Source organism: Priestia sp. D51, assembly GCF_053345675.1.
In genome coordinates this window covers 54,774-110,903 of sequence record NZ_JBLTIR010000005.1, presented here as the reverse complement: position 1 = coordinate 110,903, position 56,130 = coordinate 54,774, and the positions used below count along the sequence as shown (strand labels likewise).

The window sequence follows — 56,130 nt, the reverse complement described above, 5'->3', positions numbered from 1 at the left end:
TATTTTTGGTGGCTTACCTTACTTATAACAGGAGCTAATCAAATGTATGATCTACATTTGATTAGCTCCTTTTTAATTTATGATGTATGTAAAATTGAAAAAGCGGTACAAAAGTAAAAGGATGCCTCTTACATAAAGAGGCATCCTTTTACTTTTGTTTAAGCTGAACAAAAAGCAGCATAAGAAAGGAAAGAAAGACGATCGAGATAACCCATAGCCAAGCGAGATTCATGTTTCCAGAGTCAATCGCGACGTAGATAGCGGTAGGAACAGTTTGAGTTTCACCTGGAATATTGCCAGCAAACATCAAAGTGGCTCCAAATTCTCCGAGTGCTCTTGCCAGACTTAACACACCTCCTGTTACGATAGCTTTAGAAGCTAAAGGAATGGAAATAAAGAAAAAGACTTTCCATTCGCTTGCACCATCTACTCGAGCTGCGTCTTCAATTTCATGATCAACGCCTTGGAAGCCCGTTTTGGCAGATTGATACATAAGGGGAAACGCAACGACAACGGATGCAATAACAGCTGCCCACCACGTAAAAATAACGGGTTGTTGAAAGACCCATTCAATTGCTCGGCCGAGTAGGCTGTGTTTTCCGAATATGACAATCAATAAAAATCCAACAACGGACGGAGGCAGGACCAATGGTAGCATCAACACCGTTTCAACCATTACTTTTCCCTTAAAGTGTTTCCTTGATAACAGTTTTCCTATAACAGTGCCTAGAATAATCACGACAAATCCCGCTACTAATGCAATTTTAAGCGATAGCTGAAGAGGAGATAAAAACTCTTGAATCATAGTAATCTCAATTCGCAGTGAAACCGTATTTTTTAAACGTGTTAAGAGCCGTCTTACTTTGTAAAAATTGATAAAAATCCTTTGCTTCTTGTGGATGTTTCGAATCCTTAATAACGCCTACAGGATATACAATTGGTTTGTGAGTGCTATGATCTGCAGTGGCGACAATCTTCACTTTTTTTGAAATCAACGCATCGGTTTTATAAACAACTCCAGCTTCAACGTTTTCTGTCTCCACATAGGAAAGCACCTGGCGTACGTCTTTTGCATAGACGGTTTTAGGCTCAATGTTTTTCCACAGATTCATGTGTTCAAAAGTCTCTTTTGCATACTGTCCGGCAGGAACGGATTCCGGTATGCCAAGTGCAATTTTTTGAACAGCAGGCTTTGATAGATCTTCAAAATTTTTGATGGCAGCCGAATTATTCTTTGGGACGATAAGCACAAGATCGTTGCCAACCAAGTCAGTTCCATTTTCTTTAGAAATAACTCCTGACTTTACCAGTGCATCAAACTTATCTTCCGCTGCTGAAAAAAACAAATCAGCCGGTGCGCCGTTTTCGATTTGCTGTTGCAGCGAGCCTGAAGCCCCAAAATTAAATTTTAAGTCGACATTCGGATGCTTTGTTTCATATTGCTTTTGAATATCGGTAAGCGCATCTTTTAAGCTGGCTGCAGCGGATATCGTTAAGCTGACGTTTTGGTGCTGAGCCGCTGATTGACTCGTATTTGTTCCGTTCGAACAAGCAGCAGTAAACATAATTAAAAATAATAGTGCGAATAAGGGTTTAAAGTATTGTTGCATCGTGTCACCTCAGTTAGTTGTAGTAAAGCAATTTAGTATAACTATATCACGTTCATTTAAAATTTGACTTCCTAAAAAGAAAACAGCGACTTGAAAGGGGGAAAACTTTCAAGTCGCTGCTTCATTTATTCTTCCAACGCTTTGCCCATTCCTTTTAAAAAGTGAAGCCCAAATCCAATTGCACGATTGACATCTGGATCGTTTAGCACTTTTATAAGAGCTAATGCACTTACTTTTTTTCCTGTTTTTACATACTCATTCGCTTCGTTCATACCAGCTGTTGCACTGTTCACAAGTTTAGCGGTTACCTCTGGGTCTGCCTTCATCAAACCGCTGCTTGCACCCATAAGGGTATTAATTAAATTGGTTACGGGTTCTCTAGAAATTTGATGAAGCGCAATTTTTGAGATTTTTTCTTTTGCTTGAATCATTGAATCAGCAGCTTCAAGAACACCCATGTCGTTAAGTTCTCCGACAATACCGAGAATACGATTCAGCGCTTCTTCATTATCTGCCAGCAGAGAAGTCAAGTCTTCTAATTTTTGCTGTTTTTTTTCTTCCTCGCTTAGAAGAGGCTTTTTAATTTCTGTAATAGGTTGTGCCATCTTTTCTCCTCCTATTTACTTGTTAAATGGACGTAGCCAGGACGATTCCATTTACGCTGAACCTCGACCCCATTTTGAGGATGACGTTTTTTGTTACGCGGATTTGTAGACGGTAAAGGCGTTTTTCCGCCTTTGCTTAATACTTCCATCCGTACTTTTGTTTGTTTGTAAGCCGGCGTATTTGTTCGTTGGTCTACTGCAGGCCCCGTCAAGAAGTTAATAGCCGAATCTTTATGAACGGAGTGCATCGGAAGATACAGCTCATTTGCTTTTACTCGCTCTGTAATTAATGCCTGTACTTTTACTGCTCCAAACGGTGAGATTAATCTGACAAGCGAACCGTCTTCAATTTCACGCTCCTTGGCAAGCTGAGGTGAAATTTCTACAAATACTTCCGGTACCTTTGATTGAATACCGCTCGATTTATTGGTCATATTCCCTTCATGAAAATGTTCTAACATTCGTCCGTTATTAATGTGCAAATCATATTCCTCTGGAAATTCAGCAGGAAGAACCCAATCTGATAAAGCAAAGCGCGCTTTTTTATCTGGGAAATTAAACCCATCGACGTAAAGTAAAGGCGTGCTTTTCCCCTCTAAGCTCCCCCATAAGAAGCTTTCCCAGCCTTCAAGGTTTTCGTAGCTGGCTTGGCTGAACAGAGGTGATAGACTAGCCATTTCTGAAAAGATGTCACCAGGGTGTGTATACGTCCAATTTGCACCTAAGCGGTTTGCAATCTCTTGAACAATCCACCAATCCGGCTTCGAATCACCAAGCGTTGGCAATGCTTGATACAATCTTTGTACGCGTCGCTCCGTATTGGTAAACGTTCCGTCTTTTTCAAGAGAAGGAACAGCAGGGAGTACAACATCAGCATATTGAGCCGTTCTTGAAAGGAAAATGTCTTGGACAACAAAAAAATCTAGATTTGATAATATTTCGTGTACGTGATTAGCGTTCGAATCGACAAGAGCCATATCTTCTCCTACAAGGTACATAGCTTTCATTTTTCCTTCATCAATTGAATGAAGCATTTGGATATTATCAAGACCGGGCTTGTCTTTAATTTTCACGCCGTATGCTTTTTCAAATTTTTCTCGAGCGACTGAGTCCGTGACGTGCTGATAACCTGGAAGCCAAGCGGGAAGAGTTCCCATATCGCATGCGCCTTGCACGTTATTGTGGCCTCGGAGTGGATAAGCGCCTGCACCAGGGCGTCGATAGTTTCCAGTAGCAAGCAACAGGTTTGAGATAGCCGCTGATGTATCAGAGCCTCCTGTATTTTGCGTCACGCCCATACCCCACAGCACACAGGTTCCATCGGCGTCTCGAATCATTTCAGCTATTTGAATGAGTGTTGCTGCTGAAATACCCGTAATTTGTTCAGCATATTCAAGCGTGTACTTTTCAAGCAAAGAGTTAAAGTCTTCAAAATAGTTGACGTTTTCTTGGATAAATTTTTCGTTGTGCCATCCTTGATCAATCATGTATTTTGTTACAGCCATTAGCCATACTTGGTCCGTACCTTGTTTTGGACTGATAAAAATGTCAGAGCGTTCAGCCATTTCGTTTTTGCGCAAATCTGCGACGATTAGTTTTTGGTCATGAAGCTTATGCGCGCGTTTGATACGAGTTGCTAATACAGGGTGACCTTCGGCAGGGTTAGCTCCAACGATGATAACCAGTCCAGCTTTTGCGATGTCTTTTATCGTGCCGGCATCGCCTCCCATTCCGACTGTTCGAAATAATCCATCGGTTGCAGGAGACTGACAGTAGCGAGAACAGTTGTCTACGTCATTTGTTTCAAACATTTGGCGAGCCAGCTTTTGAATAACATAGTTTTCTTCGTTTGTAATCTTAGAAGAAGAGATAAAACCAACGGATCCATGTCCGTACTGCTGATTGATGGAGTTTAACCTGCTTGCTACTAAATCGAGCGCTTCTTCCCATGACGACTCTACAAATGCGCCATTTTTTCGGATTAAAGGCTTAGTAATACGTTTTTCAGAGTTTACAAAATCCCAGCCGAATTTTCCTTTCACACAGGTTGAAATAGCGTTTGCGGGAGCATCTGAGCTAGGTTGAACTTTAAGGATTTCGCGGCCTTTTGTCCACACTTCAAATGAACATCCAACTCCGCAAAATGTACAGACGGTTTTTGTTTTTTTCGTCCGAGTTTCACGCATAGCTGCTTCCACCTCTGAAACAGCAAAAATTCCGCTGTACCCTGGTTCCACTTCTTTAACTAAATCAATCATTGGATTCAAAACGCTTTTTGGAAGTCCGGTCATGAATCCAGCTTCTCCGAGCATAGATTTTTCCATTAAGGCATTACAAGGGCATACTGTTACACATTGACCGCAGCTCACACAAGAAGATTCATTGATTGCTACACCATCATCCCAGAGAACGCGGGGACGTTTCGCTTCCCAGTCGATAGAGAGCGTTTCATTAACTTGAAGATTTTGACAAACCTCTACACATTGTCCACAAGCAATGCATTGATTAGGGTCATAACGGTAAAACGGATGAGACATATCGACTTCATTCTCTGAGGCCTTTGGCGTATAGGGGTATTTTTGATGTTCAATCTCCATCATTTCGGCTGTATTATGTAATTTACAGTTTCCGTTGTTATTATCGCAAACGGTGCAGTATAGCAAATGATTTTCTAATAAGCGATCCATTGCTTCCGTCTGTGCCGCTTTTGCGGGTGCTGATTGTAATTCAATCTTCATGCCGTTTTCAGCTTTTGTAGAACAAGAACGAACTAACTCGCCATTCATTTCAACAATACATGTGTCACAAGTTTGAATAGGGTCTACTTCAGGCACATAACAAATCTGAGGATGCTCGATGTTTTGCTGGTTAATAATTTCGAGTATGGTAGAACCTGAAGCTGCCTTGTATTCGTTGCCATTTATATGAACAGTGATGATTTCACGACTCATTTGTTTTCCTCCTTTATATAAAACAAAAAACCACCATGAATACACATGCCTAATTAAATAAGGGAAGTGCAATCATGGTGGAATAGTTTACTAGCAGGTCTTACTAATATGCCAATCCGGCCCATTTATATCGTTAAGAAAAAGTGATAGAGTAATAACAATTCATTATTATTATTATTCCATCTCGGTTATTTATAATTATATCGCTACGTTTTTAAATGCACAACTTTTTTAAATACCCAACTCTCTTCAAAAGTTTTGCTGCAAAGATTTTAGGCTTTTATTTTTTGAAGTGTTGATTTATGATAAAAAAACTGTAGGAATAAAATGCACAATTTAATTTTAATCGGTGGGAGAGCGTTGATTATGTCAAAAACAATTCATGAATTTAATGATATTATTCGGAAGCTTCGAAAAGATTTATTTGGAAAAGGACCGGAAAGAATACATACGGTTTTTGTTGAAAATATGGCTGTCTCAACACTGTATGGAAATTTAACTCCGACAGAAACATTTATTGCAAGCACTTCTGAAGGGTGTGACATGGTTCATTTAGCTCGAACAAAAATGATTCAAGATGTATATGCATCGAATCCGCCGGAAGGGCTAGAAGAATTGGTAGGAGCAAAGCTGGTTAATTTATTTTCAGATATGAAAATAAAAGAAAATATAGCGGTTTCCGTATTTGTTTTTGATAAAAACATTATTTAAAAAAGGAGACATCACATGAATTCGACCGTTAAGAAGCGTACAGTTCTTAGATTTAAAAATGGTGAAATGGAAAGCGTGGAAGATAAAATTGTAACGGAGTTTCCTGTGACTGTGAAAATTAATGAAGAAGAGTTTGTCACGATGGTATGTAGCCCTCAATACATTGAAGATATGGTAATTGGCTATTTAGCATCTGAAGGGGTTATTCGAGAATACAAAGACATTAAAAACATATGGGTTCAAGAAAAAGAAGGGTATGTTCATGTTACAATAGATAAATTAAACCCGTATTTTCAAAACCTTCAAAATAAACGATATATCACGTCTTGCTGCGGGGCGAGCAGGCAAGGGTTTGTCTTTATAAATGATGCGCTGACTGCTAAAAAAATGAATGATATATCGGTAGAACTTTCAATTAAGGATTGTTTTCAACTCATGAATAAGCTGCAGCAATCTGCTGCTACGTTTCAAGAAACGGGTGGCGTTCATAACGCTGCCATTTGTGATAAAAATGGTTTCATGCTTAGCAGAATGGACATTGGCAGGCATAATGCTCTAGATAAACTATATGGGTATTGCTTAAAACACCATATTTCAATTAGGGATAAAGTAGTCGTTTTCAGCGGCCGTATTTCTTCAGAAATTTTGTTGAAAGTAGCGAAGATCGGGTGTGAAGTGGTTCTTTCAAAATCCGCTCCGACTGAACTTGCTTTAAATCTAGCAGAAGAATTGAGAATTACAACGGTAGGGTTTATCCGAAGTGATTCGTTGAATATTTATACATGCCCGGAAAGAATTTTAAGAGAAAGTTAATCTGCTGTGGAGAAGCTGACAGCTAGAGAGGAGAGATGAGGCAGATGTCATACACTATAGTTGATACGTTAAAGCGCCCTTTACGAGACTTGCGTTTGTCCGTAACAGATCGCTGTAACTTTCGCTGTCGATATTGTATGCCTGAAGAAATTTTTGGGGCAGACTATCCATTTTTACCTGCCGAAAATATTCTTTCGTTTGATGAATTAGAGAGACTCACGAGATTATTCGCATCGCTAGGAGTAAAAAAAGTGCGTATAACGGGAGGAGAGCCACTGCTAAGAAAAGGCTTGCCAGATCTAATCAATCGTCTGAAGCAAATTGAGGGTATAGATGATATTGCCATAACAACAAACGGCTCACTGTTAAAGAAGCATGCAGAAGCCTTATCAAAAGCGGGATTATCAAGAGTAACCGTCAGCTTAGACTCGCTTGATGAAGTGAGATTTCAAGAGCTGAACGGAAATCGAGGAAGCGTCAAACGAGTGTTAGAAGGAATAGAGGCAGCAGCTCTTGCGGGGATTTCAGTCAAAATAAACATGGTTGTCCAAAAAGGCAAGAACGAGCAGGATATCCTTCCGATGGCCCAATATTTTAAAGGCAAAAAACATACGCTGCGCTTTATTGAATACATGGATGTTGGAAATTCAAACGGATGGAAAATGGATGAGGTTATAACAAAGAAACAAATTCTTGATATAGTTGGACAAGAAATGCCTCTTGAAGAAATTCCGCCTCATTACACGGGAGAAGTAGCTACCAGGTATCGGTATGTTGGGACAGAAGAGGAAATTGGTATCATTTCATCCGTGACAGATTCATTCTGTTCGACTTGTTCACGCGCAAGAGTATCGGCTGAAGGAAAGCTCTATACCTGCTTGTTTGCGTCAAAAGGGTACGACCTCCGGAAACTGATACGATCACAAGCATCTGATCATACTGTTTGTGACACCATTTCTGATATCTGGAATCATCGGAAAGATCGTTACTCAGATGAGCGGGCTAACGGAAGACAGGTCCAAGGCGCTGAGAAAGTGGAAATGTCTCATATTGGTGGATAATTCAAAAAAAGCCTTATAAATGCCAATCACTGCGATGATTCACATTTATAAAAGTAGGATCTTCTGCTGAAAAAGGCACGCGAAGGACGTTTGCCTGATTCAACAATCCTGTGAGCCTTCTTTCACCTTGTGTAACGAGTTGGTCAATAAGAGGAAGCGTTCTACGGTGATAGAGGGCTAGAAGCGGGTGCATGTGATTTGGCTGAACAGGAAGAACAATATCAGCTGAGTTCGCCTGAGTTAGGGTAATCATATTATGAACAAACTCAGCATTAACAAAAGGAATGTCACACGAAAGAATAAAGAACCATTCAGCACGGCAATCAATTGCAGTTAAAGCATGATGAATTGCATACAAAGGTCCTTGATACGGGCATTTTTCAACTGCAAATGAAACATCTTTTCTTTGAAAATAAGGAAGTAAATCTTGGTTGGTAGACACAAGTATAGGTGTGACGTGATTTTCTTTTAATGCATCTATACTATATTCGTAAAATGATTTCTTGTTATAGGTTTCAAACATTTTTGGTTGACCGTAGCGAGAAGATTTTCCTCCTGCTAATACAATGCCGGCAATGGACATTTATTAAATACCTCCATCAAAATATAGTTGTATATTTATGCACATAAGCGTCCGTAAAGCAGCTTAGCTTTATGTGTATAATAGCATGTTTTTAAAGAAATATCTTTGACGAAGGAATAGATAGTGAAGTCATAGATTGAACGAGAAAGGGAGAGAAAAGAGTGACAGAACGTTATTCACGTCAGCAGCTTTTCCAGCCCATTGGAAACAAAGGGCAGCAGCAAATTAGAAGTAAGCATGTTTTAGTTGTAGGCGCAGGGGCTCTAGGCAGCGCTAGTGCAGAAGCTCTCGTGCGTGCTGGAATTGGAAAATTGACTCTTGTAGATCGTGATTATGTAGAATGGAGTAATCTGCAGCGTCAGCAGCTTTATACAGAACAAGATGCGCAAAACAAACTGCCTAAAGCTGTAGCAGCCAAAAATCGTTTGCGTCAAATAAACACAGAAGTGAAAATCGAAGCGCTGGTGATGGATGCTCAGCCTGCTAATTTAGAAAGTATCGTCCAAACAGCTGATTTGATTATCGATGCGACAGACAATTTCGACATTCGCTTTATTTTAAATGATTTGTCACATAAGTATGAAGTTCCTTGGATCTACGGCTCATGTGTAGGGAGTTATGGCACCACTTATACCGTTATCCCAAACGTAACCCCTTGTCTGCACTGCATATTGAAAAAAGTGCCTGTGGGAGGAGCGACGTGTGAGACAGCAGGAATTATCAGTCCAGCCGTTCAAATTGTGGCAGCCTATCAAATAACCGAAGCATTAAAAATTTTAGTGGGAGACGTTGAAGCTTTGCGACACACATTTCTAACTTTTGACGTCTGGAATAATCAGCACGCTGAATTTAAGACGGGTAAAATGAAAAGTTATGAATGTTCTTCTTGCGGATCGGCACGCACATATCCGTACTTAGCGTATGAAAATCAGCTTAAAACAGAAGTTCTTTGCGGCAGAGAGACGGTTCAGATCAGACCCTCGCAGCAGCATTTACACAACTTTGATGAATTGGAAAAGCGTTTAAAAAACCAAGGGAAAGTAGACCGCAACCCATATCTTCTGTCATGTCAGCTTCCAGAGCAGCGCTTTGTTATTTTTCAAGATGGCCGTGTATTTATTCATGGAACGAATGATATTCAATTTGCGAGAAGTTTATATTATCGTTTATTAGGATGAGTAAAGGAGTGAAAAAATGAGAGAAAAGCGAACTCCTATCCCTGTCGGAGAATGCGTTGGGCGAGTGATGCAGTATGTCAAAAGCGGAAAGCAAGAAATCATTGCGCTTGAAGAAGCTCACGGCAGATTTTTAGCAGAAGATTTAATGGCAGATCATGATGTTCCTGCTTTTAATCGTTCTCCATATGATGGTTTTGCTATTCGGTCACAAGATACGAAAAAAGCATCATCACTTCATCCAGTAGAACTGGATGTTCGAGGAGAGATAGGAGCGGGTTCTGTTTTTGAACATGCAGTCAACGCGATGCAGGCTGTGCGTATTATGACAGGAGCTCCTATTCCAAAAGGCTGCGATGCGGTGGCAATGCTTGAAGTAACAAAAGAATATACAAAAGACAACCAGCCCGTCGTTCAAATCAAGCGGTCGTTTAACAGCGGAGATAACATTTCGTTTCAAGGAGAAGAAACAAAAAAAGGCACCATGTTAGTTTCAAAAGGAACGTATATCACTCCGGGAGTAGCTGCTCTTCTAGCCACATTTGGTTATAGTAACGTAGCTGTCTTCAAAAAGCCTGTAGTTGGATTACTTGCAACGGGAAGTGAACTAGTGGAAGTACGTGATCCTGTTCAGCGAGGGAAAATTCGTAATAGCAATGCTCATATGCTTCGTGCCCAAATTGAAAAAGCTGGAGGAGAAGTAAACTATTTTGGTATTATGCCCGATGATTTAAGTCAGTGCTACAGCGCGGTAAAATCTGCGCTATCAGAAGTGGACATACTGATTACAACGGGGGGCGTTTCAGTAGGAGATTATGATTATCTACCAGAGGTGTATAAGCAATTACAGGCCGAAGTTCTTTTTAATAAAATAGCGATGAGACCAGGCAGTGTCACAACAGTTGCACGTATGGAAGACAAGCTTTTATTTGGTCTATCGGGAAACCCTACGGCCTGCTACGTTGGTTTTGAACTGCTAGCTCGTCCGGTCATCAGTACATATGCGGGGAAAAGAACCCCTCATCTCCGGAAAGAAAAAGCTTTGTTAGGAAAAGACTTCTTAAAGCCAAATCCTTTTATGCGATTTGTATCTGGCAGGCTTTCATACAGGGAAGGACAGCTGATTGCTTCTCCATTAAGCTTTACAAAATCTAGTGCTGTTTCTTCTTTAGCTCATGCGGATACGTTAATTATATTTCCCGGAGGGACGAGAGGGTACAAAGAAGGAATGCTGGTTGACGTCTTATTGCTAGATGACGTGCAGGGAAGTGAATGGCCTTGGTAGCAAGTTGCACCGTTTTACAAGTAGTTGGATTTCAAAACAGCGGAAAAACGACTTTAGTGGAAAGGCTAATTAAAAAAGCGAAACAATTCGATCTACGTGTAGGTTCTATTAAGCACCATGGACACGGCGGACCTCCAGATAGCAGCAGTGAGCTAAAAGACAGTCATCGCCACCAGCAAGCAGGTGCCGATGTGGCAGGTGTAGAAGGAGGTGGGATCCTTCAGCTTACGGCAAACAGTAAAGACTGGAGCCTAAAAAAGCTGATTGATTTTTATCAATTTTTCTCGCCAGATGTCATTTTTGTTGAAGGATATAAAAAAGAATCCTATCCAAAAGCAGTCTTGATTCGAAGCGAAGAAGATCTTGTTCTGCTTTCCTCTCTAACCAATATCATATGCGTGATTAGTCACATTCCGCTTAAAAACGAAGTGCAGCGAGCATATCCAATGTTTCACTTACAAGAAGACGAGCTTTATCTTAATTTTTTATTGAAAGAAGTGGGGGAAAGAAGATGAACCAGCACTTATTTGAAGTAGTAAATCAGCCAATTGCGGTAGATGAAATAATTAAAAAAGTTTCTAGAAGAGACGCGGGAGCTATTACGACATTTATTGGAACGGTAAGAGAATTTACAAAAGGCAAAAAGACGCTCTCTCTTGAATATCAAGCCTATGTGCCAATGGCAGTGAAAATGCTCAGCCAAATTGGTGACGAAATTCAGGAAAAGTGGCCGGATGCTTTGACAGCTATTACTCATCGAATCGGAAAGCTTGATATAACAGAAGTCGCAGTAGTTATTGCGGTTTCTTCTCCGCATCGCAAAACAGCTTATGAAGCAAATGAGTATGCTATTGAACGTATTAAGCAAATTGTGCCAATTTGGAAAAAGGAATTTTGGGAAGATGGAACAAAATGGATTGGGGATCAGTTAGAAACAAAAGAATATCCTGAAGGAAAGCCATTGAAGGAGATGTAAAAATGATTAACGTCTTATTTTTCGCTGCTATACGTGAAGAGGCTGGAGTGGAACAAGTAACAGTTGATAAGCAAGATATAACAGTGAAGGAATTAAAGGAATATGTACAAAAAACATATAAGCTGTCCTCTCTGAATCAAACGATGACAGCAGTCAACGAAGAGTTTGTAACAGATGAAGAAATCATTGGAACGGGAGATACCGTTGCATTTATTCCACCCGTTAGTGGAGGATAAAAAAAGGTGCTGAATACACAGCACCTTTTTTATTATCTAAATTGAGCTACTTTTTCAATTGGTAAACGTACAGAAGGGTAACCGCTATTTGCTGCTTTGCCGATTGAAAGTAACATAACCGGTGCATAGCGTTCTTTGTCTAAACCGAATGCTTCGGCAATTTGATCTTTTTCATAACCGCCAATAGCATTCGTATCATAACCGTGAGCACGTGCAGCAAGCATTAACTGCATAGATACTAAACCGCCGTCAATTAATACCGTTTCTTTATTTAATTCTTCAGAAGCAGCTGCGTAGTGCGCTTTGATTTTTGGAATTTGCATATCTCTAATTTCTTGTGGCATATAGCCTAGTTCAACAGCTTTATCGTAAATTTCATCTAAATTTTCTTCGCTTTTTAAATCGCCGAATATCGCAATAACAGCTGCCGATGTTTCTACTTGTGATTGATTAAATTTAGCAAGCGGAGCTAGTGTTGCTTTTCCTTCAGGGCTATCAATTACTAGAAAGCGCCAAGGCTGTGCATTAACAGAAGATGGAGCTAGCGTCGCTTCTGTTAAAATTTCTTTCATTTCTTCACGGCTGATTTTGACAGATGGATCGTAATAACGAATAGATCTGCGCCCTGTAATAATATCTTGGAAATCATTGTTTAGTGTTTTTGTTTGTGTCATGATGAACTCTCCTTTATGTTAAAAATGTTATGACCGTTCAATGGCCGAAATGTTTACTTTTAAACGCTCAAGCATTTTGGAAAGCAGCAGCTGTTCTTCTTCGCTGAAATCTTTAAACGCTTCATCAATAAAGCGAGCTTTTTCGTTTCGAAATGCACCGATTTTTTCATGTCCGCTTTTCGTAAGCTTTACAAATGTTACGCGGTTGTCATCAGGATTTTTACGGCGTGATACAACATCTCTTTCTTCTAGCTGCTTTAAATGCCTTGTAATTGCAGCATTATCAATGTTTACTTGCTGTTGAAGCGCCTTTTGACTCATTTCACCTGTTTCATAAAGCTGATGTAAAATATCAAGACGTGATTGGCTAACACCGGTACAATGCTCAAACTTTTGATTAATTTGTTTATTAACTTCTTGCAGAGCATACAGAACATTTGCTTTTTCAGAACATGAATGTGACAAGAAAGTCGCTCCCTTTTTTCTATGATATTTATTGATGGATTAATATTTGATACATCAATGTTTGATACATCAACTAATATAAAATAAATAAAAGTGAAAGTCAAGAAAGTGAACAATCTTTTTTTTATAAATAATAAAAAGAGATTGAGATATAACGAAATCAATGCAATCTAAAGACGAACAAATCGGATAAATGAGCTCGTATGGACCGCTTGTGACACGGTAGTTGATTTCCGTGCAAGACTTCGCTTTGTCCTCCAATCAACTGCCAGAAGGAACGAAACAGATAAAATCTACGTTCATCGTAACCAAAAAAAACGAACCACTGATCAAACGGTTTGATTAGTGGTTCGTTTTTCACTTCAACTATACTATTTTTGTTTCAGCGTCTTTAAGCTGAATGATTTTTTTTACTAATTTGTTCATGCGTGTAAGGAGACAGAAACGGAATACGCTTGATAATCACATCGTGAATCCAGAATAATCGCTGGATAAGAGGAGCTGTTTTATCTGAAAGATAGATAACAAAGCAGCTGATAGCTCCCGCAATTACCATGCCTCCAAGTACATCTGCTGGATAGTGGACACCTACGTAAATGCGTGAAAGGCCCGAGATGGCAGCCCATATAAAAATGACGCTTCTCCATTTGTTTTTTCGTAACCACATGATCCAAGCAGCAGAAAAGACTAAAATCGAATGATCACTGACAAAAGATGAATTAGCCGGGTGCGGAATCAGCTTATGAACATGATGAGTCACAAACGGACGCGGGTGGTAATACACCAGGTGAATGCCTTCATTGATACAAAGAGAAAGGACAATTGTAAACAACATGTATAAAGCCGTATAACGGTGATAAATTGTTCTTTCTGTTTTTCCGCTAAACCAAAGCAAAAGCAAACAAGCCATTATAAAATAAGGAACGCTATTCGTAATGATAACCATGACAGAATCCATTGCGCTGGATTTACCAGCAAACGAGTTAATCCATTGAAATACTTCGTAATTGAGGTTCATTTGTTTTCTCCTTATGCAGTACTTTTCACTCTTAGTTTAGATTGACACTCTAAAAAAACGATGAATTTCACATTAAAAATCAATTAAAATCCGAAATTCAAGGGCATTTAATGATATAAAAAGGAGAGGAAGAAACTGCTTTTAGAATAGGAGATGAAACAGTTGAAAAAGGTTTTATTTTTACCTCTTCTAAAAATGCCTTCTGGCCATCATCAAGTGGCAGAGGCGTTAATGGATATATTGGAAAGAAGAACAACAAATATTTGTTATAAAAAAATAGATTTATTAAGTTATACAAACGAACTATTAGAAAAAGTGGTTACAGGCACGTATTTGAAATGGATTCGTTATGCTCCAGAAACATATAATATGGCATACAAACATCTCTTTTATGAACCGCCTGTTCATTCATTCAAATGGTATCATCACGTATTTGCAAAAAAAATGGAGCACTTAGTTAAAGAAGAAAATCCGGATTTAATTATATGCACACATGGATTTCCTTCTTATTTGCTCAGCCAATTAAAAGCAAAAGGCAAGTGCAATGTTCCTATTATAAATGTCTACACGGATTTCTTTATTAATAATTTATGGGGAAAAGAAGAGATTGACTTTCACTTTCTTCCTAGTGAAGAAGTAAAAAGAGGGCTTCGTGCTCAAAGTGAAATTCCACTTCAAAATATGATGGTCACAGGGATACCGGTACATGAAGAAATAACAAAAACAAGAACTGTTAAGCATCATGGTAACCGAAATATTTTAATTGCCGGAGGCAGCAGCGGTCTAGGCAATATTATGGATTTTTACAATGATTTAAAAGACGCGCGCCATTTTCATTACTTTGTCTTATGCGGCAAAAATCAAAAGTTATATGAAGAAATCAAAGGGTGGGAACTACAACACGTTACACCGATTCCGTACATTTCATCACGCACAGAAATGAATGAACTGTATGAGCGAGTGGATGCTATTGTAACAAAACCAGGTGGTATCACGGTCAGTGAAGCTCTTCGCAAAAATTTACCGATTTTTGTTCATTCTGCTTTACCGGGTCAAGAAGAGGTGAATTTACGCTATTTAACAGAGCGAAACTTAGTTCAAGAACTAAAGACAGATCAATCGTTAGAAAATCAGCTACAGGAAGTGCTGCAGGATGCTGATAAAATGAACACATTATATAACGCCATTGCTGCTTATCATAAAGAAATCGAAGCACAAACGCCTGAAGAACTTTTAGCAGTAGTCAATTGGATTTTAGGTGAAAAGCAAACAATTGGTCTTCATGCGTAAAACATTCATGTTTATAAACAATAAGGATAAGCTAAAGAACAAGTATGTTGAAAAAGTAGGGTTTAGATAAAAAAACAAACATCTTTTGAAAAAGGTGTTGTTTTTTTATCTAAAGAAGCTATTCTTTCACTTAAGACATGTGGTGAGAGGTGTATAACATGAAAGAGAAAATTTTAATTGTGGAAGATGAAGCGCAAATTGCGAAAGTGTTAAAGATTGAATTAGAATTTGAAGATTATGAAGTAGATATTGAGTACGACGGGAAAGCGGGGTTAGAGACGGCAATATCCGCTCAATATGACCTCATTTTGCTAGACGTGATGCTTCCAAGTCTGAGCGGTATAGAGGTGTTAAGAAGACTTCGGAAAGCGGAAGTATTTACGCCCGTTATTTTATTAACTGCCCGAAATACGACGCTGGATAAGGTAATGGGCTTAGATCAAGGGGCTAATGATTATGTGACAAAACCGTTTGAAATTGAAGAACTGTTAGCAAGGGTTCGCTCTTGTATTCGCTATCGTTCGCTCGTAGAAGCATCAGGAACGAAAGAAGCTGAAGCAGAGCTCTTAACGATCAGTGATTTGACCATTAATCTTGAAACAAGGGAAGTCCTAAGAAACAATGAATCCATTACGTTGACACCGAAAGAGTATGATTTGGTCGTGTATTTGCTTACGAATAAAAATAAAATTGTCACGAGAGAAGGGATTCTCACAAACGTTTGGGGCTATGAATATGAAGGAGAAACAAACGTAATTGATGTGTATATTCGCCACTTAAGAAAAAAAGTAGATGAAGGTTTTTCTACTTCTCTCATTCATACGGTGCGGGGCGTAGGATATATGATGAAAGAGGAGAAACATGAAGATCACGACGAAGATTAATTTGCTGACAACAGCATGGCTAGTGGTTATTTTATTAATCATGAACATCGTTGTTTTTTTCTCCTTCACTAAATCTACGGTGAATATGGAACAGGACATTTTATTCGAAAAAGCACGCGAGATTATTCAAAAAGGTCAGCAAGATCATTCCGTGGAGCTTTCGCCAGAGTTACTAAAATTTTATTTGACCAACCATTCATTTATCCGAACAGTCTCAGAAAATTCTACGGTCATTAATCAAGTATCAAATGATCCTCATCTGGTGAAAATTAAGCCCGAATTTTCAAAGAAAAAAAAGGTGAAGCTTCGCAAAATTAGAGAAAAACAAGTATTGGTTATTCGCATGCCTGTCAAAGTCAATAATCAAGTCGTTGAAACGCTTGAGATTGGTGAGCTCCTGACTGGTTTTGAAACCCGCAAAGATATTTTGCTATCAATTTTGATTTTTTGTTCGCTTGTGTCCATTTTACTGTCGCTTTTAGGAGGAAGATGGTTATCACGCGTCATTATGCATCCTATTAAAAATATGGTCTCAACGATGAAAGAGATTGAAGAGAGCGGTGTTCCTAAAAAAGTTCTCATTCAAACGGAGACGAGAGATGAACTGCAGGGTATGACCGTTACGTTTAATCATATGATTGACCGCTTGCGAGAAAATATTGAAAAGCAAAATCAGTTTGTTTCTGATGCTTCTCACGAATTAAAAACCCCTCTAACCGTTATTCGCAGTTATTCTAATTTATTAAGAAGAAGAGGGATTAAAAATGAAGAAATTACGCTGGATGCGATCGACACCATCTATGCGGAAGCAACCAAAATGCAAAAAATGATTGAAACGCTGCTTGATCTGGCAAGTGTGGAAAAAGAACAAACGCTTGATATGAAGCAAACAGATCTTGTTCTTATTTTTGAACAAATCGTTAAGCAGCTGCAGCAGGTATACAAAAGAGAATTAGTTCTTCATTATGATCAAACGCCCATTATGATTCAAGTGGATGAACTGAAAATGAAGCAAGTGCTGATTATTTTGCTTGATAATGCAATTAAATACAGTACGAATAAAATTGAAGTGACCGTGGAAAAAAAGCAGGAAGATGTCATTATCAAAGTGAAAGACTATGGAATTGGTATTCCAAAAGAAGATCTTGCACATATTTTTGAACGTTTCTACCGAGTGGATAAAGCTAGAAGCAGAGCTACGGGAGGAACGGGGCTTGGACTATCGATTGCACAAACTATTGTCCGTCAGCATAAAGGCGAGATTTTTATTAAAAGTGAAGAAGAACAAGGGACGGAAGTTGTGATTCATCTTCCCGTTTCATCTATAAACTAAAAAAGCCGCCATTAGGCGGCTTTTTTATGATTATGATGCTGATTTTTGTTTTCTTACTCTTAATTTTTTTAACTCCGTTTGGAAGAATAGATACAGTGATGCAACTGTAAATACACTAAATCCAATTATCTCAAGGGGTTCTCCACCAGCTTCAAATAGCTTAACCAAACCTTCACCGCATAACTCTCCCCCAATAAAAATAAGGAAAATACCAAGCGCTTTAAAAATAATCCAAAGGTTCAGCTTAATAGCTGTTTTGAACAAAATGTATGTAATAACGACGGCCAGCAAAATGCCACTTATACTGCCGAATACAATAGAAGAGGCGTGTTGATTCACTTGTGTCAGATTAAAAATGATTAGTTCTGTTCCTTCACGAAAGACAGATAAAAAGGCTAAAACGATTAATCCCCACTTGGAAGAGCTTTTGGAAATTTTTGATGTAACTGAAGATGTCACTTCTTTGCTTCGGTGCAACCACAGAATAAAATAAGCAATAAGGCCTGCAGCTAAAAGCATCATGACTCCTTCAAAAATTTCTTCTGACTCTTCTTCTAACTCTTTCGCCTCATTAAAACCAATAAAGCCAAATACTAAGCTGAAAATAAGGCCAGCAGCAGCGCCAATAAAGACGGAATATTTTAAGTCTTTTCGGCCGATTTTTGTAATATGAGCTAAAATAATTCCAATGATAAGCGATGCTTCTAAACCTTCACGAAGCGACAAAGCCAAACTTGACCACATAAAAAGCTCCCCTTACTTTAAATGATAAATAATAATTTCTCTCTAATTTTAATGATAATGATTATCGTTGTCAATGTGATTTTTGGCTCTTTAAAAATTCTTACTTATATAAGATTTCTCCGACTAAAGTATGAAAGTATTTCATTATAAAGTCGTGCGAAACGCAAGGACAAAGCGAATAAAATAAGAGTATCAACAATCAGTGGAGGTTTTAGTATGAGTTATACTCTTTTTATAAAAGCAAATGACAGATCGGCAAGTGAAGCGGTCAGCGTAAAATTATATGATGCGTTTTTAGAAAGCTATCAACAATCGCACCAAGGTGAAGAAATAATGGAGCTAAATTTGTTCAAAGAAGAACTTCCTTATTTAGGTGCTGACATGATAAACGGTCAGTTTAAATTAGCAAGAGGACTAGAAGTGACGGCAGCGGAAAACAAAGCAGCAGAAATTGCTAATCGTTACCTAGAACAATTTGTGAAAGCTGATAAAATTGTCATTGCCTTTCCTCTTTGGAATTTTACTGTGCCGGCCGTGCTTCATACGTACTTTGATTATTTAAATCAAGCAGGCAAAACGTTTAAGTATACGCCAGTAGGTCCTGTGGGATTACTGGGCGATAAAAAGGTGATGTTATTAAACGCGCGTGGCGGAGTATATTCAGAAGGTCCAGCAGCTGAGGTCGAAATGGCCGTTAAATATGTTAGCAGCGTACTTCAATTCTTTGGAATCACGGACGTGAACTCCGTTATTATTGAAGGACATAATCAGTTTCCGGATCGTGCTCAAGAAATTATTGAAAGTGGCTTAGAACAAGCAGCACAAGCAGCCAAAATATTTTAAATAACCGTAGTAAAAAAGGACAGGCCAAAAGTATTTTAGGTGAAGGTATATCCGAACGATAAATCGTTCGGATTTTTTGATGTTATGGTAAGCGTAGGTTTCGTGCATGTAGTAGCTTTTAGGTGTTGATTGGAGGGCAAGGCGAAGACTCCTGCGGGAAAAGCGGAACAGGTGAGACCCCGCAGGAGCGCAAGTGACGAGGAGGCTCAGCGCCCGCCCGCGGAAAGCGAAGCCTTGCACGGAAATCAACAGCCGTGTCACAAGCGGTCCATACTAGCGCCTTTATCCCATTTGTCCTTATTTAGAGTAAATTGATTTATTATGTGTCCATCTTTTCTTTATATTTTTTATCTGTATATCTTAAAAAATAATAGGTAAAATGAATGAATAAGATAAGAGATATTCGCTTTATCTATAGGAGGAGCAGAGATGGATATTCGTCAGCTTAACTATTTTTTAGAAGTCGCTAAATTAAGGAGCTTTACTAAAGCATCTCAAAGTCTTCATATTTCACAGCCGACCTTGAGCAAAATGGTGAAAAACTTAGAAGAAGAATTGGAAGTAGAATTAATTGACCGGTCCGCAAGACAGATTGATTTAACGGATGCCGGGGAAGTTGTGTATGCGCAAGGGCAGAAAGTTATGGCATCCATTGATGAGCTATCGACTTATCTATATGATGTGATGAATCTGAAAAAAGGCATGATTAAAATTGGAATTCCTCCATTGATTGGAGTCCTGTTCTTTCCAAAGATTATTAAAGGGTTTCAGCAGCTCTATCCAGATATCACAATTAAACTTATTGAATACGGAGCCAATCGTGTTCAAAAAGCAGTAGAAAAAGGAGAGTTAGACTTAGGTGTAGCGGTGCTTCCAGTAAATGAACATCTTTTTGATATTAATCCTTTTATCTCTGAAAAAATGCTTTTATATGTTCACCATTCTCATCCTTTGGCCTCTAAAACTCATGTGGAAATTAATGAACTAGCCCAAGAGAAATTTATTTTATTTAATGAAGATTTTACGCTTCACGACCGGCTTATTCAGGCGTGTCAACAAGCAGGATTTGAACCTAACGTAGCTTACGAGAGCTCTCAATGGGATTTTATTGGTGAAATGATTGCGGAAAACTTAGGTGTATCTATCTTTCCACAGTCCATTGCAGCAAAAGTGGATTCTGCTGTTGTAAAAGCAATTCCTATTACCAATCCTTCAATTTCATGGGATTTAGGATTGATTTTAAAAAAAGATAAATATATTTCATATGCCTCTAAACAATTCCTTCACTATATGAATGAACAGCATTCTGTTTTATATAGATAAAATGCATATGTTGTATTGAATATATGTATTTTACGAAAGAAAGAATGTGCGTTAAAGTAGATAGTGTAGAAAACATACACGAAAATAAACATTGATTCCGCGCGGTGTCAGTAAAAAATACGGAGGCTGATTTTACATGGCACAAAATAGTTATCAAAAAGGTTTAGATAAATTAATGGAATATACGTTAACGAGTAACGATGATATTTCGACTCATTTAAAAATTACGGAAGACTTAAAAGACCTAGCTCCTGACGTTGGGAAATATATTATTGAATTTGCCTATGGAGACATTTATTCACGACCAGGTTTAACGAATAAGCAGCGAGCTTTAGTTACCATTTCGTCATTGGTTACTCAGGGTACAGAGCCTCAGCTTGAGCTGCATTTAAACACAGGTTTAACAGCTGGACTAGAGCCGAATGAAATTGTGGAGAGCATCATTCAATTAATTCCATATACGGGTTTCCCTCGCGTGTTAAATGCTTTAAGCGTAGCCAAGAAAGTATTCGCTCAGCGTGACGTGGAAGTAGAGACAGGCGAAAAAGAGCTAGTAGAAAATAAATAATAAGCAAAAAAAAGACGCTCTAAAAGAGCGTCTTTTTTTTATGCGAGCTGCTTTTGTTTGGTTTCTTTTCCTAGAAAAACAACCGAACCAACACCGATTAAAATAGCTGCACAAAAGATGGAGAACGTAATCGTTAAAGACGCACCTTGGGTTGACATATACCCAACTAACAGCGGTCCTAAAATTCCTCCAATTCGTCCAAAAGAAGCTGCCATTCCAGCCCCTGTGCCTCGAATAGATGTCGGATATTGCTCAGGTGTATACGCGTATAAAGCTCCCCAAGCGCCTAAGTTGAAGAAAGACAACAGCATACCTGCTGTTAGCAGCAGCCAAAGTGACTCTGCATTTCCGAAGATATATGCGCTGGCAGCCGTACCTAACAGATATGTGACCAATACGAATTTTCGGCCCATGCGTTCAATAAACCAAGCAGCCGTATAATAGCCAGGCAGTTGAGCTAATGTCATAATCAATACATATTCAAAGCTTTTGATTAAGCTAAATCCTTTAATGACCATGACGCTAGGTAGCCATAAAAACATGCCGTAATATGAAAATACAACGCAAAACCACAGAACCCACAGCATAACGGTAGATTGACGATAAGGCTTAGACCACACGCTTCTTACATTGTCCGCAATAGACGGTTTCTTTTCCTTTGTCGCCTCTAAAAATTGAGGAGAATCTGGCAGTTTGATGCGCAAATAAATGGCATAAAATGCTGGTATAGCCGTTAGGATAAGAGCTAGCTGCCACCCGTAAGCTGGGATTACAAAGTAAGAAATAAGCGCTGCCAGTAGCCAGCCGAACGCCCAAAAACTTTCTAACAAGACGACCACTTTACCGCGTTTTTCCGGCGCCACGGTCTCAGACACAAGGGTAGAAGCAACAGGCAGCTCTCCTCCTAAACCCATTCCAATTAAAAATCGAAATACTAAAAAAGCAACAAGGGTAGTAGTAAGAGCCGAAAGTCCGCTTGCCACTGAAAAAAGAACAAGAGTCACAATAAAAACGGTTTTTCGCCCAATTCGATCAGCCAGCAGCCCGAACACGAGAGCTCCAACGGCCATCCCGATCGAGTTAACGCTGCCTATCCAACTCATTTCAGTAGGGGAAAGTCCCCATTCAGCGTGAAGAGCTGCAATGATAAAAGACAAAATGCCAACATCCATTGCATCGAAGAGCCATCCTAGCCCTGCGATGCCAAGAAGCTGACGTTCTGATAATTGTTTTGTTTTCATGTCTTCCTCCTAGAAGCAAAGAATTTTGCTTTAAGTTTACACCTGTCTTGACATAATGTCACGTCTATTTTAAAGAAAAAATGCAAACGGAAAAGCTCTATACCTTAAGGTATAGAGCTAATTGTATTCTCACATTTTATCGTAAAGCATTTTTCCAGGCCATGTATACGCCATATGACCGCCATCTACCGTAATGCAGTCACCCGTTACATATGAGCTGTCATCGGATGCTAAAAATAATACGGGACCGGCTACTTCTTCTGGTTTGCCTAAACGGCCCATGGGATCGACCCATTCATATGCTTTTCTGAATTTTTTTCCTTCTTCAGCGCCTGATAAATCATCAAGAAGAGGCGTTTCAATTGTTCCAGGAGCAATTGAGTTAACGCGAATACCTTCACGAGCGTAGTCAATTGCCATGGTTCTTGTTAAGTTGGTAATAGCACCTTTCGCCGCGTTATAGCCAGAACGGTCTAAGTCTGCTGCCAGTCCGGATACGGATGAATTATTAATAATCGACCCGCCATTTTCTAACATCAGCGGAATAACATATTTGCTTACAAGAAATGTTCCGCGTAAATCTACCGACATTAAGCGATCCCAAAGTTCTACAGGATATTCGTGAAGCTTGCCGCCTTCTGTGTCTGTCCCCGCATTATTAAAAAGAATATCCACTTTTCCAAATTTCTTTTCAATTTCCGCTGTGAACTCTTTTACTTTTTCTTCTTCAGCTACATCGATATAGTAGGCGTATGCTTGACCGCCAGCGTCTTTAATTTCTTTTGCTACTTTTTTTACCCCGTCCAAATTAATATCGGCACAAATAACAACCGCTCCTTCTTTCGCAAAGCGCTCAGCAGTTGCTTTTCCTATACCAGAGCTTGACCCTGTAATAACAGCAATTTTTGATTCTAAACGTCCCAATTGTATCCCTCCGAAAAAATAAATATATAAGTATGTATGTTCATGTACCCATCTATTATTTTGATAAAACGTCGCTAGTTTATACGTATGTGAATAGAAATAAAAAGACGCAGCAAAACAAATCCATTGTATAATGAACAGCAGTATGTCAGGAAAAATGAGGTGTTTGCATGAAAGCAATCATAAAAAGTTTTATTAATGGACTCTTAACGATTGTCCCTATTATCCTTGTTATTTATATTTTGGTAAGAGTATTTAATTTTTTAGACAGCATTTTAGGAAACGTATTGAAGCCCTATATGAAGCAGGATTATATACCTGGTATTGGAATCTTAGCAACGCTTGTCTTAATTACGTTCTTAGGGTGGTTATCTACCCGTTTTTTCGCTGGGAAAATTATTAACTTAATTGATCGATTGTTAGAAAAAATACCGCTTGTTAAAACGCTATATAGTGTCATTAAAGATACATTTCAATCTTTTCTTGGAGAGAAAAAGTCTTTTTCAAAAGTAGCTTTAGTGCCAATGCCCGGCACGTCAATGAAAGTCATAGGGTTTGTGACCTCTGAAGAAGTAGAAGAGGTGATTCACTCGTTAAAAGACCATGTCGCTGTCTATGTTCCACAAACTTTTCAAGTAGCCGGTTTTACTTTTTTGATTCCAAAAGAAGAAATTGAATGGTTAGATATTAAGCCGGAAGAAGCAATGAAGTTCGTGTTATCTGGGGGAGTATCTAGTTCAAAAGCAGAAAAATAACAGAAGGCTTCAAGCCTTCTGTTATTTTTGTTGGAGTAAAGCTGTTAAAAGATTAAGCGGTTCTTCCAACGGTTTAAGTTCCGTTAAATTTCCAACCATGCCTTTTACAATAGCAGCGGTAGGCTTATCTTTTTTTAGCTCCGTTTGTAAAATGTGAAAGCTGTCTGCGTGTTCATCAGAAATATGATCGCTGGTGTCTAGCAGATGTTCAATTTCCTCAAGAGCTTGTTTTACCTGCTCATTTTTACTTAGAAAAGTCGTTCGTTCCTTTCCATATATATCTTCACCAAAAGAAGCGGGAATAAGGGGACGAGGTTTTCTAGCTAATAAATCTTCTACTAATACATCAACTCGTTCCATTATGTACTGCGCGACTTCTTTAAAGGTAAGCTCGTATTGATTGAAGATAATAATTTCTAAAAAGGAATGATGAATACCTTCAATCATTTTCGTTAAATCGGAGATATAAGGAGTTACGTCTTCTCCGTATACGCTAACGAGGCTTTTGCGATGAAAGTAAAACGTTTCTCGCTGCATTTTATGAACAAAGGTCTCCACTTCTTTGTTAAATGGAATCGATTTTTCACGGATTTGCATGATAATAAAATCTCTGTGCTCTGTAATAAATTCATAGAAATAGATGAGCTGATTCATATAGCGGCTGCGGGCATCGTTTACTTCCTCGTCGAGAGCATAAACAGAGCTAAAGAGCTTTTCATAGTAAAAGTTTAGAATTGATAATAAAAGTGCATCCTTAGATTTGAAGTGCAGGTAAAACGCACCTTTTGAAATGTTGCATTCATCTACAATTTCTTGCACAGAGGTAGCATTAAATCCTTTTTTTGCAAAAAGCTTAATCGAAGCTTCAATTATTCTTTTTTCTTTTTCTTTCAAGTATTCTACCTCCTTTATTGAACAATTTGACCATTCATTTCGTTAGATAATAGTATCATACACTAAAAAAGATAAAGGTATATATCAAAGTTAAGAACGGGAGTCAGTTCCTCTAAAAAAGATTTATCGTAAATATGTCTTTATTATGAACATATTAGGAGAGAGACTGCTTAGGGTTGACACTGACCGGTTAGTCATTTATATTTTAAGTTGTTGTGACCAATCAGTCAATTTTATTAGTATACATATATTTGAAGGAGGATATGCATTGGGGAAGTTTATTAAATTTTCATTGAAAAATAAATTTGCAGTATGGCTGTTAACACTCTTTGTCATTATTGCAGGGCTGTATTCAGGATTTAATATGAAGCTAGAGACTATTCCTGATATATCATCGCCTGTTGTAACAGTCAGTGCAACTTATCCGGGCGCCACTCCGGAACAAGTGGCAGACAAGGTGAGTAAGCCAATTGAACAAAAGCTTCAGGGACTGAGCGGCGTTGACACAGTTAGCTCGTCTTCTTATGAAAATATGGCTACCATTCAAGTTGAATATGGCTTTAGTAAAAATATGGAGAAGGCAGAAGACGAAGTCAGACGAGCTCTTTCAAACGTGGATCTGCCAGATGATGTAGAGGAACCAAATGTTTCAAGACAAAGCATCAGTGATTTTCCGATTATTTCATTAAGTGTTTCAGATGATAAAAAATCATTAGAAGACTTAACGAAGTATGTAAAAAATAACGTTGTTCCACAAGTTGAAAAAGTGCAAGGCATTTCTTCGGTCAGCGTGTCAGGAGAACAAGTTGAAGAAGCAGAACTTGTATTCAAACAAGACAAGCTCAAGCAGCTGGGACTCGATGAAGATACGGTGAAAAAGCTGATCCAAGCATCCGATGCAAAAGTGCCGGCTGGTACGTATACGATGGATGGATCTCAAAAATCTGTTGTGGTAGACGGAAAGATGACAACAGAAAAAGATTTGGAAAACTTAGAGATTCCAGCTGTGCCTAGTCAAGGAGCTGCTCAAGGTCAGCAACAAGGAATGAGCCAGCAGCAAACACAAGGAGCCGTGCAGCAGGCGCCGTCCGCAGCTTCGATTCCAACTGTGAAATTAAAAGAAATTGCGGATGTTAAAGTGACCGGGAAAGCAGAATCCATTTCTCGCACGAACGGAAAACCTTCAATTGCTGTACAAGTTGTCAAAGCGAAGGATGCGAACACAGTAAATGTTGTAAATGATATTAAAGAAAAAATGAATAGCCTAGAAAAGAAAAATAAAGACCTTCACGTTGACAATATTTTTGATCAAGGTAAACCGATTGAAGATTCTGTTCATACGATGCTAAATAAAGCTATTATCGGTGCGGTCTTTGCGGTTATTATTATTCTTTTATTTTTACGTGATATTCGTTCAACGATTATTGCCGTTATTTCAATTCCGCTTTCGCTATTAATCGCCATTTTGGCGCTCAAATCAATGGATATCTCTTTAAATATTATGACGCTTGGAGCGATGACTGTAGCCATCGGAAGGGTTGTAGATGATTCCATTGTCGTTATTGAAAATATTTACCGCCGCATGGCTTATCAGGAAGAAAAGCTTACAGGAAAAGATTTAATTGTCGCGGCGACGAAAGAAATGTTTGTTCCAATTTTTTCTTCTACAGTCGTAACCGTGGCCGTATTCTTACCGTTAGGTCTCGTAGAAGGACCGGTAGGAGAGCTATTCTTACCGTTTGCGTTAACGGTTGTTTTTGCACTGTTAGCATCACTGCTAGTAGCGGTAACACTCGTGCCAATGCTTGCTCATTCGTTATTTAAAACAAATGTAAAAGTCAAAGAAGAAAAGCCAAGCAAACTAGCGCACGGATATAAGCGAATTTTGAACTGGACGCTAAACCATAAGCTTATTTCCTTTGGATTAGCCGTACTACTATTAGTAGGAAGTTTATTTTTAGTTCCTTCTATTGGGGTTAGCTTTTTATCATCCGATCAAGAAAAAACGCTGACGCTTACGTATACACCGAAAGCCGGACAGTCTCAAAGCGACGTAGAAAAAGCAGCGAATCGCGCAGAAGCGTACTTGATGAAGCGAGATGGTGTCAAAACGGTTCAGTATTCGTTCGGTGAAGGTAACTCTTTTAATCCGGGAAGCAAAAATAACGTTTTAACATTTGTGCAATATGACGAGGATACACAAAACTTTGATAAAGAACAGGACAAAGTATTAAAAGCTCTGAATAAACAAGCGAATCAAGGTGAATGGGGCTCCATGAATACGGCGTCTAGCGGCAGCAATAATTCATTAAACGTCCTTATTTACGGAGATAGCTTAGACGAAATCAAACCTTATGCTGACAAAGTTCAGCGCGTTTTAGAAAAGCATAAAGAACTGAAAAATGTCGATTCTACGCTTTCAGATACGTTTGATGAATATACGCTAGTACCGAACCAAAAGAAAGCCGCTGAACTCGGCTTGTCTGCTAGTCAAATCGGAATGCAGATTTCCAACCTTGGACAGCGTGAAGTATTAACAACTATCCAAAAAGACGGAAACGAAATTAACGTATACCTTCCAAAAGAAAAAGAGGATTTCTCTACTTTTGCCGAACTTTCAAGCACAAAAGTGACCTCTCAAACTGGACAGGAAGTTACATTAAATGAAGTTGTCGATATTAAAAAAGGTAAAACGTCGAATACGGTAACGCGCCGTGATAATAAAATTTATGCAGAGGTAAGTGCCGATATTAAGAGTGACGATGTAGGCGGCGTTTCTTCTAACGTCCAAAAAGAAGTGAAGAAAATTGATTTGCCAAGTGATATGGACATTAACTTTGGCGGAGCATCAGAGCAAATTAATGACTCATTTAGTCAATTAGGAATTGCCATGCTCGCAGCCATTGGTATCGTGTACTTCGTACTTGTACTGACATTTGGTGGAGGTTTAGCGCCATTTGCTATCTTATTCTCACTTCCATTTACACTCATTGGTGCGCTAGTGGCACTTTTAATCTCTGGGGAAACGATTAGTATTTCTTCGATGATTGGAGCTCTTATGTTGATTGGAATTGTGGTAACCAATGCGATTGTTCTGATTGACCGCGTGATTCATAAAGAGCAAGAGGGTCTTTCAACGCGTGAAGCTTTACTAGAAGCTGGAATGACACGTCTTCGCCCGATCTTAATGACAGCTATTGCAACGATTGGTGCACTGCTTCCATTAGCTTTTGGATTTGAAGGTGGAGGCCTTATCTCAAAAGGGCTAGGGGTTACCGTGATTGGAGGACTAACAAGTTCTACGCTGCTTACGCTCATTATCGTTCCAATTGTCTATGAGTTTTTTATGAAGTTTAAGCGCAAAGAAGTAAAAGAGTAGAAGCAAGACAAATTTCCGCTTTTGAGGTGAATAGCGATGAAGTCAATTGATAAACTAATGAAACAGCTGATTCAACAAGGAATTAAAGCAAAGAAAGTGACGATTGATAAATCAAAGCGCCAGCAGTGGATGTCCATGTCATTGCCTAAAACGGCATGGCAGCATTCAAAATAAAAAAAGAGCTGACTTAGAGTCAGCTCTTTTTTTATTAACGATCTGTATCTTCAAATGATCCTTCTTGATAGGCGTCGCTTATTTGCTCATGTGTTTCTGCTAGACCTTGTGAGAGTGCATCTTGTCGGTTATAATCTTCTGTTTCGAACTGACGGTCAGCCATTTCATTTGTATCTGGCTGCTTTTTAGGCTGTTTTTTTGAATTCATTTTCACCACTCCTATTTAATAAAGTGAGACCACGGTTAGTGTGCGATGAAAGGAAATACATTATACATGAAAGAAAGAGCTTCGACGAATCGAAGCTCTTTCTTTCATATTATTATTGTTTTTTATCTAAGAAGATTTTTTCAATATCATCAAGGACGATATTAGCTGCTAACACACCGCCTGCTGTATTCCAAGTAGCATCATCTACTTTATGAACATGATTTTCTTGAGCCACTTTTAGCTTTTTAAAGAGAGGATCGTTTATCCATTCTTTTTCAAGCTTTGTTGCTTCACCGTCTCCCGTTTCATAAGAGAAGTAAAATAGCTGATCGCCGTCCATTGCCGGAATGCGTTCTTTTGTTGCATTCATTTCAGCAAAATCATCCTTGTCTTGAGACTCAGGGCGAGCAAATCCAAGCTGATCTAAAATAACACCTGAGAATGAATCTTTATGATAGATACGAACGTCTCCAGCTGTAAAGCGTACAACTGAGATTTTTTGTTTTAACTGATCTCCAAGGCGTTTCTTTAAATCTGCTACGCGATTGTCATAGTCAGCTAATACTTCTTTACCTTTTTCTTCTTTGTTTACAGCTTTTGCATATAGCTTAAAGTTTGATTTCCAATCTCCGCGCAGCTCCTCAGAGAATACAGTCGGAGCAATTTGACTAAGCTGATCGTATACTTTTTCTTGTCGCATTTTATTTCCGATAATCAAGTCAGGCTTTAAAGCAGCGATTGCTTCTAAGCTTGGCTCGCTTTCTGTACCCACACTTTTAACGCCTTTCATCTGACCTTTAATATGGTCATACCACGGATTTCCTAACCATGATTGAACAGCGCCCACAGGCTTTACACCCATTGCAAGAAGAGCTTCAGTACCTTCGTTTGTTAAAACAACCACTCGTTTAGGCGTTCCTTTAATATCGGTTTTATCCATTGCGTGTTTTACTGTGTAAGTTTCGCCAGAACCCTCAGTTTTTTCTTTTTTATCGCTGTCAGCGCCGTTTGAATTACCGCAGGCTGCCAGCACAAGCAGTGTCATAATGGTAAGAATGGACAACAAATATGACAACTTGCCTTTAGAATATGTATTCACATCTTTTCCCCCTCGTAAGTGATAATGATTTTCATTAACAATTAAGATAATATTCTAACTTTTAAGCGGTGTCAATTAAAAATTGAAAATGATTCTCAAAATCATTGACACTTTTTTCAATGTTTCCTAAACTAAAGGTTAGATATATATAGGAATCATCTTAGAGGAGAGCAATGAAAATGATGCTACGCAGTGTTCAAATGAAAGTAATGGGGCTCATCATTGGAATCATGCTGCTTTTAATCTGTATTGGATTAAGTATCGTACTCGGATACACAGATACAAGTATCAAAACAGCATTTGAAGCTTTTCAAGCGTTTAACGGTTCGAATGAGCACATAGTTATTCAAAATATTCGATTGCCGCGCGCTATAATCGGTGCTGTGGTAGGTATTTGTTTAGGAATTGCAGGAGCAATGATGCAGGCGTTAACGAAAAACCCACTTGCTTCACCGGATATTATCGGTGTGAACGCTGGGGCCAGCTTTTTTATTGTTGTTGCAGTGATGATTTTTTCGGTCAATTCACTTCAAGCTTTTACATGGATTGCATTTGTAGGAGCGGCACTAACCGTAGTGGTTGTCTATTTTCTTGGGTCCATTGGAAAAGAAGGGCTAACGCCTATCAAACTGACGCTCGCAGGAGCGGCTATTGCAGCCTTTTTCTCTTCTTTAACACAAGGACTGCTAGCTGTGGATGAATCTTCGCTTGATCAAGTCCTCTTTTGGCTGGCAGGGTCTGTGCAAGGACGCAAGGTTGAAATGTTGTATGGCATACTGCCTTATGTAGTGCCAGCAATTATTGTTACTTTTTTTATCGCTTCAAAAATTAATATTTTAACGATTGGTGAAGACGTAGCCAAAGGATTAGGTCAAAGAACAGCTCTTGTCAAAATTATAAGCGGCATCATTATTGCGATTTTAGCGGGGGGAGCCGTTGCAGTAGCCGGTCCCATTAGCTTTGTAGGAATCATTGTTCCTCACGTTGTAAGAGCAATCGTAGGACAAGATTATCGCTGGGTATTTCCTTATAGTGCGGTTGTCGGCGGGATTTTAATTTTATTAGCTGATGTTGGCGCAAGGTACGTCATTATGCCTCAAGAAATCCCTGTTGGAGTCATGACTGCTGTTATTGGTACACCTTTCTTTATCTATATGGCAAGGAAAGGGGCGAAGACGTCATGAAAACATACTTATCTCTTCGCTTAAAGAGAATTTCATTTTTAGTTAATATAAAAGCTGCTCTAATCATTACCGGATTTTCAGCTGTCCTTGTTGCACTCTTTTTGTTAAGTGCAGGTACGGGTGACTTATTTATTAACCCCTTTCGTGTAATTAAAATTTTAGCGGGTCATGGGTTGGAGTTTGAACGATTAGTTGTTACATCTTTTAGACTGCCGCGTATTATTGTTGCCATTTGTGCTGGTATTTGTCTAGCTATTGCGGGCGCTATCTTGCAGGGGCTTGTGAGAAATCCGCTTGCTTCACCAGACTTAATTGGATTAACAGGAGGAGCGTCAGTTGGTGTAGTGTTATTTTTGACACTATTTAGTGATAAAAGCAACTCGTTAACCGTAAGTATTAATTGGATGCCTGTTAGCGCATTTTTAGGTGCCGTGGCAGTGGCGCTTTTACTTTATGTGTTTGCCTGGAAAAATGGTGTCTCTCCTATTACACTAGTATTAATAGGAATTGGATTAACAGCGTTAACGAAAGCTATGACCACGCTGTTTATGATTATGGGTCCTATCTACCGCGCTAGCCAGGCAAATATTTGGATTACCGGAACGGTGTATGGTTCAAATTGGGCAAGTGTTTCCGTACTAGTTCCAGTTACTGCAGGGCTGGTTATAATTACGATTTTAATGATTCGAAATTTAAATGTTCAAGAATTAGGTGAAGAAATTGCGACTAACGTTGGAAGTCGCGTTCAAAAAAATCGATTGGCACTATTGCTGATGAGCACAGCTTTAACCGGGAGCGCCGTTGCATTTGCCGGTGGAATTAGCTTTGTAGGGTTACTTGCTCCACATATTGCCCGAAAGCTTGTAGGTTCGTCATTTGGCGCTTTAATACCGCTATCGGCACTAATCGGAGCGATTTTAATCACAGCAGCAGATTTAATTGGCCGAACATTCTTCTTGCCAATCGAAGTGCCAGCAGGTGTATTTACAGCTGCAATTGGCGCACCATACTTCATTTATTTACTATACAAACAAAGAAACGTATAGCATTCTTTGTAGAAGGAGCGATTCGCATGCATTCGTTAGAAACAAAGTCGCTAACATTATCATATGGAGAAGCGATGATTATAGATGAGCTTGACGTTACCATCCCAAAGGGTGAGATTACGGTTTTTATCGGCAGTAATGGATGCGGAAAATCTACGCTGCTGCGTTCACTGGCAAGGTTATTGAAGCCACATGCAGGCTCTATTTTACTAGAAGGTTCTAAAATTTCTTCTCTTCCTACCAAGGAAATTGCAAAGCAGCTAGCAATCCTTCCTCAAGGTCCTGTTGCACCTGAAGGTCTGACTGTGCTGCAGCTTGTTAAACAAGGGCGCTATCCGTATCAAAATTGGTTCCGCCAGTGGTCTCAAGAGGATGAAGAAAAAGTGCAAAATGCACTGGAAGCAACAGGCTTAGCAGACTTGGCAGATCGTCAAGTTGATTCGCTTTCTGGGGGACAGCGTCAGCGCGCATGGATTGCCATGACACTAGCGCAAGATACAGATATTATTTTACTTGATGAACCGACAACATATTTAGATATGACGCATCAAATTGAGATCTTGGACTTGTTGTTTGAACTGAATGAAAAAGAAAATCGTACCATCGTAATGGTGCTGCATGATTTAAACTTAGCTTGCCGCTATGCTCATCATATTGTGGCGCTTCAAGATAAAAAAATCTATGCACAGGGAAGACCAGAAGAAGTCATTAACTGCGATTTAGTACAGCGAGTCTTTAATATGAACTGTGAAGTGACTGTTGATCCGTTATTTGGAACGCCTCTTTGTATTCCTCATGGGCGCGGACGATGTATTGTGAATAAGCTGCGAGTTGAAACGCAGCATGCTCAGTAGGAATGAGCAAAGCGAGTTAGCAGAAAAATTCCGCTGTACGTTTAAAGATAACTCGCTGTACAGGTTTTCTCCTGCCAGCTGCATGGATGAAAGTAAGGTGAAGGTGCAGCTATTATGGATTCAAGAGACGATGGAGGCCGCTAGTTTGAGAGCAGCTGCTTCAATGTTAGCAAAGCGGTATAGTTTTGTTGTGGTTGCGGCTTTGTATTCATTTATTGTGTTTCAAAAAAAGATAAATGCATCGACTAAAAATGTATCTTTGCATACCGAACAAGTTGAAACGATGTGGCTTCCAAAAGTGTTTATCTCAGAAATTGAGACGACAGAAGTAACAGAGGATAATCGCGAAATTCTTCTTGATGAACTTCTTGATGAATTGTTTGCTCATCAAATTGAGCCGATGTGGTCAGTACTGCGTAAAGTGACAAAAATCTCAAAGCTGACGCTGTGGGAAAACGTAGCTGTTTATATTCACTGGCTTTATGATTTGCTTTTAGCAAACGAAGAAATAGACAATGTGAAAGTGCAAAAGAATTTACGATACGTGTTAGAAGAAGCTGAGGGCCGTCACTTTGGTTCATATCATAACAATCCGCTTGCTGGGTACAGTTCACCTCCTCAATATATAGAGAAACAAAAGCAGGAGATAAGAGTACGAAAAACGTGCTGTTTGTCCTACCAAACAGGAGATAAAGAGACTTATTGTCGAACGTGTCCGGTTATTTGTAAACCAAAGAAAGGAGTGACTGCGCATGAGTAAAACCTTTCAAGAGCAATTCGACGGTTTGATTGAAAAGTATACGGAACTAATGGTTGGAGAAAGTGATGAACAGCTGCAGGAAAAAGTGAAAATGTGGGCACTTTACAACCATATCTCAAAATCTATGCCGCCTTTAACAAAGCATTGGAATCAATTATATCCAGACGCAAAAGCGGAAATGATTGAAATTGTGAAGGAAATAAAAGAGCTGAATGAAGCGCATCGAGCGTCACAGCGAAAACCAGAATAAAAACATTCATCACGAAGCTGATGAATGTTTTTTTATCAAAAAAGCTCCAGGTAGCTTTTTGATCTAGTGTGCATATGTTAATGAAGGGTGCCTATCTATATGGTTGATAAAATGGTAAAATTAATGATAATTAGATAAAATTTGTGAGGTGTATGACAAGTGAAGGCGGGGGGTTGCTTTGGAACAAACGATAAGAAACTTTTTTTTATTGTTATCAAAAAGCAAAAAGTTAACAAAGTTAGCTAAGCGCTATGGTTTACGTTTTGGGGCAGCAAGGTTTGTTGCAGGGGAAACCATCGATGAAGCTGTTAGTGTGATAAAAAAGCTAAATGAACAGGGATTAAAAGTAACGATTGATTATCTCGGAGAGTTTGTGGAAAGTGAAGCTGAAGTCAATAATGCTGTGGCTCAATGCATAAAGGCCATCCATCTTATACACAAAGAAAGGTTAGATTCAGAAATTTCTTTGAAATTAACGTCTATGGGACTTGATATTTCTGAAGATCTGGCGCTTCATCATATGCGTCATATTCTAAATGAAGCGGAAAAATATAGCGTGTTCGTGACGATTGATATGGAAGATTATAAGCGATGCAGCAAGACGATTAAGCTGTTTAAACAATTAAAAAGTGAGTATGACCACGTAGGGACGGTACTTCAGGCATACTTATATCGAACAGAAAGTGACGTTCGCGAATTAGATGCTTATGCTCCTAAATTAAGGTTAGTAAAAGGAGCGTACAAAGAAGCGGCAGACGTGGCTTTTCCTGATAAAGAAGACGTAGACGAAAACTTCAAAAACATAATTGGACTTCATTTATTAAACGGTCACTACACAGCAGTTGCTACTCATGATGAACGAATCATTCAGTATACAAAAGAGTTTGTTAAAAAGCATGGAATTTCAATGAATCAGTTTGAATTCCAGATGCTATACGGTATTCGACCAGAAAGGCAGGTTCAGCTCGTAGCAGAACAATATCAAATGAGAGTGTACGTTCCTTATGGAACGGACTGGTATGGGTACTTTATGAGGCGCCTTGCAGAAAGACCTGCAAATGTCGCATTTGTCTTAAAAGGAATCGTAAAAAAATAACCATGAAATGGTCGTGATGACAGAATAAGAAATAGTCAAAAATCGAACATGATTCGATTACTCATGTTCGATTTTGAGGTTAATGTCCTTGTGTATTATGCTTTGTGTACTGCTGGTTTTGAGATGTCTTTTTGCCGCGTCCGTGCGGTTCATTAACCGGTCCAGCATTTCCTTTAACGCTTGCTGCGCTTACGCCTGCTGAAGATGGATCTTTCTTTAATTTACTCACAAAATCACCTCCTGTGTATTAAGATAACCAAACACATAAAAAATAGTTAGAGATAATATTGTGAATATATTGCGAAAATTTAAAAAATGCTTTATAGTAAAAACAGAGATTAACAGTGACTCTCTTTTTTTACACATAAAATGAATGACCATTCATTCAATATATCAAAGGGGATGTGGGGATAATTATGAACATAAAAAAAGCCGCCGTTTTAGGTTCAGGAGTTATGGGCTCTGGAATTGCAGCTCATTTAGCGAATGTAGGAATTCCAACGCTTTTGCTAGATGTGGTTCCAGCTTCATTAACACCAGACGAGGAAAAAAAACAGCTAACGCTTGAAGATAGGCAAGTCAGAAATCGGTTGAGCACAACTGCTTTAGCTAAATTAACGAAGCAAAAACCGGCACCTTTAACGTCGAAGTCGTCACTATCGTTAATTACGCCGGGAAACCTTGAAGATCATTTACAGCAGTTAAGCGACTGCGATTGGATCATTGAAGTAGTAGTGGAACGCCTTGATATTAAACAGCAGTTGTTTGAAAAAATTGACGGCGTACGAAAAAAAGGAAGTATTGTAAGTTCAAATACTTCAGGAATATCGATCCACGAAATGGCTAAAGGACGCTCAGAAGATTTTAAAGCGCATTTCTTAGGAACGCACTTTTTTAATCCACCTCGTTATTTAAAGTTATTAGAAATTATTCCAACTCATGACACAAAATCAGAAATTGTTGAATATATGAAAACGTTTGGTGAAGATGTATTGGGTAAAGGAGTAGTTATTGCAAAAGATACGCCTAACTTTATCGCCAACCGTATCGGTACGTACGGTTTACTTGTGACCGTTCAAGAAATGTTAAAAGGTAATTACAGCGTGGGAGAAGTTGACTCTGTGACGGGTCCCTTAATTGGAAGACCAAAAAGCGCAACGTTTCGAACGTTAGACGTAGTGGGACTAGACACATTTATTCATGTGGCCAACAATGTGTTTGACAAAGTGGAAGGCAAAGAAAAAGAGGTATTCGACGTGCCTTTATTTATGAAACAAATGCAGGAAAATGGCTGGCTGGGAAGCAAGTCGGGGCAAGGCTTCTTTTTAAAGAAAGGCAAGGAAATTTTAGAACTTGATCCTAATACACTTCAATACGTCGAAAGAAAGAAGTTAAAAACAGCTTCTACCGAATTAAGTAAGCAGGCAAAAGGGCTGCAAAACAAAATGAAAGCGCTTATATATTCTGATGATCGTGCTGGACAGCTTCTTTGGAACATTATCAGCCCCGTTCTTGTGTATGCAGCACAGTTGAAAAATGAAATCGCCGACGATATCGTCGCCATTGATCAAGCTATGAAGTGGGGATTTGGCTGGAAAATGGGTCCTTTTGAGACGTGGGATGCAATTGGTTTAGAAAAATCAATTGAGAAGATGGAGCAGTCTGGCTTAGCCATCCCGCAGTGGGTAAAACAAATGCAGGAAAATGGATTTACAAGCTTTTATAAAGAAATGGAAGGTCAAACGCTTTACTACGAAGAGGATGAGTATAAAGCAGTAAAAGAAAATAAAAAGGTGATCCACCTGTCATCTTTACGCTCTCAAAATAATGTCATTTTAGAAAACAGCGGAGCGAGCTTAATTGATTTAGGAGATGATGTGGCATGCCTGCAGTTTACTTCTCCTAACAATGCGATTGGGCTAGATATTATCAGCTTATTGAATCAGTCTCTTGAAGAAGTGAACAAGAATTATAAGGGGCTGGTCATAGGAAACCAAGGAAAAAATTTCTGCGTTGGCGCTAACTTAGCTATGATTTTGATGGAAGCACAAGATGACAATTATTTTGAAGTTGAGCTTGTCATTAAACAATTTCAACAGGCAATGATGAAGGTGAAATATAACGAAAAGCCGGTTGTTGCAGCTCCATTTGCGATGACTCTTGGAGGCGGAGCAGAAATTTGCTTACCGTCAGCTAAAATCCAAGCTTCTGCTGAAACTTACATGGGCCTTGTAGAAGTAGGAGTCGGGTTAATTCCTGGCGGAGGAGGTAACAAGGAGCTTTATATCAAACAGCTAAATGGTTTACCGAACGGTGTAACGCTCGATCTTCAGCAAATTGCCAATAAAACATTTGAAACAATTGCTACTGCAAAAGTATCTACTTCTGCTGCAGAAGCTAGGCAGCTAAACTTTTTAAACCGCCATGATGCTATCAGTGTAAACGGAGATCACTTGCTGAATGATGCAAAGAACTCAGTCCTTGCTTTACACGACACGGGCTATAAACCGCCTGTAAAAACTAAAGTTCCTGTCGTTGGAGAAACAGGATATGCAACGTTGCTGCTAGGAGCTCAATCCATGAAATATTCAGGATATATATCAGAACATGATTACAAAATTGCTAGTAAGTTAGCATTTGTATTAGCTGGAGGACGCGTAGCGTTTGGTTCCGAAGTGGATGAAGAGTATTTGCTTGATTTAGAGAGAGAAGCATTTTTAAGCCTTGTTGGAGAAGCGAAGTCTCAAGAACGTATGCAGCACATGTTAGTTAAAGGAAAGCCACTGCGCAATTAAGGGGGAGAAAAAATGAGAGAAGCAGTTATTGTAGCAGGTGCTAGGACACCGGTCGGAAAAGCAAAAAAAGGTTCATTGGCAAGTGTTAGACCTGATGATTTGGGAGCTATTGCGGTTAAAGAAACTCTTCGCCGAGCAGGCGGATACGAAGGACCGATTGATGATTTAATTATTGGTTGTGCGATGCCTGAGGCAGAACAAGGTTTGAATATGGCTCGAAATATTGGCGCTCTTGCAGGTTTGCCTTATACGGTGCCAGCAATAACGATTAATCGTTATTGTTCATCAGGTTTGCAAAGTATTGCCTACGGTGCAGAACGAATTATGCTAGGGCAAGCCAAAGCAGTGTTAGCTGGAGGAGCAGAATCAATGAGTTTTGTTCCGATGTTTGGAAACGTAGCGCGTCCGAATGTTCAGCTGGTTGAAAATGCGCCGGAGTATTATATGGGCATGGGACATACAGCAGAACAAGTGGCGATGAAATACGGCATTTCACGTGAAGACCAGGATGCATTTGCCGTACGCAGCCATCAAAAAGCAGCAAAAGCACTTCAAGAAGGGAAGTTTAACGACGAAATTGTTCCCGTAGAAGTGACGCTTCGGAAAATCGATGAAAACAATAAGCTACGTGAACAAAAACTGATGTTCTCTCAAGATGAAGGAGTTCGTCCTGGCACAACTGCGGACGTATTAGGGAAACTTCGTCCAGCCTTTTCGATTAAAGGATCCGTCACAGCTGGAAACTCTTCGCAGACAAGTGACGGAGCTGCATCCGTTTTTCTAATGGATAAAGAACAAGCTGAAGCAGAAGGCTTAAAGCCTTTGCTTAAGTTTCGCTCATTTGCAGTTGGAGGAGTTCCACCTGAAGTAATGGGGATTGGCCCGGTAGCTGCCATCCCTAAAGCTCTTAAACTAGCAGGGCTGGAGCTTTCTGATATCGGATTGTTTGAATTAAATGAAGCATTTGCTTCTCAAGCACTTGGCGTTATTCGTGAATTAAATATTAATGAAGATAAAGTAAATGTAAACGGAGGCGCTATTGCCTTAGGTCATCCATTAGGCTGTACTGGAGCAAAGCTGACTCTTAGCTTAATGCACGAAATGCAGCGTCGAAATGAGCAGTTTGGAATTGTCACCATGTGTATTGGTGGAGGAATGGGAGCTGCTGGTGTATTTGAATTGTTAGCATAATCATTTCAAAGGGGGATATGAACATGTCAAATAAAACAAAACAAATGATTAAAGGTGGAAGTTTTTTAATTGAAGAAGGCGATGCAAGCCGCGTCTACACGCCGGAGGATTATACATCTGAACAAAAGATGATTGCCAAGACGACAGATGAATTTGTAGAAAATGAAGTCCTTCCGCAAGTGGAATATTTAGAAAAGCATGAATTTGACCGTTCTGTAAAGCTATTAAAACAAGCTGGTGAATTAGGCTTGCTTGGTGCAGATGTACCGGAAGAATACGGTGGGCTTGGTTTAGATAAGATTACTTCGGCTTTAATTGCTGAAAAAATGTCTCGAGCAGGCGGATTTTCCATCACTCATGGTGCTCATGTAGGAATTGGGTCATTGCCAATCGTCTTATTTGGAACAGAAGAGCAAAAACAAGCATATTTACCTGCTTTAGCGGTAGGGGAAAAAATAGCGGCTTATGCGCTGACTGAACCGGGTTCTGGTTCGGATGCTCTCGGTGCTCGAACAACAGCTCGCCTTAACGCAGAAGGTACACACTATGTGTTAAATGGAGAAAAGCAGTGGATTACGAATGCTGGATTTGCTGATGTATTCGTGGTGTACGCAAAAATTGACGGCGATAAATTTTCTGCTTTTATCGTTGAGCGCGAATTTCCAGGCGTTTCGGTTGGCCCGGAAGAGAAGAAAATGGGAATCAAAAGCTCATCAACCAGAACGTTGATTCTTGAAGATGCGCTTGTTCCAAAAGAAAACGTGCTAGGTGAAATTGGAAAAGGCCATGTGATTGCCTTTAACATTTTAAATATTGGGCGCTATAAGCTTGGAGTTGGAGCAGTTGGAGCAGGGAAACGTGCGTTAGAAATTACGTCTCAATACGTTAACCAGCGTCAGCAGTTTAAAACGCCAATTGCTAAATTCTCATTAACACAAGAAAAGTTAGCCACAATGGCTTCTAAATTGTATGCAACTGAAAGCTCCGTATATCGTACGGTAGGACTTTTTGAAGACCATATGGGCCAGCTTTCAGAAGAACAGCAAAAAGACGGAAAACAAATTGCTGCTTCCATTGCTGAATATGCTATCGAATGTTCATTAAATAAAGTGTTTGCCACGGAAGCTCTTGACTACATTGTAGATGAAGGCGTGCAGCTTCATGGAGGCTACGGTTTTATGAGCGAGTATGAAATTGAGCGTCTGTATCGCGATTCTCGCATTAATCGTATTTTTGAGGGAACAAATGAGATTAACCGTCTTTTAGTACCAGGCACATATTTACGCAAAGCGTTAAAAGGAGAGCTTCCACTGCTTCAAAAAGCACAAACGCTTCAAGAAGAATTGATGATGCTTATGCCGCAGGAAGTAGGAAATGAGCCGTTAGATCAAGAAAAAATGCTTGTGCAAAACGGGAAGAAAATTGCGCTCTTGCTTTTGGGATTAGCTGCACAAAAGTATGGCAAAGAATTAGAAAAAGAACAAGAAATTCTCGTTAATATTTCTGATATGATTAGTAACGTATATGCAATGGAATCTACTGTTTTACGTACTGAAAAAGCCATTTCCAAAACAGGAGTAGATCAAAACAGCTTAAAATTAAAATACACGCAAGTATTCTGCCAAGAAGCATTTAATCGAATCGAAGCAGATGCAAAAGAAACGTTAATTGGCGTTGAACAAGGTGATACGCTTAGAGTCATGCTTTCGTCTCTTCGCAAATTAACTCGCTATACACCAATCAATGTAATTAGCGTAAAGCGCGAGGTTGCAAAAACGCTTCTAGAAGTAGAGAAATTCACAGTTTAAGGAAAAAGGAGCTCGTTTTGCGAGCTCCTTTTTGTTTAAGAAGCCTCTATCTAGGTAAATGATAAAGGATGTGTTAAAATACGAAAAAAGCTTAAAATAAAGGGTGGTTGACGAAATGTCATTATTTTTTTATTCATATCCAAAGTGCGGTACGTGCCGAAAAGCAAAGAAGTGGCTCGATGATAACGGAGTAGCATATGAAGAAATTCATATTGTAGAAAATCCGCCAACAAAAGAGCAGCTGCAAGCTTACTATCAGAACAGCGGCCTAGAATTAAAAAAATTCTTTAATACAAGCGGTAAAAAATATCGCGAGTTAGGTCTTAAAGATAAAGTAAGCAGTGCGAGTGAAGACGAACTTCTGTCTATTCTTGCGTCAGATGGCATGTTAATTAAGCGTCCGCTGCTAACAGATGGACAAAAAGTAACGCTTGGTTTCAAAGAAGAGCAGTTTGAGGACGTGTGGAAGTAAGTTTTCAAATAGAAAATTTTTACCTTTTACGTTACACTGTTAATAGGAAGTTATTTTAGGTTGTAGAAAGTGTTCTCCACGTTGAAGGCGCTTTTTATATAAACAAATTACGATACATATTTTGGAGGGATTAAGATGAGTACACCAAAAGATTTGCGTTATTCTGAAGAGCATGAATGGGTAAAAACAGAAGGAGACGTTGTCCGCGTAGGTATTACACATTTCGCTCAAGCTGAGCTTGGAGACATCGTATTCGTTGAACTGCCAGAAGTAGGAGCAACAGTAGAAGCTGACGAGCCGTTTGGTAGCGTTGAATCAGTAAAAACAGTTTCTGAGCTTTACGCACCAATTAGCGGTGAAGTTGTAGCAGTAAACGACAACTTAGGCGATAGTCCTGAACTTGTTAATGAATCTCCATACGAAGAAGCATGGATGATTACAATCAAACCATCTGATGCTTCTCAAGTAGACAAGCTGATGACAGCAGAGCAATACGAAGAAATGACAAACGAAGGATAATATTCCTCCATAAATTGTCTTTATGAAAAGTTTTTGACTGGACACTCTATTAGTAAACAAGCTAAAGGAGTGTCTTTTTATGTTTGAAAAACAAAAAATGGACGTTACAGATCGCGTTACAGCTAAATTTCATGACGGCGGTATGAAATTATACGTTGATAAACAGCCAATTGGTGAAGTTAGCTACGGAACAAGCGGCAATGAATACCGCTTTGAAGAAGGATATTCGCAAGAAAATAATAAGTTCTATCAATACGCGGACGTACAAAAACAAGGTGAAACGCAAAAATATACAGACTGCGATGAAGAAGCAGGATGGTGCTAAACAGTGGCAACTGCCGCTGTTTTTCTTGTTTTATAGAGATAATATGGCCTAAACTGCCTTTTAAAAGAGTTCTTTCTTGCAAATTTCTTTTAAAAAACAGGTGAACTGTGATACATTAACGAATATTGTATAGCATAAAGAAATGATGTTACTATACAACTGACGATTATGGGTGATGAAAATGGGGCTAATTGAAATTGAAAAAGTAATTATTGTCGAAGGAAAGTCAGATAAAAAGCGTATTCAAGATATCATTCGAGAACCAATTGAAATTATTTGTACAAACGGTACGATTAGTTTATCAAAGCTGGATGAAATTATTGACTGTACGTTTAACAAAGAGGTATACATACTCGTTGACTCTGATGATTCAGGGAATAAGCTGAGAAAACAATTTAAACGAGAGCTTCCGGAAGCAGAGCATCTATATATTGATAAAATGTACCGAGAAGTTGCTGCCGCCCCTAGACATCACATAGCAACAGTATTGCTGAGTGCCAATATCGATGTTAATGCAGAATTTTTAACATAAAAGGAATGAGCAACATGCAAGAATGGAGCGAAAAACAGCTGGATGATCAGTTAAAAGAAGGAGAAAGAGCCTTTATCTTTTTCCATACGCCTTTTTGCGGGACATGTCAGCTGGCAAAAAAAATGTTAACCGTGGCAGAAGCGATGCTGCCGGATGTAACCATCGGAATGAGCAATTTAAATTATATGCCTTCAAAAGCAGAATTATTTTCTATTGAAAGCGTACCTTGTTTGATTGAAGTGGAAAATGGTGAAATGGTAAAAAAACTCTACGCGTTTCATTCCATCGAGCACGTACTCGAGGAGCTTCGATAATCAAACGTTTGTTTAAAATGAAGAAGTGGAAAGAGAGCGAACCGTTGGGGCTGTTGAAATCTTGGGATATTATCCCAAGAATAAAATCTGTTGACAGCCTATCTGACACATGCTAAAATCACACTCATGAATGTTCATAAATGAATGAATATTTCCCAAAAACAAAATAATTGTTGCGAACTCTTATCAAGAGAGGTGGAGGGACTGAGCCCTGTGAAACCCGGCAACCGTCAGACTAACTGAAATGGTGCCAATTCCTGCAAAGCTATGCGCTTTGAAAGATGAGAGAAAGGATTAAATATCGAGCCTTTCTGTCATGCGCAGAGAGGCTTTTTTAATGGGGAAAATTGTTTTACGGCTTTTTCATCCTATAGGGCAACCTAATATAATTAAGTTTTTATTAAAGAAGGTGAAGAAATATGATTACATTAACAGACGTTACAAAAATTTATCAGGCCAAAAGCGGTCAAGTAACAGCTGTTGATAATGTGAATCTAACCGTTAACCAAGGTGAAATTTACGGAATTATTGGTTATAGCGGAGCGGGGAAAAGTTCTTTGATTCGCTTGCTAAACGGATTAGAAACACCAACGACAGGAACGGTCGAAGTAGCAGGTAATGATATGGGAAAAATTAAAGGCGGAAAACTCAGAAAAGCTAGACAAGAAATTAGTATGGTATTTCAGCACTTTAATATCTTGTGGTCGCGTACGGTACGAGAAAATATTGCCTTTCCGTTAGAAATAGCAGGGATTTCAAAAGAAAAAAGAATGAAACGAGTAGACGAACTTATTAAGCTAGTCGGGCTTGAAGGGCGTGAAGATGCTTATCCATCACAGCTTAGCGGCGGACAAAAGCAGCGTGTTGGGATTGCTCGAGCGCTAGCGAACAATCCAAAAGTATTGCTTTGTGATGAAGCAACATCAGCGCTTGATCCTCAAACGACAGATTCTATTTTAGATCTGTTAGTAGATATTAATGAGAAGCTAGGGTTAACCATTGTATTGATTACTCATGAAATGCACGTCATTCGTAAAATTTGTCATCGAGTAGCCGTTATGGAAAATGGGGCAGTAGTAGAAGAAGGACAAGTGCTAGAAGTATTCAGAAAACCTAAGCAGCCGATTACAAAACGATTCGTTCAACAGATTTCTGAACCAGAGGAAACGTTTGAAACGATTGAACAAGTAAAAGAGCTGTATCCAAGCGGGCAAATTATTCAGCTGACGTTTGTTGGCGGAAAAGCAGAGCAACCGCTCATTACAACGATTTTAAAACAGTTTGATGTAACGATTAATATTTTGCAAGGAAAGATTTCTCATACACAAACAGGTTCATACGGGACGCTGTTCGTTCATTTAGACGGAGAATTAACAGAAGTTGAAAAAGTCATTGCATACATTCATGAGCAGCAGGTAGAAGTGGAGGTAATGACAAATGCTTGAGAAACTATTTCCAAACGTTATTTTAGATGATTTTATTCAAGCGACAAATGAAACACTATATATGACGGCTATTTCAGTTGTAGCCACATTTGTTCTAGGTATTTTATTGGGCCTGCTTTTATTTTTAACGTCCAAAGGACAGCTTTGGCAAAACAAACCTTTATATGCCATTGTGTCGGCGGTTGTAAATATCTTTCGTTCCATTCCATTCATTATTTTAATTGTTTTACTGATTCCATTTACCAAAGCATTGGTAGGAAGTATTTTAGGCGCTAATGCAGCGTTACCGGCTTTAATTGTTGGAGCAGCACCATTTTATGCGCGTCTTGTAGAAATTGGTCTGCGTGAAATTGATAAGGGTGTTATTGAAGCTGCTAAATCAATGGGAGCCACAACAAGCACTATTATCTTTAAAGTGCTGTTACCTGAATCGCTACCAGCTTTGATTTCCGGTTTGACAGTAACAACCATTGCGTTAGTAGGCTATACGGCAATGGCGGGTGTGATTGGAGCTGGAGGTCTTGGAAACCTTGCATATTTAGAAGGATTCCAGCGCAGTCATAATGACGTAACGCTAGCCGCTACGATCTTAATTTTGATTATTGTATTTATTATCCAACTTATTGGAGATGCGATTACTGCAAAAATTGATAAAAGATAAAGGGAGGATTATTTATTATGAAAAAATGGCTTTCAGCTTTAGCGTTAACATCTGCGCTAGTAGTAGGATTAGCGGCGTGTGGATCTAACAATGGATCAAAAGATGAAAAGAAAATTGTCGTGGGTGCATCTAATACGCCTCATGCTGAAATTTTAGAACAAGCAAAACCTATTTTGGAAAAACAAGGAATTGATTTAGAGATTAAAAAATTCCAAGATTACATCTTACCGAACACAGCTCTTGCAAACAATGAAATTGATGCAAACTACTTCCAGCACGTTCCTTATATGAATTCAGTGCTAAAAGATCATAAAGGTGAAAAAGGGTATGATTTCGTAAGTGCCGGTGCCATTCACATTGAACCAATTGGTATCTACTCTAAAAAATACAAAAGCTTAAAAGATCTTCCGAAAAACGGCACAGTTATTATGCGTGATGCAGTAGCAGAGCAAGGACGTATTTTATCGATTTTTGAAAAAGCTGGCGTGATCAAATTAAAACCAGGCGTAAAGAAAACAGACGCACAAATTAAAGATATTGTAGAAAACCCTAAGAATTTAAAATTTAAAGCCGATGTTGAAGGCGGATTGTTACCTCAAATGTACAAAAACAATGAAGGTGACGCTGTTGTTATCAATGCTAACTATGCTATCGATGCTGGTTTAGATCCAGTAAAAGATCCAATCGCAGTGGAAAGCAAAGAAAACAACCCATATGCAAACATCATTACGGTTCACAAAGGTGACGAAAATAAAGGTACAGTGAAAGCTTTAGTAAAAGTTCTTCACTCTAAAGAAATTCAAGACTACATTAAAGAAAAATACAAAGGCGGAGTATTGCCGGTAAATAAATAATAGAAGAAAAGCGCTTGCCCACTCTGGGCAAGTGCTTTTTTGTATGCATCAAAACGAATAACTCTTATTTTTCTCACGCATACTAACCGTGAAAACTTTACTGATGATGGGAGCTGACGTTATGCAGCAAGAAGCACGTCATTCAACTGAGCAAGCACTTCATGATTATAAAATGGGTGTTGGGAAATTTAGCGAAAAATTGCCGGAAGTAACAAAAACGTTTAATGCGTTTACTGAAGCATGTTTTGGAGAAGGTTCTCTTTCTAAAAAAGAAAAGCAGTTAATCGCGCTAGGAATCAGCGTAGTAGCTCAAGACGAGTACTGTATGATTTATCATACAAAAGGCTGCATTGATCAAGGTGCAACTGAGCAAGAAATTTTAGAAGCATGCGGAGTATCAGCGGCATTTGGCGGAGGCGCAGCGATGAGTCAGTCCGTTACGCTTGTCCAAGAGTGTGTTTCAGAACTGACTAGCCACACGCACTAAGTAAATAAAGTGGGTAAAAAGCTTGTCTTAGAAGGCTCTATCGAGTCTTTTAAGGCAACTTTTTTATGAGTGGATTTAGTCTTAAAAAACGTACATAATGGTTTAAAACCTTTTGGGTCAAAAGGTTGCTATAAGTTTTCATTTGTTATAAGATTGTAATGAGAATAAAATGAGAATAATTAAAAAGATATAGGTATATCGTTTTTTACTATATACGTCTATAACTGGAGGTTTTAATATGGCAGGGTCAACTTTAACAATTAAAGATCTTCATGTTGCAATTGAAGGTAAAGAAATTTTAAAAGGTGTTAATTTAGAAGTTAAGGGCGGCGAAATCCATGCAATCATGGGACCAAACGGTACTGGTAAATCAACATTATCTTCAGCAATCATGGGACATCCTAAATACGAGGTTACACAAGGAAGCATCACGCTAGACGGCGAAGATGTACTTGAGATGGAAGTAGATGAGCGCGCTCGTGCAGGTCTATTCCTAGCGATGCAATATCCAAGTGAAATCAGCGGGGTAACAAACGCAGACTTCCTACGTTCAGCAATTAATGCTCGTCGTGAAGAAGGCGAAGAAATTTCACTAATGAAATTCATCCGTCAATTAGACAAAAACATGGATTTCTTAGAAATGGATCAAGACATGGCTCAGCGTTACCTAAACGAAGGTTTCTCTGGCGGTGAGAAGAAGCGTAACGAAATTCTTCAATTAATGATGCTTCAACCAGGAATTGCAATTTTAGATGAAATCGACTCTGGTTTAGATATCGATGCGTTAAAAGTTGTATCAAAAGGTATTAATGAACTGCGCGGCAGCGAGTTTGGTTGCTTAATGATCACTCACTACCAACGTTTATTAAACTACATTACACCAGATAAAGTTCACGTTATGATGCAAGGTCGTGTTGTAAAATCAGGCGGACCAGAATTAGCGCAGCGTCTAGAAGCAGAAGGTTATGACTGGATCAAACAAGAATTAGGTATTGAAGACGAAACTGTAGAGCAAGAAGCTTAAGAGTTAGGAGGATCTCTATGACTATTGATACGAAATTACCATTTGATCAAGAGTACATCAGCAGCTTTTCAAAAGAAGCTAATGAACCAAGTTGGCTGCTAGATCTTCGCTTACAAGCTCTTGCGAAAGCAGAAGATCTTGCACTTCCAAAGCCAGATAAAACAAACATTTCGAAATGGAACTTTACTGCTTTTGACAAGCACACTTCACAGGCAAGCACAATCTCATCTGTAGACGAGCTTCCAGAAGTGGTTAAAGCACTGATTGATACAGAAGCGGTTAAGAATCTATATGTTCAGCGTGACCAAACAGCTGCATACTCAACGTTAACAGAAGAGCTAAAATCTCAAGGCGTTATCTTCACAGATATTCAAACAGCTGCTAAAGAGCATAGCGACCTTGTTGAGAAGTACTTCATGAAAGACGGAGTTAAAGTAGATGAGCACCGTTTAACTGCATTAAACGCAGCGTTATTAAACGGGGGGGTATTTGTATACGTTCCTAAAAATGTAGAAGTACAAGAGCCTCTTCAAGCTGTATTTGTCCGTGAAGATGAAGAAGCAGCTTTATTCAACCATGTTATTGTTGTAGCTGAAGACAACAGCTCAGTAACATATGTAGAAAACTACATTGCTACTGCTGAAGAGTCACACGGTGTTGTCAATATCGTGACGGAAGTATTCGCTAACAGCAATGCAAAAGTAACGTTTGGAGCTGTTGACTACTTAGCTAAAGGTACAACTACTTATGTGAACCGCCGCGGCGTAGCGGGCAAAGATGGTCGCATTGAGTGGGCTTTAGGCTTAATGAGTGAAGGAAATACAGTTTCAGAAAATACAACGTATCTAATGGGCGACGGTTCATATGGAGATACAAAAACGGTAACAGTTGGACGTGGAGAGCAGTCTCAAAACTTAACAACAAGTATCGTACACTTCGGAAAACATTCTGAAGGCTACATTTTAAAACACGGCGTTATGAAAGAAAGCGCGTCTTCAATCTTTAACGGTATCGGTAAAATTGAACACGGTGCATCTAAATCAAACGCTGAGCAAGAATCCCGTGTGTTAATGTTAAGTGAAAAAGCACGTGGAGACGCAAACCCAATTCTTCTAATTGATGAAGATGATGTAACAGCAGGACACGCTGCATCTGTTGGGCGCGTAGATCCAATTCAGCTTTACTACTTAATGAGCCGCGGTATTCCGCAAACAGAAGCAGAACGTCTAGTTATTCACGGGTTCTTAGCACCAGTGGTAAACGAGTTGCCAATCGAAACGGTTAAAAAACAATTAACGGATTTAATTGAAAGGAAAGTTCGATAATGAATATCTCTGATATTCGTAAACAATTTCCTATTTTAGACCAAGAGGTAAATGGCAGCCCACTCGTTTATTTAGACAGTGCAGCAACTTCACAAAAGCCGCTTGCTGTAATTGAAGCAATTGAGAAGTATTACAAAGAATATAACTCAAACGTACACCGAGGTGTTCACACGCTTGGTACAAGAGCAACAGACGGATACGAAGGCGCTCGTGAAAAGGTTCGTAAGTTTATTAATGCAAAATCAACGGAAGAGATTATCTTTACGCGCGGTACAACGACAGCTCTTAATACAGTAGCTGCAAGCTATGGCCGTGCGAATCTTAAACCTGGTGATGAAATTGTGATTACTTATATGGAACATCACAGTAACATCATTCCTTGGCAGCAAGTTGCCAAGGAAACAGGTGCAACGTTAAAATATATTTCATTAACAGAAGATCATGCACTTTCACTAGAAGAGGTAAAAAGCACGATTACATCTAACACAAAAATTGTATCGATTATGCAAGTATCTAACGTATTGGGTACAATTAACCCAGTAAAAGAAATTGCAGAAATTGCACACGCTAACGGTGCAGTAATGGTTGTGGATGGTGCGCAAAGTACGCCTCACATGAAGGTGGATGTACAAGATTTAGACTGTGATTTCTTTGCTTTCTCTGGACATAAAATGGGCGGACCGACTGGAATCGGCGCTCTTTATGGAAAGAAAGAGCTTCTTGAAAAAATGGAACCAATCGAGTTTGGCGGCGAAATGATTGACTTCGTAAACTTATACGAATCAACGTGGAAAGAGCTTCCTTGGAAATTTGAAGGAGGTACGCCAATCATTGCAGGTGCAATTGGTTTAGGTGCAGCGATTGATTTCTTAGAAGAAGTTGGTTTAGATAACATTCAAGCACATGAGCACAAGCTAGCGCAATATGCACTGGATCGCTTATCGCAAGTAGATGGAATTACGATTTACGGACCGAAAGAGCGGGCGGGTGTTGTGACGTTTAATATTGAAGATGTGCATCCGCACGACGTTGCAACAGTAGTAGACGCTGATGGAATTGCGATTCGTGCAGGTCATCACTGTGCGCAGCCGCTGATGAAATATTTAAACGTATCGTCTACTGCACGTGCAAGCTTCTATCTGTATAACACGGAAGAAGAAGTAGATAAATTGGTGTCATCATTAATAAAAACGAAGGAGTATTTTACAAATGGCTTTTAATAATTTAGATACTCTCTATCGTCAAGTAATTATGGACCATTATAAAAACCCGCGTAATCGTGGAACATTGAATGAAGATACTGTGAACATTCATATGAATAACCCGACGTGCGGAGACCGCATTGAACTTTCTTTAAAAGTAGAGGACGGCAAAGTGGTGGATGCAAAGTTCGAAGGTGAAGGATGTTCAATTTCAATGTCATCAGCTTCAATGATGACACAAGCAATTAAAGGTCAAGAAGTAGACAAAGCGTTTAAAATGGCCCATATCTTCTCTGACATGATGCAAGGTAAAGAGTATGATGATAGTATAGATTTAGGAGATATTGAAGCACTTCAAGGTGTAGCAAAATTTCCTGCGCGTATTAAATGTGCAACACTAGCGTGGAAAGCGATGGAAAAAGGTCTTAACGAACAAAAATAAGACCTTCATTCATTCCCAATCCTATCAAGTAGGGGGTAATAAAAGATGGCTAAAAAAATGCCAGAAATCGGCGATTATAAATATGGATTTTCCGATAAAGACGTATCAATTTTCCGCTCTAAACGCGGTTTAACAAAAGAAATCGTAGAAGAAATTTCTCGTATGAAAGAGGAACCACAATGGATGCTTGACTTCCGTTTGAAATCTCTAGAGCACTTCTACAACATGCCAATGCCACAGTGGGGCGGAGACATGGCAAGCTTAGACTTTGATGAAATTACGTACTACGTAAAACCATCTGAGAAGTCTGAACGCTCTTGGGATGAAGTTCCTGAAGAAATTAAACAAACGTTTGATAAACTTGGTATTCCTGAAGCAGAGCAAAAATATCTTGCGGGTGTATCAGCTCAGTACGAATCTGAAGTTGTTTATCACAATATGAAAGAAGATCTTGAAGCGCAAGGTATCGTATTTAAAGATACAGATACGGCGCTAAAAGAAAACGAAGATATTTTCCGCGAGCATTTTGGAAAAGTTATCCCGCCAACGGATAACAAATTCTCTGCTCTTAACTCAGCGGTTTGGTCTGGTGGATCATTCATTTACGTACCAAAAGGCGTAAAAGTAGATACACCATTACAAGCTTATTTCCGTATTAACTCTGAAAATATGGGACAGTTTGAGCGTACGTTAATTATTGCTGATGAAGGCTCACACGTCCACTATGTAGAGGGCTGTACAGCACCTGTTTATACAACAAACTCTCTTCACAGTGCCGTTGTAGAAATCATCATCAAAAAAGACGCGTATTGCCGCTATACAACCATTCAAAACTGGGCGAACAACGTATACAACCTTGTAACAAAACGTGCAGTTTGTGAAGCAAACGCAACAATGGAATGGATTGATGGAAACATCGGTTCTAAGTTAACAATGAAATATCCAGCTGTTATCTTAAAAGGCGAAGGCGCACGCGGTATGACATTATCTATTGCCCTTGCTGGTAAAGGACAGCACCAAGATGCTGGTGCAAAAATGATTCACTTAGCACCAAACACATCTTCAACGATCGTATCAAAATCAATTTCAAAACAAGGCGGTAAAGTAACATACCGCGGTATCGTACACTTTGGCCGTAAAGCAGAAGGTGCACGTGCGAACATTGAGTGTGATACGCTAATTATGGATAACCAATCAACTTCTGATACAATTCCGTACAATGAGATTTTAAATGACAACATCTCACTTGAACACGAAGCGAAAGTATCAAAAGTATCTGAAGAACAATTATTCTATCTAATGAGCCGCGGTATTTCTGAAGAAGAAGCGACAGAAATGATTGTAATGGGCTTTATTGAACCATTTACAAAAGAGCTTCCAATGGAATATGCAGTAGAGATGAACCGTCTAATCAAATTTGAAATGGAAGGTTCAATCGGTTAATAATAGATAAAAACTCGTTTGCTGTTTAAGCAAACGAGTTTTTTTGTATCGTTTGTATTAAAATAAAGAAAAGCAATCTAAGAAAATAGAGGAGGAATGGCATGATTTATATTGGAGTTACAGGCTGGGGAGATCATGATTCATTATATGAAGCGGGTGTTTCATCAAGAGACAAGCTTGCCGTATACGCAGGCCATTTTCCAATTGTTGAAGTCGATTCATCTTTTTACGCCATTCAACCTAAGTCAAATGTAGAAAAGTGGGTGAATGATACGCCGGAATCTTTTCGTTTTGTGGTAAAAGCCTATCAAGGCATGACGGGGCATATGAGAGAAGGAAATCCGTTTGATAGCAAAGAAGAAATGTTTCATGCATTTTTAGAATCAGTGAAGCCGTACGTAAGTTCAAATAAGCTTGGTATGATTTTATTTCAAATGCCGCCTTGGTTTGACTGTACAAAAGAAAACGTAGCCTATTTGAGGTATAGCCGTGAGAAGTTTGGAGATTTGCCAGTAGCGCTGGAGTTTCGAAATCAATCTTGGTTTAAACCGTTTTTCTATGATAAAACGTTAACGTTTATGGAACAAGAGAAGTGGATTCATGGTATTTGTGATGAACCGCAGGCAGGAGAAGGATCTATTCCCACTGTGATTCATGCTACAGATAAACAGAAAACACTTATACGTTTTCATGGACGAAACGTACACGGTTGGAATAAGCCCGCAGAAGGCAATTGGCGAGCGGTAAGGTTTTTGTATCGCTACAATGAAAAAGAGCTCCTAGAGTGGAAAGAACGTCTTGAAAAGCTGCAAAAACAAACGAAGGACATCTACTTATTATTTAATAATAACTCCGGCGGAGATGCTGTACATAATGCCAAACAGCTCATGAGCTTATTAAATATTGAATATGAGAATTTAGCTCCTAAGCAACTAGATTTTTTTAACGAATTTTAGCACCGAGGTCTATAAAATGTATAAGGATTACTCTAAACGTTAAATAGGTAGAAAAGTATATGTAAAACCTCACTTTTTTCTTTCAAAATCATAAATTGATTAAGAAAGGAGTGAGCTACTATGATTACCTTAGCGCCTATCGTAATTGAAGGTCATACGTTTAATGCAGTTACCGTATTGCTGCCAAAAACAACTTTGTTAACCATTTCATCAGATAAAGGCTACATTATGTGCGGAGCACTAGATGTAGGTCTATTAAATGATAAATTAGCTGATCGTCAAATAATAGCTGGAAGAGCTGTAGGTGTACGTACAATTGAGCAGCTTCTTGAAGCGCCGCTTGAATCTGTAACGCTTGAAGCTGAAAAAAGAGGGATTTTTAAAGGCACAATTGGCAAAGATGCTTTATTGAAAATGCTTTAATATAGTCGAGAATTTAAGATAAAACTTTTTAAAAGAAGCGTGAACCTCCTTATACATGCATACATATAGCTTGTAAGGAGGGATTTTTTTTGGTTAAACTTCGTCGGAAATTAACAAGAAAAGGCCCGCTTCCTTTTCGTTACGTTCTGTTGCTCACCTTTCTTTTTTTTATGCTTTCCACAGGGGTAGGATTATGGCTAATTAATAGAGGGATTGAACCAACGTTGATGAAATATGCTGAAGCACAAACAAAAGAGATTGCAACTTTAGTTATTAATAAAGCGGTGAATAAACAGGTACTCGATCAGCTCGACGTAGATGTCATTAAAGTGGAATCTACACCTAACGGTCAAGTAGCCAAAATTGACACAGCGCTTGTGAACCGAGTTAGAGCTCAAACTACGTCATTTGTCCAGGCTAACTTAAAAGAAGCAGAGAAAGGGAATTTAGATGCACTTGAACTTCCAACAGATATTCGTATTGAAAAAAATGAAAAGTTGCGGAATCAAGGAATTGTCTACCAAGTTCCGCTTGGGCAAGCGACTAATAATGCGCTGCTTGGAAATCTGGGTCCGCTGATTCCGGTTAAATTTCATGCTATTGGTGACGTTCAAACAGACGTAGTGCGAAAAATCGAGGAGTATGGAATAAATAATGCGTTTCTTGAAGTATCTATCAAAGTGAAAGTAAACATGCAAATCATTATCCCATTTGCAACTAAAAAAACAACCGTTACGGCTACAATCCCAGTCGGAGGCACCGTTATTCCTGGAAATGTTCCTGACTATTTTAACGGTGGAAACTCGTCTTCTCCGGCGATTGAACTTCCGAAGAAAAATTAACAATATTATATTAACGTGATAAAGTATTATTGAAAAAGCAGGTACGGAAGTTCAAAAAGACTTTCATACCTGCTTTTATTCATTGTTTAATTTGTCTGAATTTTCTATAAAAAATATTTTGACATACTATCTTCTCCCTTCTATAATTTGAGATAGGAAGTTATAGAAAGAATAATCTAAAAATTATAAAAATTCTCGTTGATCTGCGATAAAAAGAGAGTAGGGAGAGAACAAGAGGGGGAATTACGGTGGAAAATAGGCCGCAGTGGGGATCAAGAGCAGGGTTTATTTTAGCAGCAGCAGGTTCAGCAATTGGACTAGGGAATATATGGAGGTTTCCAGCTACTGCATATGAAAACGGAGGAGGAGCATTTTTTCTTCCCTATTTATTTGCTTTGTTGACGGCAGGGATTCCTATTTTAATCATGGAGTTTGCTATAGGTCATAAATATAAAGGTTCTTCTCCTTTATCATTAGCGAGACTAAGTCCAAAGGCTGAGTGGCTAGGCTGGTGGCAAGTAGCTATTTCCTTTTTTATTTCAGTTTACTATTCCGTTATTATCGCATGGGCGATGTCGTATTTTATCTTTTCATTTAAGTTAAGCTGGGGAAAGGATACGGAAGCGTTTTTATATGGAGATTACTTAAAGTTAGCTGAAGCACCAGGACAAACAGGAAGCATCGTATTACATGTTTTAATTCCGCTTGTACTTGTATGGATTGTGACGTTAGGTGTGTTATTAAAAGGAATCAAAAAAGGAATTGAAGCGGCAAATAAAATCTTTTTACCAACACTAATTGTTCTATTTTTAATCATTGTCATTCGAGCAGTAACATTGGACGGAGCAATGGAAGGTCTGCACGCTTTTTTTAAACCAAACTGGAGCGCAATTGGAGATGGAAAGGTTTGGATTGCAGCATATGGTCAAATTTTCTTTAGTTTATCTGTTGGTTTTGCTATTATGATCACTTATTCCAGTTACCTTCCAAAAAAATCTGATTTAACTAATAATGCGTTTATTACTGGATTCGGTAATTCCGCTTTTGAATTACTAGCAGGAATCGGTGTGTTTAGCGCACTTGGTTTTATGGCTACTCAGCAAGGTATCCCAATCGATAAGGTGGTTCAGGGAGGCGTAGGACTAGCCTTTGTTGTTTTCCCGCAAATTATTAATGAATTTCCAGCCTTTAAACAGCTGTTTGGCATGTTATTCTTTGCTTCCTTAACATTAGCAGGGTTAACGTCGCTTATTTCAATTATTGAAACATTTGTAGCAGGCATTCAAGATAAATTTACTATCTCACGTACAAAATCCGTATTAATAGGCGGAGGAATCGCTTCAATTTGCTCCCTATTATTTGCAACACAGGGCGGACTTTATTTCTTAGATGTGGTCGATTATTTCATTAATAACTTCGGAGTTGCTTTAGCAGGCTTAGTAGAAGTTGTATTAGTTGCTTGGGTATTTAAAAAGCTGAGCAGCCTTCAGCAGCATGCAAACGAAGTTTCTGATATTCGAATCGGATCATGGTGGAAGATATGTTTAGGAGTAGTTACACCGCTTGTACTTGGGTATATGATGTTTGATAACTTCCGAAAAAATATTTCGGAAAATTACGAGCAGTATGCAACGACTTTTGTAGGTCCTTTTGGTTGGGGCGTGGCAGCTCTGGCTGTTATTTTAGGAATTGCTTTTTCTTTTGCACGATGGAAAGATGGGGCGACTCGTTTGTCAGTTAAAGAGAAGGGGGTTTCTAAATAATGGATGGAAGTTCAATTACAATGATGGTTGTAGGGATGGTCATCATATGGGGCGGCTTGGCCGCGAGTATTACTCATGCTGTGAAAAAAGCAAAAGAAAGTAAACCATCAGGGTAAAAAAACAGGAAGCATTAGCTTCCTGTTTTTTTATTTTTTCTTTAGTTCTAAACGATCATTTCTTTCCCACGTTCTTAACTGAGGATATGGGTCAAACGACCACTCATTTTTGCCGTTATCTTTATACATTCCGTAATGCAAGTGAGGAGGGAATTTCCCAGAAGTTCCAGGAGGTCCAT

The 56,130-nt window shown here is 39.0% G+C and carries 61 protein-coding genes, 1 pseudogene and 1 riboswitch (1 of these 63 cut by a window edge); of the genes and pseudogenes, 46 read left to right on the top strand and 16 right to left on the bottom strand.

From position 1 onward, the window contains the following. Window positions 1-148: 148 nt before the first annotated feature. From modB to fdhF, 4 genes are all read right to left on the bottom strand, one after another. Window positions 149-805 (bottom strand): molybdate ABC transporter permease subunit, encoded by a 657-nt coding sequence (gene modB / locus ACNHOZ_RS20290; RefSeq protein ID WP_034264255.1) that lies wholly within the window; start codon window positions 803-805, stop codon window positions 149-151. A 7-nt stretch (window positions 806-812) separates the two neighbouring features. After that, window positions 813-1,610, bottom strand: coding sequence for a molybdate ABC transporter substrate-binding protein (gene modA, locus ACNHOZ_RS20285; protein ID WP_099000230.1), 798 nt, complete (start codon window positions 1,608-1,610; stop codon window positions 813-815). Between the two features lie 125 nt (window positions 1,611-1,735). After that, on the bottom strand, window positions 1,736-2,215 hold the full coding sequence (locus tag ACNHOZ_RS20280; protein ID WP_310884129.1) for a DUF1641 domain-containing protein: 480 nt from the start codon (window positions 2,213-2,215) through the stop codon (window positions 1,736-1,738). Between the two features lie 11 nt (window positions 2,216-2,226). Continuing rightward, complete coding sequence (gene fdhF, locus ACNHOZ_RS20275; RefSeq protein ID WP_342836907.1) at window positions 2,227-5,166, bottom strand: formate dehydrogenase subunit alpha; 2,940 nt, start codon at window positions 5,164-5,166, stop codon at window positions 2,227-2,229. A gap of 366 nt (window positions 5,167-5,532) precedes the next feature. On the opposite strand from fdhF, the gene ACNHOZ_RS20270 reads away from it, so the two are divergent. From ACNHOZ_RS20270 to moaA, 3 genes are read left to right on the top strand one after another with little or no spacing between them, the layout of a single operon-like run. After that, complete coding sequence (locus tag ACNHOZ_RS20270; protein ID WP_013059689.1) at window positions 5,533-5,877, top strand: DUF2294 domain-containing protein; 345 nt, start codon at window positions 5,533-5,535, stop codon at window positions 5,875-5,877. Window positions 5,878-5,892: 15 nt separating this feature from the next. Continuing rightward, window positions 5,893-6,690 (top strand): formate dehydrogenase accessory sulfurtransferase FdhD, encoded by a 798-nt coding sequence (gene fdhD, locus ACNHOZ_RS20265; protein WP_033580428.1) that lies wholly within the window; start codon window positions 5,893-5,895, stop codon window positions 6,688-6,690. 44 nt (window positions 6,691-6,734) lie between these two features. Further along, window positions 6,735-7,751 carry a GTP 3',8-cyclase MoaA gene (gene moaA / locus ACNHOZ_RS20260; protein WP_028412063.1) on the top strand — a complete coding sequence of 339 codons (1,017 nt, stop codon included), beginning with the start codon at window positions 6,735-6,737 and terminating at the stop codon, window positions 7,749-7,751. Window positions 7,752-7,764: 13 nt separating this feature from the next. Here moaA and mobA read toward each other — a convergent pair whose 3' ends face one another. After that, on the bottom strand, window positions 7,765-8,334 hold the full coding sequence (mobA, locus tag ACNHOZ_RS20255) for a molybdenum cofactor guanylyltransferase (protein WP_028412064.1): 570 nt from the start codon (window positions 8,332-8,334) through the stop codon (window positions 7,765-7,767). Window positions 8,335-8,495: 161 nt separating this feature from the next. Here mobA and ACNHOZ_RS20250 point away from each other — a divergent pair, with 161 nt between their 5' ends. The 5 genes from ACNHOZ_RS20250 to moaD are packed head-to-tail and all read left to right on the top strand — an operon-like array spanning window position 8,496 to window position 12,006. Further along, a complete protein-coding gene (locus ACNHOZ_RS20250; protein ID WP_028412065.1) occupies window positions 8,496-9,512 on the top strand; it encodes a molybdopterin-synthase adenylyltransferase MoeB in 1,017 nt (338 codons plus the stop codon). A gap of 16 nt (window positions 9,513-9,528) precedes the next feature. Continuing rightward, window positions 9,529-10,794 carry a molybdopterin molybdotransferase MoeA gene (locus ACNHOZ_RS20245; RefSeq protein ID WP_328174692.1) on the top strand — a complete coding sequence of 422 codons (1,266 nt, stop codon included), beginning with the start codon at window positions 9,529-9,531 and terminating at the stop codon, window positions 10,792-10,794. Further along, complete coding sequence (mobB, locus tag ACNHOZ_RS20240; protein WP_165635044.1) at window positions 10,782-11,309, top strand: molybdopterin-guanine dinucleotide biosynthesis protein B; 528 nt, start codon at window positions 10,782-10,784, stop codon at window positions 11,307-11,309. Before ACNHOZ_RS20245 ends, mobB begins: the two co-directional genes overlap by 13 nt. Next, window positions 11,306-11,770 (top strand): molybdenum cofactor biosynthesis protein MoaE, encoded by a 465-nt coding sequence (locus tag ACNHOZ_RS20235; protein WP_025752620.1) that lies wholly within the window; start codon window positions 11,306-11,308, stop codon window positions 11,768-11,770. Before mobB ends, ACNHOZ_RS20235 begins: the two co-directional genes overlap by 4 nt. Window positions 11,771-11,772: 2 nt before the next feature. Beyond that, on the top strand, window positions 11,773-12,006 hold the full coding sequence (gene moaD, locus ACNHOZ_RS20230; protein ID WP_028412068.1) for a molybdopterin converting factor subunit 1: 234 nt from the start codon (window positions 11,773-11,775) through the stop codon (window positions 12,004-12,006). Window positions 12,007-12,038: 32 nt separating this feature from the next. Here moaD and ACNHOZ_RS20225 read toward each other — a convergent pair whose 3' ends face one another. The 3 genes from ACNHOZ_RS20225 to ACNHOZ_RS20215 form a co-directional block, all read right to left on the bottom strand. Continuing rightward, on the bottom strand, window positions 12,039-12,680 hold the full coding sequence (locus tag ACNHOZ_RS20225; RefSeq protein WP_013059680.1) for a nitroreductase family protein: 642 nt from the start codon (window positions 12,678-12,680) through the stop codon (window positions 12,039-12,041). Window positions 12,681-12,707: 27 nt separating this feature from the next. Continuing rightward, window positions 12,708-13,145 (bottom strand): MarR family winged helix-turn-helix transcriptional regulator, encoded by a 438-nt coding sequence (locus tag ACNHOZ_RS20220; RefSeq protein ID WP_013085370.1) that lies wholly within the window; start codon window positions 13,143-13,145, stop codon window positions 12,708-12,710. A gap of 391 nt (window positions 13,146-13,536) precedes the next feature. Further along, window positions 13,537-14,163, bottom strand: a complete 627-nt coding sequence (locus ACNHOZ_RS20215; RefSeq protein WP_048021803.1) for an undecaprenyl-diphosphatase — start codon at window positions 14,161-14,163, stop codon at window positions 13,537-13,539. Window positions 14,164-14,325: 162 nt separating this feature from the next. Between ACNHOZ_RS20215 and ACNHOZ_RS20210 the strand changes: the two genes are divergently transcribed. The 3 genes from ACNHOZ_RS20210 (at window position 14,326) to ACNHOZ_RS20200 (ending at window position 17,670) form a co-directional block, all read left to right on the top strand. Continuing rightward, window positions 14,326-15,453: an MGDG synthase family glycosyltransferase gene (locus ACNHOZ_RS20210; RefSeq protein ID WP_063248395.1), complete on the top strand. Its 1,128-nt coding sequence runs from the start codon at window positions 14,326-14,328 to the stop codon at window positions 15,451-15,453. Between the two features lie 158 nt (window positions 15,454-15,611). Continuing rightward, window positions 15,612-16,337 carry a response regulator transcription factor gene (locus ACNHOZ_RS20205; RefSeq protein ID WP_042991828.1) on the top strand — a complete coding sequence of 242 codons (726 nt, stop codon included), beginning with the start codon at window positions 15,612-15,614 and terminating at the stop codon, window positions 16,335-16,337. Next, on the top strand, window positions 16,315-17,670 hold the full coding sequence (locus ACNHOZ_RS20200; protein ID WP_048021808.1) for a sensor histidine kinase: 1,356 nt from the start codon (window positions 16,315-16,317) through the stop codon (window positions 17,668-17,670). The genes ACNHOZ_RS20205 and ACNHOZ_RS20200 overlap by 23 nt, the downstream gene beginning before the upstream one ends. A gap of 30 nt (window positions 17,671-17,700) precedes the next feature. Here the strand turns inward: ACNHOZ_RS20200 and ACNHOZ_RS20195 are convergent, their stop codons facing one another. Continuing rightward, window positions 17,701-18,414, bottom strand: coding sequence for an FTR1 family protein (locus tag ACNHOZ_RS20195; protein ID WP_048021810.1), 714 nt, complete (start codon window positions 18,412-18,414; stop codon window positions 17,701-17,703). A 216-nt stretch (window positions 18,415-18,630) separates the two neighbouring features. On the opposite strand from ACNHOZ_RS20195, the gene ACNHOZ_RS20190 reads away from it, so the two are divergent. From ACNHOZ_RS20190 to ACNHOZ_RS20175, 4 genes and pseudogenes are all read left to right on the top strand, one after another. Continuing rightward, complete coding sequence (locus tag ACNHOZ_RS20190; protein WP_255906142.1) at window positions 18,631-19,257, top strand: FMN-dependent NADH-azoreductase; 627 nt, start codon at window positions 18,631-18,633, stop codon at window positions 19,255-19,257. A gap of 125 nt (window positions 19,258-19,382) precedes the next feature. Continuing rightward, a pseudogene (locus ACNHOZ_RS20185) lies at window positions 19,383-19,562 on the top strand (hypothetical protein). 124 nt (window positions 19,563-19,686) lie between these two features. Continuing rightward, the gene (locus tag ACNHOZ_RS20180) at window positions 19,687-20,580 is read left to right on the top strand and encodes a LysR family transcriptional regulator (protein WP_033580433.1); all 894 of its coding nucleotides are present in this window, start codon (window positions 19,687-19,689) and stop codon (window positions 20,578-20,580) included. A gap of 136 nt (window positions 20,581-20,716) precedes the next feature. Further along, window positions 20,717-21,148 (top strand): carboxymuconolactone decarboxylase family protein, encoded by a 432-nt coding sequence (locus tag ACNHOZ_RS20175; protein ID WP_014457862.1) that lies wholly within the window; start codon window positions 20,717-20,719, stop codon window positions 21,146-21,148. Between the two features lie 38 nt (window positions 21,149-21,186). On the opposite strand, the gene ACNHOZ_RS20170 is transcribed toward ACNHOZ_RS20175, so the two are convergent. Together ACNHOZ_RS20170 and ACNHOZ_RS20165 are read right to left on the bottom strand one after the other, a co-directional pair. Continuing rightward, complete coding sequence (locus ACNHOZ_RS20170; RefSeq protein WP_255906135.1) at window positions 21,187-22,389, bottom strand: MFS transporter; 1,203 nt, start codon at window positions 22,387-22,389, stop codon at window positions 21,187-21,189. A gap of 129 nt (window positions 22,390-22,518) precedes the next feature. Beyond that, window positions 22,519-23,313, bottom strand: coding sequence for an SDR family oxidoreductase (locus ACNHOZ_RS20165; protein ID WP_255906133.1), 795 nt, complete (start codon window positions 23,311-23,313; stop codon window positions 22,519-22,521). A 170-nt stretch (window positions 23,314-23,483) separates the two neighbouring features. On the opposite strand from ACNHOZ_RS20165, the gene ACNHOZ_RS20160 reads away from it, so the two are divergent. After that, window positions 23,484-24,068: a DUF502 domain-containing protein gene (locus ACNHOZ_RS20160; protein WP_028412076.1), complete on the top strand. Its 585-nt coding sequence runs from the start codon at window positions 23,484-23,486 to the stop codon at window positions 24,066-24,068. A gap of 21 nt (window positions 24,069-24,089) precedes the next feature. On the opposite strand, the gene ACNHOZ_RS20155 is transcribed toward ACNHOZ_RS20160, so the two are convergent. Continuing rightward, window positions 24,090-24,962, bottom strand: a complete 873-nt coding sequence (locus ACNHOZ_RS20155; protein ID WP_255906123.1) for a TetR/AcrR family transcriptional regulator — start codon at window positions 24,960-24,962, stop codon at window positions 24,090-24,092. Between the two features lie 268 nt (window positions 24,963-25,230). Between ACNHOZ_RS20155 and ACNHOZ_RS20150 the strand changes: the two genes are divergently transcribed. Continuing rightward, complete coding sequence (locus ACNHOZ_RS20150) at window positions 25,231-28,341, top strand: efflux RND transporter permease subunit (RefSeq protein ID WP_255906121.1); 3,111 nt, start codon at window positions 25,231-25,233, stop codon at window positions 28,339-28,341. A 36-nt stretch (window positions 28,342-28,377) separates the two neighbouring features. Next, window positions 28,378-28,515, top strand: a complete 138-nt coding sequence (locus ACNHOZ_RS20145; RefSeq protein ID WP_014457868.1) for a hypothetical protein — start codon at window positions 28,378-28,380, stop codon at window positions 28,513-28,515. 34 nt (window positions 28,516-28,549) lie between these two features. Here the strand turns inward: ACNHOZ_RS20145 and ACNHOZ_RS20140 are convergent, their stop codons facing one another. Further along, entirely contained in the window at window positions 28,550-28,723 is a 174-nt protein-coding gene (locus ACNHOZ_RS20140) for a YozQ family protein (RefSeq protein WP_080754494.1), read from the bottom strand. Between the two features lie 112 nt (window positions 28,724-28,835). Next, window positions 28,836-29,822, bottom strand: coding sequence for an ABC transporter substrate-binding protein (locus tag ACNHOZ_RS20135; RefSeq protein ID WP_028412079.1), 987 nt, complete (start codon window positions 29,820-29,822; stop codon window positions 28,836-28,838). Between the two features lie 179 nt (window positions 29,823-30,001). Here ACNHOZ_RS20135 and ACNHOZ_RS20130 point away from each other — a divergent pair, with 179 nt between their 5' ends. The 6 genes from ACNHOZ_RS20130 (at window position 30,002) to ACNHOZ_RS20105 (ending at window position 35,012) form a co-directional block, all read left to right on the top strand. After that, the gene (locus ACNHOZ_RS20130) at window positions 30,002-31,006 is read left to right on the top strand and encodes a FecCD family ABC transporter permease (protein WP_028412080.1); all 1,005 of its coding nucleotides are present in this window, start codon (window positions 30,002-30,004) and stop codon (window positions 31,004-31,006) included. Further along, window positions 31,003-32,052 carry a FecCD family ABC transporter permease gene (locus tag ACNHOZ_RS20125; protein WP_028412081.1) on the top strand — a complete coding sequence of 350 codons (1,050 nt, stop codon included), beginning with the start codon at window positions 31,003-31,005 and terminating at the stop codon, window positions 32,050-32,052. The genes ACNHOZ_RS20130 and ACNHOZ_RS20125 overlap by 4 nt, the downstream gene beginning before the upstream one ends. A 26-nt stretch (window positions 32,053-32,078) precedes the next feature. Next, window positions 32,079-32,906: an ABC transporter ATP-binding protein gene (locus ACNHOZ_RS20120; protein ID WP_013059664.1), complete on the top strand. Its 828-nt coding sequence runs from the start codon at window positions 32,079-32,081 to the stop codon at window positions 32,904-32,906. Further along, on the top strand, window positions 32,896-33,666 hold the full coding sequence (locus tag ACNHOZ_RS20115; RefSeq protein ID WP_048021823.1) for an IucA/IucC family C-terminal-domain containing protein: 771 nt from the start codon (window positions 32,896-32,898) through the stop codon (window positions 33,664-33,666). The genes ACNHOZ_RS20120 and ACNHOZ_RS20115 overlap by 11 nt, the downstream gene beginning before the upstream one ends. Then, window positions 33,659-33,916 carry a YusU family protein gene (locus tag ACNHOZ_RS20110; RefSeq protein WP_028412083.1) on the top strand — a complete coding sequence of 86 codons (258 nt, stop codon included), beginning with the start codon at window positions 33,659-33,661 and terminating at the stop codon, window positions 33,914-33,916. Before ACNHOZ_RS20115 ends, ACNHOZ_RS20110 begins: the two co-directional genes overlap by 8 nt. Before the next feature lie 178 nt (window positions 33,917-34,094). Then, complete coding sequence (locus ACNHOZ_RS20105) at window positions 34,095-35,012, top strand: proline dehydrogenase family protein (protein WP_028412084.1); 918 nt, start codon at window positions 34,095-34,097, stop codon at window positions 35,010-35,012. A 79-nt stretch (window positions 35,013-35,091) separates the two neighbouring features. Here the strand turns inward: ACNHOZ_RS20105 and ACNHOZ_RS20100 are convergent, their stop codons facing one another. Beyond that, window positions 35,092-35,241, bottom strand: a complete 150-nt coding sequence (locus tag ACNHOZ_RS20100) for a YuzL family protein (protein WP_013059660.1) — start codon at window positions 35,239-35,241, stop codon at window positions 35,092-35,094. A 184-nt stretch (window positions 35,242-35,425) separates the two neighbouring features. On the opposite strand from ACNHOZ_RS20100, the gene ACNHOZ_RS20095 reads away from it, so the two are divergent. The 22 genes from ACNHOZ_RS20095 (at window position 35,426) to ACNHOZ_RS19990 (ending at window position 55,951) form a co-directional block, all read left to right on the top strand. After that, the gene (locus ACNHOZ_RS20095; RefSeq protein WP_176344946.1) at window positions 35,426-37,807 is read left to right on the top strand and encodes a 3-hydroxyacyl-CoA dehydrogenase/enoyl-CoA hydratase family protein; all 2,382 of its coding nucleotides are present in this window, start codon (window positions 35,426-35,428) and stop codon (window positions 37,805-37,807) included. Window positions 37,808-37,819: 12 nt separating this feature from the next. After that, window positions 37,820-38,998, top strand: coding sequence for an acetyl-CoA C-acetyltransferase (locus ACNHOZ_RS20090; protein ID WP_014457877.1), 1,179 nt, complete (start codon window positions 37,820-37,822; stop codon window positions 38,996-38,998). 23 nt (window positions 38,999-39,021) lie between these two features. Then, complete coding sequence (locus ACNHOZ_RS20085; protein ID WP_033580444.1) at window positions 39,022-40,806, top strand: acyl-CoA dehydrogenase family protein; 1,785 nt, start codon at window positions 39,022-39,024, stop codon at window positions 40,804-40,806. Window positions 40,807-40,921: 115 nt separating this feature from the next. Then, entirely contained in the window at window positions 40,922-41,278 is a 357-nt protein-coding gene (locus ACNHOZ_RS20080; protein ID WP_028412087.1) for an arsenate reductase family protein, read from the top strand. A 135-nt stretch (window positions 41,279-41,413) separates the two neighbouring features. Further along, window positions 41,414-41,797, top strand: a complete 384-nt coding sequence (gene gcvH / locus ACNHOZ_RS20075; RefSeq protein ID WP_014457880.1) for a glycine cleavage system protein GcvH — start codon at window positions 41,414-41,416, stop codon at window positions 41,795-41,797. A gap of 79 nt (window positions 41,798-41,876) precedes the next feature. Then, complete coding sequence (locus ACNHOZ_RS20070; RefSeq protein WP_014457881.1) at window positions 41,877-42,122, top strand: YusG family protein; 246 nt, start codon at window positions 41,877-41,879, stop codon at window positions 42,120-42,122. Window positions 42,123-42,303: 181 nt separating this feature from the next. Next, window positions 42,304-42,654, top strand: a complete 351-nt coding sequence (locus ACNHOZ_RS20065; protein ID WP_025752660.1) for a toprim domain-containing protein — start codon at window positions 42,304-42,306, stop codon at window positions 42,652-42,654. A 14-nt stretch (window positions 42,655-42,668) separates the two neighbouring features. Continuing rightward, entirely contained in the window at window positions 42,669-42,968 is a 300-nt protein-coding gene (locus ACNHOZ_RS20060) for a thioredoxin family protein (protein WP_033580445.1), read from the top strand. Window positions 42,969-43,148: 180 nt separating this feature from the next. Further along, a riboswitch (SAM riboswitch) is annotated at window positions 43,149-43,256 on the top strand. A gap of 131 nt (window positions 43,257-43,387) precedes the next feature. Next, window positions 43,388-44,413 (top strand): methionine ABC transporter ATP-binding protein, encoded by a 1,026-nt coding sequence (locus tag ACNHOZ_RS20055; RefSeq protein ID WP_255906086.1) that lies wholly within the window; start codon window positions 43,388-43,390, stop codon window positions 44,411-44,413. After that, window positions 44,406-45,074: a methionine ABC transporter permease gene (locus tag ACNHOZ_RS20050; protein ID WP_016765829.1), complete on the top strand. Its 669-nt coding sequence runs from the start codon at window positions 44,406-44,408 to the stop codon at window positions 45,072-45,074. The genes ACNHOZ_RS20055 and ACNHOZ_RS20050 overlap by 8 nt, the downstream gene beginning before the upstream one ends. A gap of 17 nt (window positions 45,075-45,091) precedes the next feature. Continuing rightward, window positions 45,092-45,928, top strand: a complete 837-nt coding sequence (locus ACNHOZ_RS20045) for a MetQ/NlpA family ABC transporter substrate-binding protein (protein WP_255906084.1) — start codon at window positions 45,092-45,094, stop codon at window positions 45,926-45,928. Window positions 45,929-46,049: 121 nt separating this feature from the next. Then, entirely contained in the window at window positions 46,050-46,415 is a 366-nt protein-coding gene (locus tag ACNHOZ_RS20040; RefSeq protein WP_016765828.1) for a carboxymuconolactone decarboxylase family protein, read from the top strand. Between the two features lie 238 nt (window positions 46,416-46,653). Next, a complete protein-coding gene (gene sufC, locus ACNHOZ_RS20035; protein WP_013059647.1) occupies window positions 46,654-47,439 on the top strand; it encodes a Fe-S cluster assembly ATPase SufC in 786 nt (261 codons plus the stop codon). Between the two features lie 17 nt (window positions 47,440-47,456). Beyond that, window positions 47,457-48,764, top strand: coding sequence for a Fe-S cluster assembly protein SufD (gene sufD / locus ACNHOZ_RS20030; protein WP_028412089.1), 1,308 nt, complete (start codon window positions 47,457-47,459; stop codon window positions 48,762-48,764). Next, window positions 48,764-49,984 (top strand): cysteine desulfurase, encoded by a 1,221-nt coding sequence (locus ACNHOZ_RS20025; RefSeq protein WP_013059645.1) that lies wholly within the window; start codon window positions 48,764-48,766, stop codon window positions 49,982-49,984. The genes sufD and ACNHOZ_RS20025 overlap by 1 nt, the downstream gene beginning before the upstream one ends. Continuing rightward, window positions 49,974-50,408: a Fe-S cluster assembly sulfur transfer protein SufU gene (sufU, locus tag ACNHOZ_RS20020; protein ID WP_013085338.1), complete on the top strand. Its 435-nt coding sequence runs from the start codon at window positions 49,974-49,976 to the stop codon at window positions 50,406-50,408. The genes ACNHOZ_RS20025 and sufU overlap by 11 nt, the downstream gene beginning before the upstream one ends. A gap of 45 nt (window positions 50,409-50,453) precedes the next feature. Then, window positions 50,454-51,851 (top strand): Fe-S cluster assembly protein SufB, encoded by a 1,398-nt coding sequence (gene sufB, locus ACNHOZ_RS20015; protein WP_013059643.1) that lies wholly within the window; start codon window positions 50,454-50,456, stop codon window positions 51,849-51,851. 101 nt (window positions 51,852-51,952) lie between these two features. Beyond that, window positions 51,953-52,807 carry a DUF72 domain-containing protein gene (locus ACNHOZ_RS20010; RefSeq protein WP_048021828.1) on the top strand — a complete coding sequence of 285 codons (855 nt, stop codon included), beginning with the start codon at window positions 51,953-51,955 and terminating at the stop codon, window positions 52,805-52,807. 120 nt (window positions 52,808-52,927) lie between these two features. Continuing rightward, window positions 52,928-53,230, top strand: coding sequence for a YunC family protein (locus ACNHOZ_RS20005; protein ID WP_013059641.1), 303 nt, complete (start codon window positions 52,928-52,930; stop codon window positions 53,228-53,230). 89 nt (window positions 53,231-53,319) lie between these two features. Continuing rightward, window positions 53,320-54,072, top strand: coding sequence for a sporulation protein YunB (yunB, locus tag ACNHOZ_RS20000; RefSeq protein WP_034264201.1), 753 nt, complete (start codon window positions 53,320-53,322; stop codon window positions 54,070-54,072). A 248-nt stretch (window positions 54,073-54,320) separates the two neighbouring features. Beyond that, the gene (locus tag ACNHOZ_RS19995) at window positions 54,321-55,835 is read left to right on the top strand and encodes a sodium-dependent transporter (protein WP_028412627.1); all 1,515 of its coding nucleotides are present in this window, start codon (window positions 54,321-54,323) and stop codon (window positions 55,833-55,835) included. After that, a complete protein-coding gene (locus ACNHOZ_RS19990; RefSeq protein WP_221833766.1) occupies window positions 55,835-55,951 on the top strand; it encodes a methionine/alanine import family NSS transporter small subunit in 117 nt (38 codons plus the stop codon). Before ACNHOZ_RS19995 ends, ACNHOZ_RS19990 begins: the two co-directional genes overlap by 1 nt. 30 nt (window positions 55,952-55,981) lie before the next feature. Here the strand turns inward: ACNHOZ_RS19990 and ACNHOZ_RS19985 are convergent, their stop codons facing one another. Further along, window positions 55,982-56,130, bottom strand: the 3' portion of a protein-coding gene (locus ACNHOZ_RS19985) for a M23 family metallopeptidase (RefSeq protein WP_305120079.1). Its footprint extends 853 nt past the window's final position; only the last 149 of its 1,002 coding nucleotides appear in the window; its start codon lies beyond the right edge, outside the window; it ends in the stop codon at window positions 55,982-55,984.

What these genes read in the sequence shown, in the direction of transcription:
- ACNHOZ_RS20245 (WP_328174692.1), top strand. Translation starts at nt 9,529, where the DNA reads ATGAGAGAAAAGCGAACTCCTATCCCTGTCGGAGAATGCGTTGGGCGA.
- ACNHOZ_RS20225 (WP_013059680.1), bottom strand. Translation starts at nt 12,680, where the DNA reads ATGACACAAACAAAAACACTAAACAATGATTTCCAAGATATTATTACA.
- ACNHOZ_RS20125 (WP_028412081.1), top strand. Translation starts at nt 31,003, where the DNA reads ATGAAAACATACTTATCTCTTCGCTTAAAGAGAATTTCATTTTTAGTT.
- sufD (WP_028412089.1), top strand. Translation starts at nt 47,457, where the DNA reads ATGACTATTGATACGAAATTACCATTTGATCAAGAGTACATCAGCAGC.
- sufC (WP_013059647.1), top strand. Translation starts at nt 46,654, where the DNA reads ATGGCAGGGTCAACTTTAACAATTAAAGATCTTCATGTTGCAATTGAA.
- ACNHOZ_RS20120 (WP_013059664.1), top strand. Translation starts at nt 32,079, where the DNA reads ATGCATTCGTTAGAAACAAAGTCGCTAACATTATCATATGGAGAAGCG.
- ACNHOZ_RS20200 (WP_048021808.1), top strand. Translation starts at nt 16,315, where the DNA reads ATGAAGATCACGACGAAGATTAATTTGCTGACAACAGCATGGCTAGTG.
- moaD (WP_028412068.1), top strand. Translation starts at nt 11,773, where the DNA reads ATGATTAACGTCTTATTTTTCGCTGCTATACGTGAAGAGGCTGGAGTG.
- mobA (WP_028412064.1), bottom strand. Translation starts at nt 8,334, where the DNA reads ATGTCCATTGCCGGCATTGTATTAGCAGGAGGAAAATCTTCTCGCTAC.
- mobB (WP_165635044.1), top strand. Translation starts at nt 10,782, where the DNA reads ATGGCCTTGGTAGCAAGTTGCACCGTTTTACAAGTAGTTGGATTTCAA.
- ACNHOZ_RS20205 (WP_042991828.1), top strand. Translation starts at nt 15,612, where the DNA reads ATGAAAGAGAAAATTTTAATTGTGGAAGATGAAGCGCAAATTGCGAAA.
- ACNHOZ_RS20110 (WP_028412083.1), top strand. Translation starts at nt 33,659, where the DNA reads ATGAGTAAAACCTTTCAAGAGCAATTCGACGGTTTGATTGAAAAGTAT.
- sufB (WP_013059643.1), top strand. Translation starts at nt 50,454, where the DNA reads ATGGCTAAAAAAATGCCAGAAATCGGCGATTATAAATATGGATTTTCC.
- ACNHOZ_RS20005 (WP_013059641.1), top strand. Translation starts at nt 52,928, where the DNA reads ATGATTACCTTAGCGCCTATCGTAATTGAAGGTCATACGTTTAATGCA.
- ACNHOZ_RS20045 (WP_255906084.1), top strand. Translation starts at nt 45,092, where the DNA reads ATGAAAAAATGGCTTTCAGCTTTAGCGTTAACATCTGCGCTAGTAGTA.
- ACNHOZ_RS20235 (WP_025752620.1), top strand. Translation starts at nt 11,306, where the DNA reads ATGAACCAGCACTTATTTGAAGTAGTAAATCAGCCAATTGCGGTAGAT.
- ACNHOZ_RS20195 (WP_048021810.1), bottom strand. Translation starts at nt 18,414, where the DNA reads ATGTGGTCAAGTTTGGCTTTGTCGCTTCGTGAAGGTTTAGAAGCATCG.
- modB (WP_034264255.1), bottom strand. Translation starts at nt 805, where the DNA reads ATGATTCAAGAGTTTTTATCTCCTCTTCAGCTATCGCTTAAAATTGCA.
- ACNHOZ_RS20055 (WP_255906086.1), top strand. Translation starts at nt 43,388, where the DNA reads ATGATTACATTAACAGACGTTACAAAAATTTATCAGGCCAAAAGCGGT.
- ACNHOZ_RS20180 (WP_033580433.1), top strand. Translation starts at nt 19,687, where the DNA reads ATGGATATTCGTCAGCTTAACTATTTTTTAGAAGTCGCTAAATTAAGG.
- fdhD (WP_033580428.1), top strand. Translation starts at nt 5,893, where the DNA reads ATGAATTCGACCGTTAAGAAGCGTACAGTTCTTAGATTTAAAAATGGT.
- ACNHOZ_RS20060 (WP_033580445.1), top strand. Translation starts at nt 42,669, where the DNA reads ATGCAAGAATGGAGCGAAAAACAGCTGGATGATCAGTTAAAAGAAGGA.
- ACNHOZ_RS20280 (WP_310884129.1), bottom strand. Translation starts at nt 2,215, where the DNA reads ATGGCACAACCTATTACAGAAATTAAAAAGCCTCTTCTAAGCGAGGAA.
- ACNHOZ_RS20080 (WP_028412087.1), top strand. Translation starts at nt 40,922, where the DNA reads ATGTCATTATTTTTTTATTCATATCCAAAGTGCGGTACGTGCCGAAAA.
- ACNHOZ_RS20145 (WP_014457868.1), top strand. Translation starts at nt 28,378, where the DNA reads ATGAAGTCAATTGATAAACTAATGAAACAGCTGATTCAACAAGGAATT.
- ACNHOZ_RS19990 (WP_221833766.1), top strand. Translation starts at nt 55,835, where the DNA reads ATGGATGGAAGTTCAATTACAATGATGGTTGTAGGGATGGTCATCATA.
- sufU (WP_013085338.1), top strand. Translation starts at nt 49,974, where the DNA reads ATGGCTTTTAATAATTTAGATACTCTCTATCGTCAAGTAATTATGGAC.
- ACNHOZ_RS20270 (WP_013059689.1), top strand. Translation starts at nt 5,533, where the DNA reads ATGTCAAAAACAATTCATGAATTTAATGATATTATTCGGAAGCTTCGA.
- ACNHOZ_RS20175 (WP_014457862.1), top strand. Translation starts at nt 20,717, where the DNA reads ATGGCACAAAATAGTTATCAAAAAGGTTTAGATAAATTAATGGAATAT.
- ACNHOZ_RS20190 (WP_255906142.1), top strand. Translation starts at nt 18,631, where the DNA reads ATGAGTTATACTCTTTTTATAAAAGCAAATGACAGATCGGCAAGTGAA.
- ACNHOZ_RS20115 (WP_048021823.1), top strand. Translation starts at nt 32,896, where the DNA reads ATGCTCAGTAGGAATGAGCAAAGCGAGTTAGCAGAAAAATTCCGCTGT.
- ACNHOZ_RS20070 (WP_014457881.1), top strand. Translation starts at nt 41,877, where the DNA reads ATGTTTGAAAAACAAAAAATGGACGTTACAGATCGCGTTACAGCTAAA.
- ACNHOZ_RS20215 (WP_048021803.1), bottom strand. Translation starts at nt 14,163, where the DNA reads ATGAACCTCAATTACGAAGTATTTCAATGGATTAACTCGTTTGCTGGT.
- ACNHOZ_RS20130 (WP_028412080.1), top strand. Translation starts at nt 30,002, where the DNA reads ATGATGCTACGCAGTGTTCAAATGAAAGTAATGGGGCTCATCATTGGA.
- fdhF (WP_342836907.1), bottom strand. Translation starts at nt 5,166, where the DNA reads ATGAGTCGTGAAATCATCACTGTTCATATAAATGGCAACGAATACAAG.
- ACNHOZ_RS20160 (WP_028412076.1), top strand. Translation starts at nt 23,484, where the DNA reads ATGAAAGCAATCATAAAAAGTTTTATTAATGGACTCTTAACGATTGTC.
- modA (WP_099000230.1), bottom strand. Translation starts at nt 1,610, where the DNA reads ATGCAACAATACTTTAAACCCTTATTCGCACTATTATTTTTAATTATG.
- ACNHOZ_RS20140 (WP_080754494.1), bottom strand. Translation starts at nt 28,723, where the DNA reads ATGAATTCAAAAAAACAGCCTAAAAAGCAGCCAGATACAAATGAAATG.
- gcvH (WP_014457880.1), top strand. Translation starts at nt 41,414, where the DNA reads ATGAGTACACCAAAAGATTTGCGTTATTCTGAAGAGCATGAATGGGTA.
- ACNHOZ_RS20050 (WP_016765829.1), top strand. Translation starts at nt 44,406, where the DNA reads ATGCTTGAGAAACTATTTCCAAACGTTATTTTAGATGATTTTATTCAA.
- ACNHOZ_RS20065 (WP_025752660.1), top strand. Translation starts at nt 42,304, where the DNA reads ATGGGGCTAATTGAAATTGAAAAAGTAATTATTGTCGAAGGAAAGTCA.
- ACNHOZ_RS20025 (WP_013059645.1), top strand. Translation starts at nt 48,764, where the DNA reads ATGAATATCTCTGATATTCGTAAACAATTTCCTATTTTAGACCAAGAG.
- ACNHOZ_RS20040 (WP_016765828.1), top strand. Translation starts at nt 46,050, where the DNA reads ATGCAGCAAGAAGCACGTCATTCAACTGAGCAAGCACTTCATGATTAT.
- ACNHOZ_RS20010 (WP_048021828.1), top strand. Translation starts at nt 51,953, where the DNA reads ATGATTTATATTGGAGTTACAGGCTGGGGAGATCATGATTCATTATAT.
- ACNHOZ_RS20090 (WP_014457877.1), top strand. Translation starts at nt 37,820, where the DNA reads ATGAGAGAAGCAGTTATTGTAGCAGGTGCTAGGACACCGGTCGGAAAA.
- moaA (WP_028412063.1), top strand. Translation starts at nt 6,735, where the DNA reads ATGTCATACACTATAGTTGATACGTTAAAGCGCCCTTTACGAGACTTG.
- ACNHOZ_RS20085 (WP_033580444.1), top strand. Translation starts at nt 39,022, where the DNA reads ATGTCAAATAAAACAAAACAAATGATTAAAGGTGGAAGTTTTTTAATT.
- ACNHOZ_RS20170 (WP_255906135.1), bottom strand. Translation starts at nt 22,389, where the DNA reads ATGAAAACAAAACAATTATCAGAACGTCAGCTTCTTGGCATCGCAGGG.